Source organism: Wenxinia saemankumensis (genome assembly GCF_900141735.1).
Classification (GTDB): domain Bacteria; phylum Pseudomonadota; class Alphaproteobacteria; order Rhodobacterales; family Rhodobacteraceae; genus Wenxinia; species Wenxinia saemankumensis.
Map to the genome: position 1 here is coordinate 442048 of NZ_FQYO01000002.1, position 56916 is coordinate 498963.

Consider the following 56916-nt stretch of genomic DNA (forward strand, 5'->3'; position numbering starts at 1 on the left):
CGGACACGCCCGACGTGCCGGTGCCGGACCCCACGCCGACCGAGCCGGACCTGCCGGGCGATCCGGATCCCGCGCCGGGGCCGGACGTGCCTGCCCCGGACCCGTCGCCGACCGCACCCGACATACCCTCCGAGACGCCGCCGGAGCCGCCGGTCGAGGCGCCGGGCGATACCCCGACAGAGATGCCGCCGCCGGGCGGCCCGTCGGAACTGCCCGGGCAGATGCCGGGCGCTCCGACGATGGAGGACGGAACCGAGGCGATCGGCGGCCGCTCCGCGCCCGTCACGTCGGAGATGCGGGCCGACGAGCTCGCCGATGCGGGCGCCGATGCCGGGACCGAGGTGCGGGCCGATGTCCCGAACGAGTTTCCGGAGGCCGCCGCCCCGGCGGAGACCGAGATCTTCTACACCTTCACCTGGGCCGGCCGGGGGAGGCAACAGCGCGGTGCCCCGCGCGGCGAGCGCCAGGGTCAGGGCGCGGCTCAGGGCAAGGGCCAACGCCGCGGCGCGCGCCAGGACCAGGGACACCAGGGACAGGGCCGCGAGCGCGGGGCGAAGGGGCAGGGGCCGCGCGACGGCCGCGACGGCCCGAACCGCGCCAAGGGGCCGAAGGGCAAACGCGGCGGCCCCAAGGGCGACCGGGCGCCGCAGACCTACGATTCGCGCCCGCCCCGCAAGGAGAAGCAGGTCGATCCGGACAACCCCTTCGCCGCCGCGCTGGCGGGCTTCAAGGCCAAGTGACGGAATCCGCCGCCCCGCAATTGCGGATCGACAAGTGGCTGTGGCAGGCGCGGTTCTTCAAGACGCGCAGCCTCGCCGCGAAGGTGGTGGCCGAGAAGGGCGTGCGGATCGACGGGCAGAAGGTGACGAAACCCTCGGCCGGGGTGCGACCCGGCGCGATGCTGACCTTCCCGCAGGCCGAGCGGATCCGCGTGGTGAAGGTGCTGGCCCTGGGCGAGCGGCGCGGTCCCGCGCCCGAGGCGCAGGCCCTCTACGAGGACCATTCCGCCCCGCCGCCGCCGCGCGACCCCGCCGCGCCGGTCCGCGAGGCCGGAGGCCGCCCGACGAAGAAGGACCGCCGCGCCCTCGACAATCTCGACGATTTGAGCGGACCCTGAGGCCGACGCCGGGGGCGATTTCCCCCGCCCCCGCCTTGAAGCCCCCCGCGCCCGGGTCTAGACCGCCCCCCGGACCAACGCCCGCGAGACCCCCATGACCTACATCGTCAACGACAGCTGCATCGCCTGCAAGTACACCGACTGCGTCGAGGTCTGCCCCGTGGACTGCTTCTACGAGGGGGAGAACATGCTGGTGATCCACCCCGACGAATGCATCGATTGCGGCGTGTGCGAGCCCGAATGCCCTGCCGACGCCATCCGGCCCGATACCGAGCCGGACATGGAGAAATGGGTCGAGTTCAACCGCAAGTATTCCGAGATGTGGCCGGTCATCGTGACCAAGAAGGATCCGCTGCCGAACGCCGACGAGATGGACGGCAAGGAAGGCAAGATGGAGCTCTTCTCGGAAAAGCCGGGCGAGGGCGGCTGAGCCGCCTCCGCCGGTTCCCCCTCCGGCCGGGCCGAGCAGCCTGGACGGGGCCCAGACCATGCGTCAAGTCTCCACCCTTCCGTGGGGGCGTTTTTCGTGCTATGGTGTCGGTCAAATGACGCTGTCGCTGTCCTGATCGAACGTCCGACCGACCTGCCCGACGAAGGTTGTCCTTCGCCGGGTCGCCGTCGTCGTCCGGCCCGGATGCGCCCCTGACCGAGAGGCTGCCACCATGTCGAAGAAGAAGAACGATTTCAGCCCGAACGATTTCGTCGTCTACCCCGCGCACGGGGTGGGCAAGATCGTCTCGATCGAGAAGCAGGAGGTCGCGGGCTTCGAGCTCGAGCTCTTCGTGATCTCGTTCGAGAAGGACAAGATGACGCTGCGCGTCCCCACGACCAAGGCGACGGATGCCGGCCTGCGCGCCCTGTCCTCGCCCGATGTCGTCGCCCATGCGATGAAGACGCTGAAGGGCAAGGCCAAGGTGAAGAAGGCGATGTGGTCGCGCCGGGCCCAGGAATACGAGCAGAAGATCAACTCTGGCGACCTGATCGCCATCGCCGAAGTGGTCCGCGACCTGCACCGCGCCGACGACCAGCGCGAGCAGTCCTATTCCGAGCGGCAGCTCTACGAGGCCGCGTTCGAGCGCCTGACGCGCGAGATCGCCGCCGTCGCCGGCAATGACGAGACCGCCGCGGCGGAAGAGATCGGCTCCGTCCTGTCGAGCCGCGCCGCCGCCGCCTGATCGCGGCGGGATCCCGGGCGCCGAAGTCCGGGGAAGGGGGCCGTGCCGCAGGGTGCGGCCCCTTCCTGCTTCGTTCAGTCCAGGGCGCGCCAGCCGATGTCGCCCCGGCAGAACCCGCCGGGCCAGTCGATCGCGTCCACCATGGCATAGGCGCGGTCCCGTGCCTGGCGCAGGGTGGGACCGCGCGCGGTGACGTTCAGGACCCGCCCGCCCGCCGCGACGAGGCGCCCCTCCCGCCGCTCGGTGCCCGCGTGGAAGACGACGTCGCGCGATGTCGCAGGAAAGGCGTCCAGGCCCCTGATCTCGCTACCTTTGTCGTAAGCACCGGGATAGCCGTCCGCCGCCATCACGACGGTGATTGCGTGGTCCTCGGCCCATTGCGGGCGGATCCCGTCCAGCCGCCCTTCGGCGCAGGCCTGCATCAGGTCGAGCGCCTGCGCCCCCAGCCGCATCATCAGCACCTGCGCCTCGGGATCGCCGAAGCGCACGTTGTATTCCACGAGGCTCGGCGCGCCGTCCTCGATCATCAGCCCGGCATAGAGCACGCCCTGGTAGGGCGTGCCGCGCCGCGCCATCTCGGCCATGGTGGGGCGCACGATCTCGTCCATGGCGCGGTCGAGAACGTCCTGCGTCAGGATCGGGGCCGGGGAATAGGCGCCCATGCCGCCGGTATTGGGGCCGGTATCGCCGTCTCCCACCCTCTTGTGATCCTGGGCCGTCCCGATCGGCAGGCAGGCTTCGCCGTCGACCAGGACGAACAGGCTCGCCTCCTCGCCCCTCAGGACCTCCTCGATCACCACCTCGGCGCCGGCCGTGCCGAACTCGCCGCCGAACATGTCGCGCAGCGCTGCCTCGGCTTCGGCCACGCTCTCGGCCACCACCACGCCCTTGCCGGCGGCGAGCCCGTCGGCCTTGACCACGATCGGCGCGCCATGCGCGCGGACATGGGCGAGGGCGGGGTCCAGCGCATCGAAGCGGGCATAGGCCGCCGTCGGTGCCCCCGCCGCGTCGCAAATCGCTTTCGTGAAAGCCTTCGACGCTTCCAGCCGCGCCGCGGCCGCCGAGGGTCCGAAAACCACAAGCCCCGCCTCGCGCAGCCGGTCCGACACGCCCGCCGCGAGCGGCGCCTCAGGCCCCACGATCACGAAGTCGATCCCGTTCTCCTCGGCCAGGGCGATCACGGCCTCGGCGTCGAGCGGGTCGATCGCCGCGCACTCGGCCACCTCCGCGATCCCGGCATTGCCGGGGGCGACGATCAGCCGGTCGCATTTCGGGTTCTGGGCCACCGCCCAGGCCAGCGCGTGCTCGCGTCCGCCGGAACCGAGGATGAGGATGTTCAAGGGACCGCCTCCGCTTTCGTTCGTCGCGCCGCGGTCATAAGGTGGCGGCCCGACCTTGGCGAGAGCGGAGAGACGCGATGGACCTGTTCGAGGACTCTCCCCCCACCGGGGGCAACGCGCCCGAATTCACCGTCTCGGAGATCTCGGGCGCGGTGAAGCGCGCCATCGAGGGCGAGTTCGGCCATGTCCGCGTCCGGGGCGAGGTCGGCCGCGTGGTCCGGGCCCGGACGGGCCATCTCTATTTCGATCTCAAGGATGGCACCTGCGTCCTCGCGGCCATCAGCTGGAAGGGGCAGGCCGCGCGCCTCGCCCATCAGCCCGAGGAGGGAATGGAGGTCGTCGCGTCCGGCCGGCTGACCACCTATGGCGGGCAATCGAAATACCAGATGATCGTCGAGGACATCCGTCCCGCCGGCGCCGGCGCGCTGATGGCGATGCTCGAGGCGCGCAAGACCAAGCTCGCGGCCGAGGGGCTGTTCGATCCCGCGCGCAAGCGGCCGATTCCCTACCTGCCCGAGATCATCGGCGTGGTGACCTCGCCCACGGGGGCGGTGATCCGCGACATCCTGCATCGCCTGCGCGACCGGTTCCCCCGCAAGGTCCTGGTCTGGCCGGTCGCGGTGCAGGGCCCGGCCTGCGCGGGGCAGGTCGCGCGCGCGATCCGCGGCTTCAACGAGCTGACGCCGGGTGGGGCTCTGCCCCGGCCCGACCTCATCATCGTCGCGCGGGGGGGCGGCTCGATCGAGGATCTGTGGGGCTTCAACGAGGAGGAGGTGGCCCGCGCCGCCGCCGCCAGCGCCATTCCCCTGATCTCCGCCGTCGGGCACGAGACGGACACGACGCTGATCGACTTCGTCTCGGACTGGCGGGCGCCGACGCCGACCGCCGCGGCCGAGAAGGCGGTGCCGGTGCGGCTGGAGCTGCTGGCGCAGGTCGACAATCTGGGGGGGCGGCTGACCCATGCCGCCGCCCGCCGCGTGGAGGACCGGCGGCAGCGGCTCGCCGACCTGTCCCGCGCGCTGCCCCGGCCGGAGGCGCTGCTCGAGGCGCGGCGACAGCGGCTCGACCATCTGGACGAGACGCTGCCCCGCGCGCTCCGGGCCGCGCTGCACGTCAAGTCGGCGGCCCTGGCGCGGCTGGGGCTGCGCCCCTCGCTGCTGACCGGCCCACTGCGGCACGAGCGGCGGCGGATCCTCGACCTCTCCGCCCGCACCGGTCCCGCGCTCGAGCGGCGCACCCGCGAGGCGCGGCGCGAGCTGACGCGCGAGGCGGCGAAGCTGACGCCCGCCCTGCCGGTCGCCCGGATCGCCCGGGCGCGCGAGACGCTCCTCGCCCTGTCGCCCCGGGTCGATCCCGCCGCGGCGCGGGCGCGGCTGACCCTCGCCCGCGAGCGGCTGGAGGCGCTGGACCGGATGCGCCAGACGCTGGGCTATACCGAGACGCTGGCCCGCGGCTTCGCCGTGGTGCGGGCCGAGGGCGGCGTCGTCACCGACGCGGCGGAGGCGGAGCGGCATCCCCGGCTGGAGATCGAGTTCCGCGACGGGCGGGTGGAGGCGCTGATCGGCGCGGCGCCGAAGCGCCGCAGGCCGCCGGCGAAGGACGATCCCGGGCCCGAGCAGGGCTCGCTGCTCTAGACCCCGTAATCGGGGCAGACCAGCGGCTCTTCCTCGACCACCTCGTAGAGGATCGACGCCTCGCCGGTCACGAATTCCGCGCGCAGGCCCGTCCCCTCGTCGAAGATGTGCCAGCATTGCGGGTCGGGCGTGTCGTCGTAGGTAAAGCAGATCAGCCCCGGCTCGGGCTCGTCCCAGGTGCCTTCCTGGCAGGCGCTGCCGTCGAGCCAGGCCCAGGTGACGCGCCGCCCCTCGTGGTAGCGCTCCACCCCGTAGGCGCCGTCGGGGCCCCCATAGGTCAGCGTCCGGCCGAGGACGCGGGATTCGAATTCCTCTCCCGACATCTGGGCAAGGGCGGGGGAGGCGACGAGTGCGGCGAGGGCGAGGATCAGGCGCATGGGCCGGAGCCTGCCACGGCGGCGGGGGCGAGGGAAGCCGGCCCTCACGCCCCCGCGAGGGCACGCGGCCGCCGGGGCATCCATTCGCGGCGGAAAGGCCGGCGCGGAAGACGGGGGGCGGCATGCCCCCCAGCAGGGCAGGGCCGGGCGCGGCGCGCCTGCGGCTTTCCTTTCGCCGGGGCTGGCCTTAGGTCTGCGCCGACAGGCCCGCCGCCCTGACGGCCGGGTCCGACCGAGCAAGGGAAAGCGCCGCCGCATGTCGTTCTTCAGGAAGCTCCGCGACCGGATGATGGGCTCGTCGTCGAAGATCGACCAGGGGCTGGAGGCGCTGGTCGAGGACGGGGCGGAAGCGCCGGAGGATGTCCGGACGCCCCCGGCCGAGGCCGGACCGTCGCGGGCGGACACGGACGGGCGCCCGCAATCCGGCCTGCGCCCCGATGCGGCCGGTCCGGCCCCGGAGGAGGGCACCGCCCCCGAAGGCCCGTCCGCGCCGGAACCAGCGGCTCCGACCGCGCCGGATCCTGCCGCCCCGCCCCCGGCGGCGCCGGCCCCCGCGCCCCGGCCGCCCGCCGCGCCGGAGCCGCGACGCCCCGACCCCGGGTCGGAGGCGGCGAGGGATGCCGCCCCGAAGCCGGCCCCGCGGACGGCCCCGGATACCGCCCCGGAGGCTGCCCCCGTCGGGCGGTCCACTGCCCCCGCGCCGGAACCGGCCCCCTCGGACCCGGTCCCCGCCCCGCCTTCCGCCCCGGCCGCCGATCCGGCCCCGCGGATGGAGGCGGAGGCCGAGGCGCCGAAGCGCGGCGGCTTCCTCGGCCGGCTGTTCCGGCGCGAGGAGGCGGCGGTGCCGCGCCGCGTGCTCGACGACGAGATGCTCGAGGATCTGGAGGATCTTCTCATCTCGGCCGACATGGGCACCACGACCGCCGCCCGCGTCGCCGCCAACCTCGCCGAGGGGCGGATGGGGCGCCGCATGAGCGTGCGCGAGATCAAGGAGGCGCTTGCCGCCGAGATCGCCCGGATCATGGAGCCGGTCGCGCGCCCGCTGCCGATCTACCCGACCCGGCCGCAGGTGGTGCTGGTCGTCGGCGTGAACGGCTCGGGCAAGACCACGACGATCGGCAAGCTCGCCAGCCAGTTCCGCGCCGCGGGCAAGTCCGTCGTCATCGCCGCCGGCGACACGTTCCGCGCCGCTGCGGTCGAGCAGCTGCAGGTCTGGGGCGAGCGGGCCGGGGTCCCGGTCCTGACCGCGCCCGAAGGGTCCGATCCCGCCTCGCTCGCCTTCGACGCGATGGGACGGGCGCAGGCGGACGGCGCGGACCTGCTGATGATCGACACGGCCGGACGGCTGCAGAACCGCGCCGACCTGATGGAGGAGCTGGCCAAGATCGTCCGCGTGATCCGCAAGAAGGATCCGGACGCACCGCACAACACCCTGCTGGTGCTGGACGCGACCACGGGCCAGAACGCCGTCGGCCAGGTCGAGATCTTCCAGAGGATCTCGGACGTGTCCGGCCTCGTCATGACGAAGCTCGACGGCACCGCGAAGGGCGGCGTGCTCGTGGCGCTGGCCGACCGGTTCGGCCTGCCGATCCACGCGATCGGGGTGGGCGAGCAGATCGACGACCTCTCGCCCTTCGACCCCGAGGAATTCGCCGCCGCGCTGGTGGGGCTGGACGGCGAATGAGGCTAGTCGTCCGCGCGGTGGGTGCCCGTCCGCCGTTCCATCTGGCCGATCAGGAACAGCACGCAGACCACCAGCACCGCGGACATCGCGGCAAGCGGGACATGCCCCGCCCCGCAGGCCAGGCCGATCGCCCCGGCCAGCCAGAGCGAGGCGCCGGTCGTGACGTTCCGCACCTCGCCCTTCTGGGTGAAGATCAGCCCCGCCGCGAGGAAGGCGACGCCGGCCGTGACCGCCTCGATCAGGCGGAGCGGATCGACGCGGACCGCATCCTCTCCGGCATCGCCGAATTCCAGGCGCGCGATCTCGAGCCCCGTCAGCACGAAGAGGCAGGCGGCCAGCGAGACCAGCATGTGCGTGCGCAGGCCCGCGGGCTTCTCCTTGCGCTCGCGCTCGAAGCCGATCAGCGCGCCGAGCGTCACGGCGGCGATGAGCCGGGTGAGCGAGACGACCAGCGGGACGGCGGTGAAGGTTCCGGTGAGTTCGCCGGCGAGCGTGTCGAGCATGGGGGCCTTCGGTCCTCTGTAACGGTTTCGTGTCAACCGCGACGGCGGGCCGGGGTTCCGGCATGAGCGACTGGCTCGCCGCCCTCGCGGGCACGCCGGAGGGCGCGCGCGTCGCCGCGCTGCTGGCGCTGACGAGCGCCATAGCCCATGCCGCCTTCGGCGCGCTGCAGAAGGGACGCCACGATCCCTGGCTGATGCGGGGCAGCATCGACGCCTCCTTCGTGCTGATCTCGCTGCCGGTCGCGCTGTTCCTGGTGCCGCGCCCCGATGCGGGCACCTGGCTGATCCTGCTCGGCGCGATCCCGCTGCATTTCGCCTACAAGATGACGGTCGCGCTGGCCTACGAGCGGGCGGCCTACACCGTGGTCTACCCGGTGATCCGGGGGACCGGGCCGCTGATCACGGTCCTCTTCGCGAGCGCGGTGTTCCGCGAGCATTTCACCGCGCTGCAATGGGGCGGGGCGCTGTGCCTCTCGGCGGGGATGGGGCTGCTGGCCTGGCGGAACCTCCATTCCGTCGGGATGGACCTCGCGCAGGTGCGGATCGGCCTGATGTGGGCGTTCGCCGGCGGGATCGCGGTGGCCTGCTACACGGTCTACGACGCCTACGGCATCCGCCGGGCGCCGGACCCCTTCACCTTCCTCGCCTGGTTCTTCGTGATGACGCAGCTCGATTTCCCGCTTATCGCCTGGGCCCGCTACCGACGGACCGGGGCGCCGGGCGGGGTGCGCTCGCTGCTGCTGCGCGGGCTTGCCGGGGCGCTGATCGGCTGGATCAGCTTCGGCGGCGTGATGCTGGCGACCTATCTCGACAAGGTCGGCGAAGCGGCCGTCCTGCGCGAGACCTCGACCGTCTTCGCCGCGCTGATCGGCTGGTTCATCCTGGGCGAGACGGTGGGGCCGCGACGATTGGCCTTCATGGCGCTGATTGCGCTCGGCGCCGTGATCGTGGAATTCGGGGGCTGAAGGAGAGCGCGATGTCCGACGAACGCCCGATCAACCCGATCCTGAAGCAGGTCCTCGAACTGGGGCCCACGCTCGTGTTCTTCCTGATCTATCTGCGGATCCGGGACGAGACCTATGCCTGGAACGGGACGGAGTATTCCGGCTTCATCGTCGCGACGCTGGTCTTCGTGCCGATCCTGCTGGCCGCGATGGGCATCCTCTGGGCGCTGACGCGGCGGCTGAGCCGGATGCAGGTCTTCACCGCCTTCATGGTCGTGTTCTTCGGCGGGCTGACCGCCTGGTTCAACGACGAGCGGTTCTTCAAGATGAAGACGACGATCATCTACGGGATCTTCGCGGCCATCCTGGGGATCGGGCTGGCGCAGGGGAGGAGCTACCTGCAATGGATCATGGGGGAACTCCTGCCGATGCGGCGGGAGGGCTGGATGATCCTGACCCGGCGGCTGACCGCGCTCTTCGCCGCGCTGGCCGTGGCGAACGAGGTGATCTGGCGGACCCAGTCGACCGACCTGTGGGTGAAGATCGAGACCTTCGCCTTCCCGGCAGTGCTGTTCGTCTTCCTCTGGCTGCAGATCGTCGGGTTGCAGAAATACCTGATCGAGGACGGGAGCGCCGGAAAGGGGTGATCCCGGGCCCGGCCGGGGGCAGGGGGGCGCCGCCCCCCTCGGCCTGCGGCCTCACCCCCCGGAGTATTTCTGGCAAGATAAGGGGGTGGCCGGGCCGCTTGCCCCGGGGCGGCGTCGCGACCCGGGCCGGCCGGTCCGGCGGTCAGGTCCCGGCCCGGATCCGGCCGGCGGCATAGGGCGGGAGGGGCGAGGGCAGGGTGATTCCGGCGTCCGCCCCCTCGGCCCAGGCGATCACCCCGTCCACATGCAGGCCGCCCACGACCATCTTCACCGCGGCGCCGGGGGCGACCGGGCAATCCGCGCTGATCCGCAGGCCCCTGGCGGAGGCGTCGCGGATGCGGCCGGTCGTCCACCCGGTCGGCACGGCGATCCGGATCTGGAAATCGGCCGGATCGCGCGGGTCGCGGTCGGGCTGGCCGGGGGCGGTCGTCGTCATCGGGGGGCTCTCCATCTTAACAAGGGGGCCAGTCTGCGCGCCAGGTGTTGCTCCCCGCTCAGCTCCCACGGGGCCGGATGGATCTTCTTGACGGGATTCGGGCGTCCGGCTAGGAGGAGGCCGTGGCGATTTGTCGACCGGATTGCGGGCCACGTTAAACATGCCGCTAAAGAGGTGAGTGAGGATGGAACTGTCCCCGCACCCCTGACCGGTTGCGGGTTTTTTTATGCCCCGGGGGCCCCGGGGGACGAAAGGACGGGCCATGGCCGAGAAGGACTGGGACAAGCGGACGCGGGCGGTGCACGGGGGCGTGCGCCGGTCGCAATACGGCGAGGTGAGCGAGGCGCTCTTCCTCACCCAGGGCTTCGTCTACGACAGCGCCGAGCAGGCCGAGGGCCGCTTCAGGTCGCTGGGCGAGGACGAATTCATCTATGCCCGCTACGGCAACCCCACGGTGCGCATGTTCGAGGAGCGGATCGCCGCGCTGGAGGGGGCCGAGGACGGCTTCGCCACGGCGAGCGGCATGGCGGCGGTCAACGGGGCGCTCAGCTCGATGCTGCGGGCGGGGGACCACGTCGTGTCGTCCCGCGCGCTGTTCGGCTCCTGCCTCTACATCCTGGAGGAGGTGCTGACGCGCTACGGCGTCGAGGTGACCTTCGTCGACGGGGCCGATCTCGCCCAATGGGAGGCGGCGATCCGGCCGGAGACGAAGGCGGTCTTCTTCGAGAGCGTGTCGAACCCCGCGCTCGAGATCGTCGACATCGCCGCCGTGTCGCGGCTCGCCCATGCCGCCGGCGCGACCGTGATCGTCGACAACGTCTTCGCCACCCCCGTCTATTCGCGCGCGATCGAGCATGGCGCCGATGTCGTCGTCTATTCCGCGACGAAGCATATCGACGGGCAGGGGCGGGTGCTGGGGGGCGTCATCCTCGGCACGCGGGAGTTCATCCGCGGCACGGTCGAGCCTTATCTCAAGCATACCGGCGGCGCGCTGTCGCCGTTCTCGGCCTGGCTGCTGCTCAAGGGGCTGGAGACGATGGACCTGCGGGTCCGCGCCCAGACCGCCTCGGCCGGGCAGATCGCGGCGACCCTGTCCGGGCATCCCCGGCTCTCCCGGGTGATCTATCCGGGGCTGGCGAGCCATCCGCAGCACGAGCTGATGCGGGCGCAGACCGGGCAGGGGGGCACGGTCCTCGCCATCGACGCAGGCTCGAAGGAGGCCGCCTTCGCGCTGCTGAACGCGCTGGAGATCTGGACGATCTCGAACAATCTGGGCGACGCCAAGTCGATCGCGACCCACCCGGCGACGACGACCCACCAGCGGCTTCCGGAGGACCAGAAGGCGCATCTGGGCATCACGCCCGGCCTCATCCGCCTGTCGGTCGGCCTCGAAGCGGCCGAGGATCTGATCGCGGACCTCGCCGCCGCGCTGGACGCACTCTGACCGGGGGGTTTGCCCCTGCGGCAAGGCACCCCATATTCGGGGCACCAGCAGACCGGGGGGAGACCCGCGATGAACAAGCCCACCCGCGACATGAACGTTCCCGGCCGCGCCGAGGCCGAGGCGGCGCTTGCGACGCTCCGCCGATGGGCCGGCGCGGCGACCCCCGAGGAGGTGGCTGCGCTCGACCCGTCCGTCGCGCGGCTGCTGCCAGGGCAGGAGGTGTCGAACTACCCGGCCCTCGCCCGGGCCTATCCCGAGGATTTCGTCGCGGACGAGGTCTATCGCGCCTCGCTGCCCGACCTGCAGAACGGGCCCGAAAGCCTGATCCGGGGCGGAAAGCAGGCGATCCAGCATGTCGGGATCAGCAATTTCCGCCTGCCCGTGCGCTATCGGACCCGCGATGACGGCGACCTGACGCTCGAGACCAGCGTGACCGGCACCGTGGGTCTGGATGCGAACCGCAAGGGCATCAACATGAGCCGCATCATGCGGTCCTTCTACGCCCATGCGGAAGAGAGCTTCTCCTTCGACACGATCGCGATGGCGCTGGGCGACTACAAGCGCGACCACGAGACCTTCGACGCGCGGATCTCGATGCGGATGTCCTTCCCGGTCCGGCTGGGCTCGCTGCGATCCGGTCTGTCGGGCTGGCAGTATTACGACGTCGCGCTGGAGCTGGTGGAGAGCGCGGGCGTGCAGACCCGGATCATCCATCTCGACTACGTCTATTCCTCGACCTGCCCCTGCTCGCTCGAGCTGAGCGAGCATGCGCGGCAGGGGCGGGGGCAGCTGGCGACGCCGCATTCCCAGCGCTCCGTCGCGCGGCTGGCGGTGGTCTGCCTGCCGGACCGGCCGACTCTCTGGTTCGAGGATCTGATCGACATCGCGCGGGCCGCGGTTCCGACCGAGACCCAGGTGATGGTCAAGCGCGAGGACGAGCAGGCCTTCGCCGAGCTGAACGCCGCCAACCCGATCTTCGTCGAGGACGCGGCGCGGCTCTTCTTCGCGGGTCTGCGGGCGGACGAGCGGATCGGCGATTTCCGGGTCGTAGCGAGCCACCAGGAGAGCCTGCACAGCCACGATGCGGTCAGCCTCCTGACCGAGGGGCCGACCTTCGCGCAGACGAGCCTCGACCCCCGGCTCTTCGCGACGCTGCATCACCCGGGCTAGGCCTCAGGAGGCGCGCACGTCCTCCATCAGCTTCATGATGTCGAAGGGTTCTTCGAAATCGTCGGGGTCGGGGATCCCCTTCATCCGGTCGTTCCGGATGGGCTGGACCCGCGATTCGCGGGCCTGCCGCGTGGGCGAGGGGGCGAGCACGGGTGCGACGAGCGTGCCCGGCCGCGCCTCCTGCGGGGGGCGTGCCTCCCCGGGTCCCGCCGCGGCCCCGGGCATGGCCTCCACGCCCTCGGTCGGCTGACCCACGATCCGTTCCACCGACCAGCGGCGGCGGCGGGCCGTGGTCTGCGCCAGCCCGGTCCAGTCGTCCCCCAGCGCATCGTCGAACCAGTGACTCGCGGCGAGGCGCAGCGGCAGGTTCGCCCGGGTCATCCGGCTGTCGATCTGCGTCCGGAAATGATCGACCTCCTCGAGTCGCAGCGCGAGGGCGACCTCCTCCTCGTCGGGCACCGTCTCGCTGTCGATCTCGAAGATCGCGCTTTCGGGCGGAGCGGCGGCGAGGAAGGTGAAGGTCGCCTCGGTGAACAGCCCCTCGGGGGTCGTGAACCGGGCATAGAGGGTCAGGGGATCGTCCGGGTCGGCGTCGAAGTCGAGAAGGGTGCCGGTCCAGTAATCGTCGGGATGCGAACTGCCGGGGACGAGGCGCTGCCACACCGCGTCGGCCGGCAGCGGCGCCACCGCGCGGCGGACGCTGACCAGCGTGAAGCGAAGCCGGGCACGTTCGCCCCAGCTGCCGTAGAGCAGATGCCACAGGGCGGTGGCGAAGAGGGCGGAGAGCGCGATCCAGAGTTCCGTCGCCACGGGAAACGGGGCGGTCGCCAGTGATCCGAGCGTCGCGACCTCGATCAGCCGGCGCCGCGCGGGAAGGAGCCGCAGCACCAGCACCGCCCCGACATAGGCCAGGATCGCCGCGTAGACGACCAGCGCCGAGGGGCCGAGCCGGAGTGCCGCGATCAGCGCCGTTCCCCCGACCGCGAGGAGGAGGCGGCGCTTCTGGCGGGAGAGGGAAGAGGCGGGAATCACGTCGGGGCAGCCGGTCGGGAGGGGAGGGGGCCTCTCCGGTCTGCCCCGCGATTGTGGCCGCTCTCGGGAAGGGGGCGGGCAATTTGGCGCCACGGCGACGCTTGCGGTGCCCCCGGGGCGGGGTCATTCTGCGCGGGGAGGCAGAGGTTGAAACCCCCCGCGCGAAGCCCCAGATTTCGTGCATCCAGCGTGGGAGCGGCCCAAGGGTTGCCGGATGGGACCGTGGCCGCCTCGCCCAAGAACAAGGATACCGAGCATGACTGACCAATCCGCGACGCCGTCCGCCCCGCAGGCCCATCCCGTCCTGCCGCTGCGCGACATCGTCGTCTTCCCGCACATGGTTGTGCCGCTCTTCGTCGGGCGCGACCGGTCCGTGCGCGCGCTCGAGGAGGTGATGGGCGACGACCGCCAGATCCTGCTCGCCAGCCAGAAGGACCCGTCCGTGGACGAGCCCGAGGCCGAGGGCATCTTCCGGACCGGCGTGCTCGCCAACGTGCTGCAGCTGCTCAAGCTGCCCGACGGCACCGTCAAGGTGCTGGTCGAGGGCAAGAGCCGCGTGCGCATCACCGAGTTCGTCGAGAACGAGCGCTTCTTCGAGGCGAAGGTCGAGCCGCTGGACGAGAGCCTCGGCGACGAGGACGTCGTGCGCGCGCTCGTCCAGTCCGTCGGCGAGGAATTCGAGAAATACGCCAAGGTCCGCAAGTCGATCCCCGACGAGGCGCTGTCGGCCGTCACCGACGCGACCGAGCCCGACCGCCTGGCCGACCTGGTCGCCGGGCATCTGGGCGTCGATGTCGATCGCAAGCAGGACCTGCTCGAGACGCTCTCGGTCGCCGAGCGGCTGGAGAAGGTCTACGGCCTGATGCAGGGCGAGATGTCGGTCCTGCAGGTCGAGAAGAAGATCAAGTCCCGCGTCAAGACGCAGATGGAGAAGACCCAGCGCGAATATTACCTGAATGAGCAGATGAAGGCCATTCAGAAGGAGCTGGGCGACGGCGAGGACGGCGAGGGCGAGGTCGCGGAACTCGAGAAGCGGATCTCCGAGACCAAGCTGAGCAAGGAAGCCCGCGAGAAGGCCGAGGCCGAGCTCAAGAAGCTCAAGAACATGAGCCCGATGAGCGCCGAGGCGACGGTCGTGCGCAACTACCTCGACTGGATGCTGTCGATCCCGTGGGGCGTGACCTCGCGCACCAAGAAGGATCTCGGCCGGGCCGAGGCCGTGCTCGATGCCGACCATTACGGCCTCGAGAAGGTCAAGGAGCGGATCGTCGAGTATCTCGCCGTGCAGCAGCGCAGCAAGAAGCTGAAGGGGCCGATCATGTGCCTCGTCGGCCCGCCCGGCGTCGGCAAGACCTCGCTCGGCAAGTCCGTGGCGAAGGCGACGGGGCGCGAGTTCATCCGCATCAGCCTCGGCGGCGTGCGCGACGAATCCGAGATCCGGGGTCACCGCCGGACCTATATAGGTTCGATGCCCGGCAAGATCATCCAGGCGCTGAAGAAGGCCAAGACCACGAACCCGCTCATCCTGCTCGACGAGATCGACAAGATGGGTCAGGACTTCCGTGGCGATCCGGCCAGCGCCATGCTCGAGGTGCTCGACCCCGAGCAGAACGGCACCTTCGTGGATCACTACCTCGAGGTGGAGTACGACCTGTCGAACGTCATGTTCCTGACGACGGCGAACTCGTACAACATGCCGGGGCCGCTGCTCGACCGGATGGAGATCATCCCCCTCGCCGGCTATACCGAGGACGAGAAGCGCGAGATCGCGCGCACCCACCTGCTGCCCAAGGTGCTCAAGGCCAACGGCCTGCGCGCCAAGGAGTTCTCGCTCTCGGACGACGCCCTGACCGGGATCATCCGCACCTATACCCGCGAGGCGGGGGTGCGGAACCTGGAGCGCGAGATCTCGAAGATCGCACGCAAGGCGGTGACGAAGCTGATCAAGAAGGAGGTCGACCATGTCGACGTGACGGGCGAGAACCTGTCCGACTTCCTCGGGGTCGAGCGGCACCGCTACGGCCTGGCCGAGAAGGAGGACCAGGTGGGCGTCGTGACCGGGCTGGCCTGGACCAGCGTCGGCGGCGAGATCCTGTCGATCGAGGCGCTGCGCCTGCCGGGCAAGGGCCGGATGAAGACGACCGGGAAACTGGGCGACGTGATGAAGGAATCGATCGACGCGGCCTCGTCCTACGTGCGCTCCATCGCGCCGAAGATCGGGGTGAAGCCGCCGAAGTTCGAGAAGTACGACATCCACGTCCACATCCCGGACGGCGCCACGCCCAAGGACGGGCCCTCGGCGGGTCTGGCCATGGTGACCGCCATCGTCTCGGTGCTGACGCAGATCCCCGTCCGCAAGGACATCGCCATGACGGGCGAGGTCACGCTGCGGGGCAATGCCTCGGCCATCGGGGGCCTGAAGGAGAAGCTGCTCGCCGCGCTGCGCGCCGGCGTGACCACGGTGCTGATCCCCGAGGAGAACGCCAAGGACCTGCCGGAGATTCCGGACAACGTGAAGGAGGGGCTGGAGATCATCCCCGTCACGCATGTCTCCGAGGTGCTGAAGCATGCGCTCGTCCGGCAGCCCGAGCCGGTCGAATGGGACGAGGAGGCCGAGATCGAGGCCGCGCTCGCCAAGGCGATGGAGCGGCCGGGCGAGGGCGCGACCGCGCACTGAGCCGGATCCCCGATCGTGCTGGACAGGAGGGGGCGCCACGCGGCGCCCCTTCCTTCGTTCTGGGGGGCGCCCTCAGTCGATGGGGCGGAACTCGACCCCGACCGCGTCGTCGTTCACCGTCAGCATCCCGTCGCCCCGCAATCCGACGGCCCCCGGCATGACCTGGATCACGTCCTGCGCGATCACGCCCCGGTAGAGCTGGTCGTCGCCGCCATAGCGGAAGCTGTAGACCGGCCGCCCGTTCGCCGCCGTCCCGATCCGGCTGATGTCGGTCTTCGGCCGGGCATCGCCGAGCTACAGCCCGCCGCTCTCGCCCCCTCCGTCATCCTCGCTGTCCGCCCCGGACGTGGCGAGCGCGATCAGGACGACCGTCAGCGCGGCGGGAATCACCCAGCCGGGGACGGAGCCATCGGATTGCTCCTCGACGATCACCACCTGTTCCTCGATCTCGTCGGCAAAGCCGCCCGCGAGCGCGGGCTGCGCGCCGGCCAGCAGCATGACGGCCACCGCTGCATGTGACAGTTTCATGTCGGTTCTCCCTACTCGGTCGGCGTGGTCCGGCCGGGTCCATCAGGTCCCAATGTTGACCATACGTCAACCTTTCCGCGCTTCCGGCGCTGCGGCCGAGGCGGGCCGGGAAGCGGCCCGGGCCCGGCCTCTCGGCCCGCGCGGCCGGGTGGCGCCGGTCCGGCGGGGCGGGGCGATCGGCGCGGGTCTCGGCCCGGAACCTCGGCCGGCGGAGGAGCCCTTCGCTTGTGCCGCCCGCGTCCGGAGGGCGGCCCGTGGTCCCGGCCGCCGGGCATGAGGCGGGCCCCGGCTCCGGCAGGGCGGGGCGACCAGCCGGGCGCCCGCCCCGGCCCTGCCGCGGGGGAGGGGCGCAAGGGGACGCCGCGTCCTGTCGCGGGGACGGGCGGCGCCGGCCGCGCGGGGGCCTTGCGGCGGGCCGGGAACGGGGGTAGACGCCTCCCCGGTTCCGGGTGATTAGCTCAGTGGTAGAGCGCTTCGTTCACATCGAAGATGTCGGGGGTTCAAATCCCTCATCACCCACCATCCCCCTCTCCCGGACAGGATCCTGACGTGACCGCGCTGCCGGAGATCCTCGTGCTGCGCCACGGCGAGACCGAGTGGAACCGCGCGGGCCGCTGGCAGGGGCCGGAGGATTCGCCGCTGACCGAGCGCGGAATCGCGCAGGGCCGGGCGATGGGCCGGCTGCTGGCCGAGCTGGGCGTGGGCCGCGGGAGCCATGCCTTCCGCATCAGTCCCCAGGGCCGCGCCCGCGCGACGATGGAACTTGTGCTGGGCGAGCTGGGCCTGCCGCGGGACACGGCCGGGATCGACCCCGATCTGCGCGAGATCGGGGTCGGCGCCTTCGGCGGCCTGCACCGGGACGAGATCGCGCGCCGCCTGGCGCTGCGCCCTTCCGACAGCTTCTTCGAGGCCTATCGCCGCGCGCCGGGGGGCGAGGGATTCGCGGCGCTCTACGACCGGGTCGGCCGGGCCCTCGACACGCTGCGCGGGCCGACGGTGATCGTCACGCACGGGATGACCTCGCGCTTCCTGCGGACGCGCGCGATGGGGCTCGGTCTCGACCGGATCGAGGAGCTGCCGGGCGGACAGGGAATCGTCTACCAGATCCTGAACGGGGTCCATCGCGGCCTTCCGGCGATGGAGGGGGACGCGATCTGACCCCCCGCGGGCGGCGCATCTCCCCGAGCGGCGCGGCGCAGGCCGGGTCCGCCCGCGCGCCCCGGCACTGGGACGCGGGGGGCACGGCTTCCCGGGTCGGGACAGGGTCGCCGTCCCGGCCGTTCCGCCGGTTGAGGGGGCGACGGTATTTGCGACCCTGCGAAGGGGCAGGGGCGCGCTCGAGGGACCTGCCCGGGGGCCGCGTGGAGGGGGCAGGGCGCCTCCCCGCCGGCCGGCTTCCGGATGCGGGGCCGGAGATGGGGGGCGTCGTTCCGCCTGCAGGAGAGGGGCGAGAGCCGGGGCCGGTCCGCTCGTCGGATCGCGCCCTCGGTTCCGCGCCGGGGCGCCCGGCCCGGCGGGACTTGATGGGAGGGGGGCGCTGTTCTAAGCCCCGGCCGGGAGGGCGGTTAGCTCAGCTGGTAGAGCGCTTCGTTTACACCGAAGATGTCGGGGGTTCGAACCCCTCACCGCCCACCATCGATCCCCGGGTGCCGCCGCGGGGGAATGCCCGGGCGCCGAAGGGGCGGGGGGGGGGCTGGCCCGCAGGCCGCCGGATCGCTACCTCCCGGACATGACCTCCGCGCCCCGGATCCGCCCCGCCACCGTCGCCGACCTGCCCGCCATCGTCCGGCTCAACGTCGAGAGCTGGCGCGCGACCTACCGCCCGATCCTGCCCGCCGCCTTCTTTGGTGCGAGAGTGGAGGAGATGCTGGCCGCGAAATGGGCGCGGCTGCCCGATCCCGGCTTCATCCTGCTCGCCGGCGACGGGGACCGGCCCGACGGGTTCCTCGCGCAGGCGCGGGGGCGGGGGACGCGCGGCGGGCTCGACCTGCCGCAGCCCTTCATCTCCGCCTTCCATGTCCGGCCGGACCGCAAGGGGCGCGGCATCGGGCGCGCGCTCTTCGCCGCGCTGGTGCGGAGGCTGCGGGACGCGGGCGAGGACGGCGTCTGGCTGGAGGTGGCGGACGGCAATCCCGGCGCGCGGGCGGCCTACGCCGCGCTGGGCGGGACCGAGATCGCGCCGTTCGACGACGCGATCGACGGGCATGCCCTCGCCGCACGTAGGGTCATCTGGCGCTGGCGAAAAAAGTCGGCAGAAAATGCGCCGGGCTCGCTTGACCTCCCCCCCCGCAAACCGTAAAGCCCCCCTCACGCGCGGTTGTAGCTCAGTTGGTTAGAGTACCGGCCTGTCACGCCGGGGGTCGCGGGTTCGAGCCCCGTCAACCGCGCCACTTCCCCCTCCATCCGGAAGGGTCCCCCATGCAGGATCGCCCCTTCACGATCCGCCCCCTCACGGCGGCGGACGCGGTGGCGTTCCGCCATGTCCGGCTCGAGGCGCTGGCGCGTCACCCCGAGGCCTACGGCTCCACCCTCTCCGACTGGTCGGGCCGGCCGAACGGCGCCTTCGTCGCGCGGCTGGAGCAGGGCACGGTCTTCGGGCTTTGGACCGGGCGGGGCCTAGAGGGCACGCTGGCCTATGCGCGGGAGGCGGGCGGCAATACCCGGCACCGGGCCACGATCACGACGCTCTACCTGCGCGAGCGCCTGCGAGGGCAGGGCGGGGCCGAGGCACTGATGGAGGCCGCGATCGCGCGCGCGCGGGCCGACGGGGTCGCGCAGCTCGAGCTCACGGTGGCCGAGGGAAACGCGGTTGCCCGCCGGTTCTACGCACGGTCGGGATTCGAGGAGGTGGCGCGCCTGCCGCGGGCCCTGCGGGTGGCGGGGCGGGACATGGACGAGATCCTGCTGATCCTGCGGCTGGACGAGCCCGGTTCGGCGCCGCTATCAGGGCCCGTCCCCAGCTGAGAGGCCCCCATGCCGCTGCATCTCGACACCTCCGCCCCCGATTTCGCCGCCGCCTTCGATCGCCTGCTGACGATGAAGCGCGAGGACAGCCCGGACGTGGACGAGGCGGTGGCCGGGATCATCGCCGACATCCGGTCCCGGGGCGATGCGGCCCTGGTCGAGCTGACCGCCCGTTTCGATCGCTGGGAGGCCGCGCCGGAGCGGCTGCGCCTGACGGAGGCCGAGATCGACACGGCCATCGCCGGCGTCCCGGCGGAGGAGTCGGCGGCCCTGCACCTCGCGGCGGAGCGGATCCGCGCCTATCACGAACGGCAGCTGCCGCAGGATGCGCGCTGGACCGACCCGGCGGGGGCAGAGCTGGGCTGGCGCTGGGGCCCGGTCGATGCGGCGGGCCTCTACGTGCCCGGCGGGCTCGCCTCCTACCCGTCCTCTGTGCTGATGAACGCGGTCCCGGCCAAGGTGGCGGGGGTCGACCGGCTGGTCGTGACCGTGCCGACCCCGGACGGGGCGCTGAACCCGCTGGTCCTGCTGGCCTGCCGGCTCGCCGGGGTGGACGAGGTCTGGCGCGTCGGCGGCGCGCAGGCGATCGCCGCGCTGGCCTACGGAACGCAGAGTATCGCGCCGGTGGACAAGATCACCGGGCCGGGCAACGCCTTCGTCGCGGCGGCGAAGCGGCGGGTCTTCGGCAAGGTCGGGATCGACATGATCGCCGGCCCGTCCGAGATTCTGGTGATCGCCGACGGGACCTGCGAGCCGGACTGGGTCGCGCTCGACCTGCTGAGCCAAGCGGAACACGACGAGAGCGCGCAGGCGATCCTCATCACCCCCGAGGCGGGGGTGCGCGATGCCGTCGTCGCGGCCGTCGAGCATCGCCTGCGGACGATCGAGCGGCGGGCCATCGCCGGTCGCTCGTGGGAGGCGTTCGGGGCCACGATCCTCGTCCGCGACCTCGAGGAGGCGGCGGCGATCAGCGACCGCCTCGCGCCCGAGCATCTCGAGATCTGCACCGCGGATCCCGAGGCGCTCCTGCCCCGGATCCGGCATGCCGGGGCGATCTTCCTGGGCCATTGGACCCCGGAGGCGATCGGCGATTATGTCGGCGGGCCCAACCACGTCCTGCCGACGGCGCGGTCGGCGCGCTTCTCCAGCGGGCTGTCGGTGATGGATTTCGTGAAGCGCACGACGCTGGCCCGGATGACCCCCGGCGCGCTCGCCGCGATCGGCCCGGCCGCCGCGACGCTCGCCGGGTCGGAGAGCCTGCAGGCGCACGGCCTGTCGGTGCAGGCCCGGCTGGACCGGCTGAACGAGCGGTAGGGCGGCCGAGCGGCAGGCCGCTGCGGGCGCCGGGGCGAACGCGGTCCTGCGGCGGATCATCCCGGGCGGGGTGGGTGCAACCCACCCGGCAGGGTGGGGGAGGCTGACGGTTCGCCACGGGCGGGAGACAGTCTCGTCCCTCCGGTTCGGCAGCTTAGGGGGCGCGGCTCCACCACCGCTCCCGGCGATCCCGCCTGAGCGCCGGAAGGGGGATATCCCGAGGACGCGCCCGCTTCGGCCCGTAGGGTGGGTCGCACCCACCCCCGCTCCCCCCGCGGGCACGTCACCGGTCCATCGCCCATACGCGATGTCCCATCCGCCCCGCCCGCCCGCCGCGCGATTGCGCGGCCCCCCGCCATCGGCTACGCCTGAAGCCCGGACCCCGCGAGGAGGGGAGGCATGTCCCGCATCTGCGCCATCGACCTCGACGACAGCACGCTGCCGCCGCCGACGCCCGAGATCGAGCAGGAGCGGCGGGTGGCGATCTTCGACCTGCTGGAGGAGAACAGCTTCGCTCTGCCCCCGCGCGAGGGGCGCGCGGCCGAGGGGCCCTACGCGCTGAAGCTGGCGATCCGGGACAAGCGGCTCGTCTTCGACCTGCGGCAGCAGGCGGGGGATCCGGCGGCCGAGTTCCACCTTTCGCTCGGGCCCTTCCGGCAGGTGGTGAAGGACTATTTCCAGATCTGCGAGAGCTACTTCTCGGCCGTGAAGACGGCGGCCCCCAGCCAGATCGAGACGATCGACATGGCCCGCCGCGGCATCCACGACGAGGGCGCCCGCATCGTGCAGGAACGCCTGGAAGGCAAGGCGCGGATAGACCCCGGCACGGCACGCCGGCTCTTCACCCTGATCTGCGTGCTGCATGGAGGGGGCTGAGGGGAATGAACGCGGGCGGAAAGATCGGCGCGGCCCGGACCCTTCCCCAGTCGGTCCTCTTCTGCTGCGACCACAACTCGGTCCGCTCGCCCATGGCCGAGGGCATCATGAAGAAGCTCTACGGCCAGCGCGCCTACGTCCAGTCCGCCGGGGTGAAGTCCGATCTCGAGATCGACGGCTTCGCGGTCGCGGTCTGCAACGAGATCGGCGTCCGGCTCGACCGGCACCGCGTCCGGTCCTTCGACGAGATGGAGCAATGGGGCGACGACCTGTCCTCGTTCGACCTCGTCGTCGCGCTGTCCCCCGCCAGCCAGCGGCGGGCGCTGGAACTCGGGCGGTATTCCCATCTCGACGTGGAATACTGGCCGATCCTCGACCCGACCGGCCTCGGCGACGGGCGCGAGCAGCGGCTGGGCGCCTACCGCACGACCCGGGACATGATCCTCGAGCGTCTGACCGGGCGGTTCGGCGCCGGGGCCGGATGACGGGAACCCTGCGGGGCGGTCTTGCGTTGACCTGGCGTTTTACGCAACCTCTGGTTGCAAGCGGGGAGGTGTCGCATGTCCGGACGAGAGATCCTTCACTGGGCCCCGGCCCTGCTCGGCGGGGCGGCGATCGTCGCGGTCCATCCGGCGCTCCGCGCGGAGGAAGGCGCCTCGATCGCGCTCGACTTCGCGGGGGCGGTCGTGCTGCCGGCCGGGATCTTCCTCGCCGTGATCGGCGCGGTGGGGATGCTGCGCGGTCTGCTGGCCCCCCCGCGCTGGTAGGCGGCGCGTTTTGCGCTTGAAAAACGGCCCGGTTGCGCCCATCTAAGCAGCCGCCCCGACAGAGGGGCGCGCAAACCGGAGTGACCATGGCCAAGGAAGAACTGCTCGAATTTCCCGGCGTCGTGAAGGAACTCCTGCCCAATGCGACGTTCAGGGTCGAGCTGGAAAACGGCCATGAGATCATCGCGCACACGGCAGGGAAACTTCGCAAGAACCGCATCCGCGTGCTCGCGGGCGACCGGGTCCAGGTCGAGATGACCCCCTACGATCTGACCAAGGGTCGGATCAACTACCGTTTCCGCTGAGGCGGGCCGGTGCAGGGGCCCCGTGACGGGGCCCGGCCCCGACTGATCCTCGGATCCGCCTCGCCGCGGCGGCGCGAGCTGCTGGCGCAGATCGGCGTCGTCCCGGACGAGACGACGCCTCCCGACATCGACGAGAGGCCGGCCCGAGGCGAGCTGCCGCGCGCCTATGTCGGCCGCATCGCCGCGCAGAAGGCGCAGGCCGTGGAGGCCGGGCCGGACGAGATCGTGCTCTGCGCCGACACGACGGTCGCGCTGGGGCGCCGCATCCTCGGCAAGCCGGCGGATGCGGACGAGGCGCGGGCATTCCTCGTCGCCCTGTCCGGGCGGCGCCACACGGTCCTGACCGCCGTGGCGCTGCGCCGCGGGGACCGGGTCTGGTCCCGCATCGTCGAGGCGCAGGTCAAGCTCAAGCGCCTGTCCGGGGACGAAATTGCGGGCTATCTCGCCACCGGCGACTGGCAGGGCAAGGCCGGCGCCTACGCGATCCAGGGTCCGGCCGGCGCCTTCGTCCCCTGGATCCGGGGCAGCTACACCGCGATCGTGGGCCTGCCGCTGGCCGAGACCGCGCAGATGCTCGCCGCGGCGGGCCATCCCGTCTGGAGAACGCCATGAAGGGCCGCACCATCGTCCTCGATCACCTGAAGGGCCGCGAGGCCGCGGCGCTGATCGTCGACGGCCAGCTCGACGACCTGCTGATCGACGATGCGGAACTCCATCGCCCCGGGGCGATCTTCCGCGCGATCTGCGACCGCCCGGTGAAGGGGCAGGGCGGCATGTTCCTGCGCCTGCCGGGGGGCGACACCGCCTATCTGCGCGGGGCGAAGGGGCTTCGGCCGGGGCAGCCGCTGCTCGTCCAGGTCACCGGCACCGCCGAGGACGGCAAGGCCGTCCCGGTGACCGACCGGCTCCTGTTCAAGTCCCGCCACGCCATCGTCACGCCCGGTGCGCCCGGCATCAACGTCTCGCGCCGCATCGCCGACGAGGAGGCGCGCGCCCGCCTGAGGGCCTTGGGCGAGGAGGCGATGGACGGCTCGCCGGACGGGCTGATCCTTCGTTCCGGCACCGAAGAGGCCCCGGAGGACGAGATCGCCGAGGACATCGCCGCGACGCGGGCCCTGGCCGAGGCCGTGGCCGGCGATGCCGAGGGGCGCGAGCCCGAGGCGCTGACCGAGGGCGACGGCCCCCACGCGTTCGCCTGGCGGGAATGGCGCGCGGGCGACGTGGTGACCGAGCCGGGCGGCTTCGCGCGCGAGGGCGTGCTCGACATGCTGGACGCGCTGCGGGCACCGCTCGTGCCGCTGGGCGAGGGCACGATGAGCGTCGAGCCGACCCGGGCGCTGGTCGCGGTCGACGTGAACACGGGCAGCGACACCTCCCCCGCCGCGGCGCTCAAGGCCAATCTCGCCGCCGCCCGGGCGCTGCCGCGGGCCTTGCGCCTGCGCGGCCTCGGCGGGCAGGTCGTTGTCGATTTCGTCTCGGTGTCCAAGGCGCATCGCCGCCAGGTGGAGCAATCGCTCCGCGCCAGCTTCCGCAACGACCCGATCGAGACCTCGCTCGTGGGGTGGAGCGCAATGGGCCTGTTCGAGCTGTCGCGCAAGCGCGAGCGCGCCCCGATCCTGCCCCTGCTGGAGGCGGGACGATGAGTTGTCCGATCTGCGGCAAGCCGGGCTCGACCGCGTACCGCCCCTTCTGCAGCCGCCGCTGCGCCGACGTGGACCTGGCGCGCTGGCTGGGCGGCGGCTACCGGATCCAGACCGACGAGGCCCCCGATCCGGGCGCCGGAGTGCCACCGGAGGAGGACGGCGAGGATCCCACCCGGCACTGACGCCGCGATGACGCCGCGACCGCCCGGACGCCGCTGTAAAACCCTCTGGACACCCCTCCGCCCCTCGTCTACGACGCCCCCACCCGACGGATGCCGACACGCCTCCGTCCCCGGTGCCCGGGTAGCTCAGGGGTAGAGCAGTGGATTGAAAATCCTCGTGTCGGTGGTTCGATTCCGCCCCCGGGCACCATTTTCCGCCTTGTTTTCCGCGATGGCTTTCCACCTCGTTCCGTTCGGGTGAGGGGCGCCCCGCGTTCGGGCCGACATAGTCGGGGGGCGCCGGCCCTCCGCCGGGGCCGGGGGGGACGAGGGCCGGTCCTGTCCGCGTCGTTCGCGGCCGATGACCCTGCCCGGGCGGTGCCAGGGCGATTGCGGGCCAGTCCTCCGGCCTGCATGGTCGCGGGAGGGCAGGGCGTGCGGGACGCTGCGCGTGGTCGTCCGGGGCCCGGGAACGGCCACGCTCCGTTGCCGGCTCGCAAGGCGACCGACCGGGCGCGGCCGCTGGACACCGGCGGCCCGGCCTGCTTGGTGACCTCCATCCGCCGCGGCGCCCCGTCCGTCCCAGCCGCGCGCCGACCGTCGCCTTCGAGGATCCCCCATGACATCCGCCTCCGCCTCTGCCGACCTCTTCGCCCCCCTGTGCCTTCCGCGGGGGCCACGGATCGCCAACCGGTTCGTCCTCGCCCCGCTGACCAACACGCAGAGCCACGAGGACGGCACCCTGTCCGAGGACGAATACCGCTGGCTCACCCTGCGGGCGACGGGCGGCTTCGGCCTGGTGACGACCTGCGCGAGCCACGTCTCGCTGCAGGGCAAGGCCTTTGCCGGCCAGCTCGGCTGCTTCGACGACCGGCACCTGCCAGGGCTGACGCGGCTGGCCGACGGCCTGCGCCGGGAGGGGGCGGTCTCGTCGCTCCAGATCCAGCACGGCGGGATCCGCGCGCTGGGCGAGGGCGGCGACATCGTCGGCCCCTCCGACGATGCCGGGACCGGGGCACGCGCCCTGACCGGGGACGAGGTCGAGAGCGCCATCGAGGACTTCGTCGCCGCGTCCCGCCGGGCCGAGGCGGCAGGCTTCGACGGCGTGCAGATCCATGCGGCGCACGGCTATCTCATCGCCGAGTTCCTCTCGCCGGAGCTGAACCGCCGCGCCGACGACTGGGGCGGCACGGCCGAGAAGCGGGCGCGGTTCCTGTTCGAGATCCTGCACCGGATCCGCGCCGCCTGCCGACCCGACTTCCAGATCGGCGTGCGCCTCTCGCCGGAGCGGTTCGGCCTGGTCCTGCCGGACATGGTCGACCTCGCCGCCCGGCTCCTCTCGGACGAGGCGATGGACTATCTCGACCTGTCGCTCTGGGACGTCTTCAAGGAGCCCGAGGACGAGGCCTTCAAGGGGCGCTCGCTCATGTCCCGCTTCACCGGGCTCGACCGGACCGGCCGCGCGCTGGGCGTCGCGGGTCGGATCATGACGGCCGCCGACGCGGTCCGGGCGGTGGAGGAGGGCGCGGATTACGTGGCGATCGGCAAGGCGGGAATCCTGGCCCATGACCTGCCGCACCGGATCCGCGAGAATGCCGGTTACGCCGCACCCGCGCTGCCGGTTACGCCGGATTTCCTGCGGCAGCAGGGGGTCGGCGATCCCTTCGTCGCCTACCTGCGCAAGCAGCGGAACTTCGTCGCGGCGTGACCGCTGCCCCCGCCGTCACCGCATGGGAAAGAAGACGGTGATCGCCACGACCGAGGCGATCCCCACGACGATGTTCATCGGGATCCCGATCCGGAGGAAATCGGCGAAGCGGTAGTTCCCGGCCCCGTAGACCAGCGTGTTGGTCTGGTACCCGATGGGCGTCGCGAAGGATGCCGAGGCCGAGAACATGACGGCCACGACGAAGGGCCGCGGGTCGAGCCCCATCTGCGCGGCGAGCGAGATCACGATCGGCGTGAAGATCACCGCCACGGCATTGTTCGTCACCGTCTCGGTCAGCAGCGAGCCGACGAAGTAGACGGCCAGCAGCAGGGCGAAGGGCGGCAGCCCCTCGAGCCAGGGGGTCAGGGCGGTGACGATCCGTTCCACCGCGCCGGTACCCTCGAGCCCCGCGCCGACGATCAGCATGGCGAAGATCAGGACGAGGATGGACAGGTCGATGGATTTCCAGGCCTCGTCGTTGTCGATGCACCGCAGCACCAGGATCGCGGCCACGCCGACGAGGGCGAGGATGCCGATCGGCATCACGTCGAGGGCGGCGAGGGTCACGATCCCGACGAGGGCGAGGATGGCGACCGGGGCCTGCCGCCGGCGATAGGCGCGTCCGGACGGCTCGGTCACCGAGACGACGTCGCCCGCCTGCGCGAGTTCGCGGAAGCCCTCGGCCGTCCCTTCGAGCAGGAGCTTGTCGGCCGGCCGCAGCTGCACGCTCGACAGGTCGGCGCCGGCGACGTGGCGCGGCCTATGGGCTCCCAGCACGCGCATCCCCGCCCGCCGCCCCAGCGCGAGATCCGCGATCCGGATCCCGGAGGACCGGCGCGAGGGCGTGACGATGGCTTCCGCCACGCGCACCGACGCGTCGGGATCGAGCTCCACCGTGCGGCGCAGGCCGAGGCGCAGGCCCGGCATCTCGGCGAAGGTGAGAAGCTCGGAGGTGGTGGCGACGAGGATCAGCGTGTCCCCCTTCGAGACGACGTGCTCGTCGAGGCCCGCGCGCAGGATCCGCCCGCCGGAACGGACCCCGGTGACGCGGACGCCGTCCCGACCGAGCGCCCCGATCCGCGAAAGCGGCTGTCCGATCCATGCATGATCGGCGAGCACCGTCACCTCGGAAAGGAAATCGGTCTCCGCCTCGTGGGCCGCGTCGCCCGCATGATCGCGGTCGGGCAGGAGGAACCGGCCGAGCCCGAACAGCGCGAGCCCCCCCGTCAGCGCGACGACGATCCCCACCGGGGCGATCTCGAAGATCGAGAAGGCCTCGAGCCCGTTCTCGCGCGCCACCCCGTCGACGAGCAGGTTGGTCGAGGTGCCGATCAGCGTGCATGTGCCGCCCAGGATCGCGGTATAGGACAGCGGGATGAGCAGTCGCGTGGGCGCAAGGCCGAGGCTGCCGGCGAGCCGGATCACCACCGGGATCAGCACCAGGACCACCGGGGTGTTGTTCATGAAGCCCGACGCCACGAGCGTGGCGAGGAGGAAGGTCGCGATCGCGAGGCGCGGCCGGTCGTTCGCCCGCTCGATGACCAGCCGCGCCAGCGCGTCGAGCACGCCCGTCCGCACCAGCGCGCCCGAGACGACGAACATCGCGCCAATGGTGATGGGCGCCGGGTTGGAGAAGACGGCCATCACCTCGGCGGACGGCACCAGCCCCAGGACGATGAACAGCGCCGCCCCCGCCGCGGCCGTGACCTCGGGCGGATAGCGCTCGATCACGAAGGCCACGAAGAGCAGCACGAGGAGCGCGAGGGCGAGGGTCGAGGGGTCGATCCCGAGGAAGGCGGTCATGGACGGTCCGGGCTGGCGGGGTCAGAAGGGCGCGGGGCGGGCGCGCGGCGGTCGGCGCATCAGGCGGTCGCGCCCGGCGGCCGGTCGGTCCTGCCGGCCGTGCCGGCGGGTCGCGGCGGACGGGATGGGCAGGACAGGCCCGGCGCGGCGGATGCCGGGCTCGCGGGGGCTCGCGGGGGGAGGACTCGCCGCCTGGTTCGCCCTGTGTCCGTGGAGGTGTTCGTGCCTCGAGCCGTCTGCGCGGCTGTCCCACACGGGACCGTCGTGGCGGACCGCGAGCGGCAGCACCGCGCAGGGGCGGAACACGGGATGCGAAACGCGCAAGGGTGACATCGGGCCGGTCTCCGGAACGGACCAGCGACGATGCAGGCCAGGACGACGCTCCGCGGCACAAGGTGGCGTCGCCGTCGCGCTCGGCAAGGCCGCTCGCGTGATCCCGCGCCGGGACAGGTCGAGGAGAGAGAGGCCGGCGGTCGCAATGGCGCCGTCCATCGCCCGCTCCGGAAGGAGGGCGGATGCCTCGCGGGAGAGCACTCGACCGGGCGCCGCCGCGCGCCGCCCCGACGGCGCCGGTCTGCGGGGCCGGGCGGGCATCTGCAGGACAGCGACGTTGGCGCTGCAATGACCGGCGATCCGGTCGAGCTTCCGCCGGATCACCGACGGTCCGGACGACCGGGGCCGGCCGGGATCGCGGCGGGCGCGGTCACGTCGGCGCGTCCGGCGCAGCCGGACGGGGCCGTTCCGCCCGCATCAGGCCCGTGATCCGGGCGAAGCGCGGATGGGCGGCGATCCGCGAGATGTCGGTGGGGCTGCGCGGCTGCCAGTTCGGATGTTCGTCGGTCGTCCCCGGCACGTTCGTCTGGATGTCGGGCCCGACGAGATCGGCCAGTCGGACCGCGGTCAGAAGGCTCGGCGTGCGCGCGAGGAACCGGTGGGCCGCGTCCAGCACCTCTTCGGGAAGCTCCGCCGCCGCGGCCGGCACGCGGCCCCGCAGGGTTCCCGATCGGCGGAGCCTCTCGACCAGTGCCGCCCGTTCCGTGCGCCGATGGGCGGCCGCCGCGCCGGACTGCTCCGCGTCGACGAGCCCGTAGCGGCGGCGGACCTCGACATCCGTGCCGCGCCACCATTCGCCGAGGACCGGCAGATCGTGCGTCGACAGGCAGGCCAGCGCCAGTTCGGGATAGCTGCGGCGCGGTCTGAATCCCGATTCGTCCTGCTCGAAGACGAGGATCCGGTAGGACAGGACGTTCGCCTGGCCCATGGCCCTGCGAAAGCCCTTCGGCACGAAGCCCAGATCCTCGCCGATCACGACCGCCTCGTGTCTCTGCGAGAGCTCGGCCAGGGCGGCGATCATGTCAGGGAAGGGATAGCGCAGATGGGTGCCCTCGGCCGGGCTCGCGCCTTCCGGGATCAGGAAGAGCTGCCACAGCGCCATCGCGTGGTCGATCCGCAGGGCACCGGCCTCCGTCAGCTGCGCCCGGATCATCTCGCGGAAGGGGGCGAAGTCCGTCCGGACGAGTTCCGCCGGGGAGGGGGCGGCCAGCTCCCAGTTCTGGCCCCGCGCGGCGAACATGTCCGGCGGCGCCCCGACCGTCAGGCCGGGCAGCGCGGCCGCCGCGCCGGACCAGGTGGACGAGCCGTCCGGAACCTCGCCCACCGCGAGGTCGAGGTAGAGCCCGATCCGCATGCCGGCTTCCCGCGCGGCCCCCGCCGCGTCCGACAGCTGCCGGCGTGCGATCATCTGCAGCCAGATGTGGAACCGCACCTCGTCCGAGAGCGCCTCGGCAAGCCCGCGCACCTCGGCGCTACCGGGATCGCGCAGCTCTTCCGGCCAGTCCCGCCAGCCGGCGCCGTGCCCCCGGTCGACCATGTCGCGGGAGATCGCCTCGAACAGGGCGTGGAGGCGCAGCGGCGCGCCGCCCTCCGCGGCGAAGCGGTCCAGCGCCGCCCGGTCGACCCCGCGGTCGAAGGCGCGGCGCAGCGCCCCGATCTTGGCGCGCGCGACGGCGGGGTAATCCACGCTCTCGGCGGCGCGCAGCGCCGGCAGGTCCCCGGGGGGCGCGACCCCCTCCACCAGGTCCGGCGCGATGTAGAGCGGATTGAGGAAGCGCCGGTTCGAGGGAGAGAACGGGCTGCGGCGATCCGGCGCGGCGAGGAAGAGCGCGTGGACGGGATTGATGCCGAGGAAATCCGCGCCGGCCGCCCCGCAGATGCCCGCCAGCTTGGTCAGATCCGCGAAATCCCCGATCCCCCAGTTGCGGGCCGACCGCAGCTCGTAGAGCTGGCAGAAGATTCCCCATCCGGGCGCGTCCTTCAGGCCCGGGGGCAACCAGCATTCCGCGCCGCGGGGAACCGTCATCCGCCGCGCCGCCCCGGGGCCCGAGGGCGCGCCGCCGGGATCCATGCCCAGCCCCTGCAGGACGAGGCGCAGGGTCGCGTCCGGAACGGGGCGCGCCGCCCCCTCTTCGAACGGATCGTCGTAGGCCGTCGTCAGTCCGTGATGCTCGGCCAGCGCGCGCAGATCGGGTGCCATCGATGGATCCTCTCCGAGGGGTGACGAAGGACCTAGCGCGTCCTGCGGCCTGCCAAGCGGGGACCGCGCGTTGCCCCGGCGGCGCCGCCCCGGGCGCGCCGCGTGCATCGCGGCGCCGTCCCGGCTATGAGGCCGCGACGCGAGAGGACAGGGGGCGAGATGCCGAGGACGACCATTCACGAGCCGGCGCGCGAGATCGACGTCATCCACCGGACCGACGTGCTCGTCGTCGGCTCGGGGCCCGGCGGGCTGCCGGCGGCCCTCGCCGCGGCCCGCGCCGGGGCGCAGGTCTGCCTGGTGGAGCGCTTCGGCTGCTTCGGTGGCAACCTCACCGTGGTCGGGGTCGAGGGGATGCACTGGTACCGCCACGAGCAGACGGTCGAGAGCAACGGCATCGCGCGGGAATTCGAGGAGCGCTCGAAGGAGATGGGCTTCGCCGTGCCCGAGAGCCAGTCGCTCTCCCACGAGATCGACAGCGAGGGGTTCAAGCTGGTGGCCGACGCCCTCGTCACCGGGGAGCCGAACCTCATGCCGATGCTGCACCGCCAGTTCGTCGCCCCGATCATGGAGGGCGACACGATCGTCGGCATCGTCACCGAATCGAAGGCGGGCCGCGAGGCGATCCTGGCCCGGCGAGTGATCGACGCGACCGGCGACGCCGACATCTGCGCCCGTGCCGGCGCGCCGGTCGCCCGCACCCCGCGCGAGGAGATGATGGCCGCCTCGGTCATGTTCCACGTCGCCGGGGTCGACAAGGCGCGGTTCCTGCAGGGCGTGAAGGAGGATCCGCAATCCTACGGCGACTGGGCCAGCGGCGAATGGGCGATCGAGACGACGGGCAAGGAGGATTCGATGTTCTCGCCCTTCCTGCGCAAGCCCTTCGAGCAGGCGATCCGCGACGGCCGCATCCCCGCCAACCTCAACACCATCGCCGGCACCTGGGGCGCCGTGCACGACACGGGCGAGCTGACCTACATGAACCTGATCCACCTCGCGGGCTGCGACGGGACCGACCCAGACAACCTGACGGCGTTCGAGATCGAGGGGCGGCGGCAGGCCATGCTCGCGATCGACGCGCTGCGCCGCTACACGCCGGGCTGCGACGGGATCCGGCTGCGCAACTTCGGCATGACGATCGGCATCCGCGACACGCGCAAGGTTGACTGCCTCTACAACATGACCAGCCACGACGTGCGCGAACAGGGGCGCTTCGAGGACAGCATCGGGATCTTTCCCGAATTCATCGACGGCTACGGCATCCTGATCCTGCCGACGACGGGGCGCTACTTCCAGATCCCCTACCGCAACCTGCTGCCGCGGCGGATCCGCAACCTGCTGGTGGCCGGCCGCGCCACGGGCGGGGACAAGGGCAGCCATGCGGCGACGCGCAACATGGCCTGCTGCGCCGTGACGGGGCAGGGCGCCGGCATCGCCGCGGCCCTCTCGGTCCGGCAGGACGTGGCGCTGGACCGGCTCGACCCCGCCGCGATCCAGGGCGAGCTCGCGCGGCAGGGCGGCCGCCACCACTGAGCGGGCGGGGCGCCGCGCGACCGGCCGAGGGGGCCCGGCGACCCGCCCCGCCGGGCGGGGAGGGCCCGCGCCGCCCCTCGATCAGTCGCAGATCCCCGCCAGTTCGACCCCGTCCCAGGGCAGCAGCGCCTCGCGCGCGATGGGGCGGGACAGGGCGGGCAGGTCGAAATGCACGCCCAGCATGGCGTGCAGCCGGGACGTGCGCTCCGCCTCCGGGGCGAGGGTGCGGCAGCAGAGATATTCCTCGACGATCACGCCCTGCTGCTCCCACCCGAAATCGAGGAGATCCGCCCGCGTTTCGGGATCGAAGAGGTAGGGATCGGCCGAGCGCACATGCTCGAACGCGGCCTTGAGCGGGTGGTAGCCGGTCACGGCGCGGTTCTGCCACTGCCAGACATGGACCATCTCGTGCAGGAAGAGCATCGCGGCGGGCAGGTTCAGCACGCCCTCCTCGATGCCCGCGAGGTAATCCTCGAGGAACAGCGAGGGCCGCACCCAGACATGGTCGAAGGCCGCCATCGCGGCGGTGGAGGACTGGAAGCTCGGCCCCTCGATCGGGGGCATGATCCGCTCCCGGCAGGTCTCCCGCGGGCGGGTCGGCACGGTCCGCGAGGGTCCGGCGGCGAGGTCGCCATGGAAGCGCACCGCCTCCGGCCGGATGGCGGGGCCGAGAAAGGCATGCGCCATCGCGGTTTCGTTCGGCGTGAGCGGACGTCCGCAAGCGGCGAGCAGGGCGAGGGCGAGGAGGGGGCGCACAAAAAAAACTTCATCAATGGCGACAATAGGTAGATGATCGGTCAATATGAAGAGACTGGCAACTACGTATTACTATGGACTGGAGTCGATCGATCAATGGACAAAGCAGAGCCATATCTACTCTTCGAAAACTATATAGGGGGGGCAAAAACAGAAATTCTTGAAGAGGATTTTGTGCAAGCAGTCGACGCACGCAATGCCCTCGTTTCGCTCTGGAACTTCGAGAACCTTTTCTCGGTGTTTACTGGATCATATGTGGATCTGGAGAAAACCATTCTTGAGCATGCCTTCGCATATTTCTACCAAAGGGGCGATGATGGTTATGACTTCATGTATGACGTCGGAGTGGAAAGGGATATCAAGCTCCTCAATCTCTTAACCGCCGGCCGGGCCTATTATGAGCAAAGTCAGACCTTGCTAGTTTCTGTTGGTCTAAGCATTGACGTCGTAAAGCAGAGATTTGCAGAAAACTTCGATGGATCATTTGAGTATAGAGTAATGGATGGGTTGCGGAATTCAATGATTCATCAGCAGATTGAAACTGGCGGCGCAATCTTCAATAGCTCTAATCTTTACGAAAACGACGAGCCGCACAGTCGGTCAAGGCTGCGAATAAGCGTTGATCCCTATATTAGCGTTGAGAAGTTTGTTTCGAACACGAAAATTAGAAGTGTGACGAGAGACGAGGTTCGTGCCCTTGGCGTCGAGTCACTAGATCTGAAGTATTTTGTAAGAGGTTATGCTGCAAGCATCGCATCTGTCCACAACTTGCTAAGGTCGGATGCCGCCGACGCATATGATCTTGCTGCTACTCGCATAGAAAGGCTGAACGATGCATTGTCACATCACAAAGAAAATTCGGCAAAAGTTGTTCACGTCTCTGCCAAGGGCGGAAAGCCGATCCTTATTGATAAGGCGCATTTTGCTAGAGTTCAAAAGATAAGAGCAAAAAGAGTCCACCTTATAAACGCACAGCGAGCTTTCATTTCTAGCGAGATTTCGCTTGGGAAGGGCAGGTTCCCCGCCGATCATGAAAGTCTACATATTGTGAAATAGAGTCAAACATCCAACTCCTCCACGAACCGCGCGTTCTCCTGAATATACTGGAACCGCAGCTCCGGCTTCTTCCCCATGAGCCGCTCCACCAGGTCGCCCGTCTCGTTCGGCATCTCGTCGTCCACCACGACCCGGATCAGCTTGCGGCTGGCGGGGTCCATCGTGGTTTCCTTGAGGTCCTTGGCGTCCATCTCGCCCAGACCCTTGAAGCGCGAGACGTCGATCTTGCCCTTGCCGCCGAGGCCCTTGGCCAGCCATTCCGCCTTCTCCGCCTCGTCGAGGCAGTAGACGCGCCGCGCCCCCTGCGTGAGCCGGAACAGGGGCGGGCACGCGAGATACAGATGCCCGGCGTCGATCATCGGGCGCATCTGGGTGAAGAAGAACGTCATCAGGAGCGAGGCGATATGCGCGCCGTCCACGTCGGCATCGGTCATGATGATGACCTTGTCGTAACGCAGGTCGTCGATGCGGAACTTCGACCCCAGCCCGACGCCGAGCGCCTGGGTGAGGTCGCTGATCTCCTGGTTGCTGCCGAGCTTGGACGAGGCCGCCCCCAGCACGTTCAGGATCTTGCCCCGCAGCGGCAGCAGCGCCTGCGTCTTGCGGTCGCGGGCCATCTTGGCCGACCCGCCCGCGCTGTCGCCCTCGACGATGAAGAGCTCGGTCCCCTCGCGGTTCGTGGCCGAGCAATCGACCAGCTTTCCGGGCAGGCGCAGCTTCTTGGTCGCTGTCTTGCGGGCGGTCTCCTTCTCGGCCCGGCGGCGCATCCGCTCCTCGGCGCGCAGGATCAGGAAGTCGAGGATGGCGCCGGCGCTTTTCGTGTCGGCGGCCAGCCAGTTGTCGAAATGGTCGCGCACCGCGCCCTCGACGAGGCGCTGGGCGTCCACCGTGGCGAGCCGGTCCTTGGTCTGGCCGACGAATTCCGGCTCGCGGATGAAGCAGGAGACCAGCGCGCAGCCGCCCGCGATCAGGTCCTCGCGGGTGATGTCCCTGGCCTTGCGCACGTTCGACAGCTCGCCATAGGCGCGGATGCCCTTGAGGATCGCGGCCCAGAACCCGGCCTCGTGGGTGCCGCCCTCCGGGGTGGGGACGGTGTTGCAGTAGGACTGGATGAAGCCGTCGCGCGCGGGCGTCCAGTTGATCGCCCATTCCACCTTGCCCGGCACGCCGAACTTCGACTGGAAATCCACATTTCCCGCGAAGGGCCGGTCGGCATAGGTCGAGGCGCCGGTCAACTGCTCGCCCAGGTAGTCGGCGAGGCCGCCGGGGAAGTGGAACGTCGCCTCGAGCGGGGTCTCGCCGTCGTCGATCGCGCTCTTCCAGCGGATCTCGACGCCCGAGAAGAGATAGGCCTTGGAACGCACCATCCTGAGCAGGCGCGCGGGCTTGAACCGGTGATGGCCGAAGATCTGCTCGTCCGCATGGAAGGTGGTCGTCGTGCCGCGCCGGTTGGGGGCGGCGCCGATCTCCTCCACGGGTCCGAGGGGCACGCCGCGCGAGAACCGCTGCTCGACCAGTCGGCGGTCGCGGGCGACCTGCACGATCATGGTATCGGACAGCGCGTTCACGACCGACGCGCCGACGCCGTGGAGGCCGCCCGAGGTCTGGTAGGCCTTGCCCGAGAACTTGCCGCCCGCATGCAGCGTGCAGAGGATCACCTCGAGCGCGGATTTTCCGGGGAACTTCGGGTGCGGGTCGAACGGCATGCCGCGGCCGTTGTCGCGGATCGTCACCGCATGGTCGGCATGCAGCTCGACCTCGATGCGCGTCGCGTGGCCGGCGACCGCCTCGTCCATCGAATTGTCGAGCACTTCGGCGACGAGGTGGTGCAGCGCCCTCTCGTCCGTGCCGCCGATATACATGCCGGGACGCTTGCGCACCGGTTCGAGCCCTTCCAGCACTTCGATGGAGGAGGCGTCGTAGATGTCGTCGCCGGAGGCCGCGTCGCCCCCCAGAAGATCGTCCGCCATGCTGGTCCGCCCCCGTGCTGCCCGTGGTCCTTCAAGGCGCATAATGTGGCAGGACGGGGCGCGGGACGCAATCTGTTGCGGGGATGCGCGGCGCCAGGCGGGCACCTATATCGGCCGTGACCGATGCGGAGGGATCATGCGGGACGCCAGAATCGCGACATGCTGCTATTGCGGAACGAAGGCGACGCTGGTCCTCGCCGGAGAGACACGGCACGAACTGGCCTGCTCGCGCTGCGGCGCGCCGCTGTCGCGGCTGAAGGCGCTGCCGGTGGACGGCGCCCGGGCCCGGCGGGCCGGGCAGGCGCCTGCGGCTGCGCCGGCACCCGCCCGCCCGGCCGCGCCCTCGCATCACGGCGAGACGGCGCGTCCGGCCCGCAAGGGCAAGCGCAGGAAGAGCCTCCAGCGCCGGGCGCTGAGGGGCATCTGGGACATCGTCGAGGAGATTTTCGACTGATCCGGCGGATCGCGGCTTGACACGGGCAATTCACGAAAACGGGAGAGGGGCTGTCGCCGCGATTCGGTTTGCCTAGATTGGGGTCAGACGGCAGTGGCTGGAACCCGCTGCCCTCGTGACACTGTCCCTCGTTCCACACCTCAGGCCCGGGCATCGCGTCCCGGGCCTTTTTTCGTGCCTTCTTGTCCTTTCCCGGTGTCCCGCTAGCCCCGGCGGAGGTGGCGGGCCGGGCCGGTATTTGGGACCCTGCGAAGGGAAGGGGGGAGCGCCCCCGGGGGCGGGGCGGGGGCCTATTCGGCCGCCTCGCGCAGCCTGAAGCCCTTGTCGACCATGTCGGCCGGCCGGATCGGGTAATCGCCCGAGAAGCAGGCGTCGCAATATTGCGGGCTGTCCGGGTCGCGCCCGGCCGTCTCGCCGACGGCGCGGTAGAGCCCGTCGAGCGAGATGAACTTGAGCGAGGTCACGCCCAGATGCTCGCGCATCTCCTCCTCGGACATCGTGGCGGCGAGCAGCTTCTCGCGCTCGGGCGTGTCGACGCCGTAGAAGCAGGGCCAGGAGGTGGGCGGCGAGGCGATGCGGAAATGGACCTCGGCCGCGCCCGCGTCGAGGATCATCTCCTTGATCTTGCGGCTGGTCGTGCCGCGCACGACGCTGTCGTCCACGAGGATGATGCGCTTGCCCCGGATCAGCGCGCGGTTGACGTTCAGCTTCAGCCGGACGCCCATGTTGCGGATCTGCTCGGACGGCTCGATGAAGGTGCGGCCCATGTACTGGTTGCGGATGATCCCCATGCCGTAGGGGATGCCGCTGGCCCGCGAATAGCCGATCGCGGCCGGGGTGCCGCTGTCGGGGACGGGGCAGACGAGGTCGGCCTCGACCGGGGCCTCCTTCGCCAGTTCCATCCCGATGGCCTCGCGCGTCTCGTAGACCGAGCGGCCGCCGAGCGTGCTGTCGGGACGCGAGAAATAGACGTGCTCGAAGATGCAGAAGCGCGACCGGCGCGGCCGGAAAGGGGAGTAGCTCTCCACCTCGCCGCCGGAGATCACGACCATCTCGCCCGGCTCGACGTCGCGGACGAACTCGGCCCCGATGATGTCGAGGGCGCAGGTCTCGGAGGCCAGGGCCCAGCCCTCCTCGCCGATCTTCCCCAGCACGAGGGGCCGTACGCCCAGCGGATCGCGTACGCCGATCAGCTTGGACCGGGTCATGGCGACGACGGAGAAGGCGCCCTCGACCTTGCGCAGCGCCTCTTCCATCCGGTCGGGAATGGTGGCGCCCATCGAGCGGGCCATCAGGTGGATGATGCATTCGCTGTCCGAGGAGGACTGGAAGATCGAGCCGCGCGAGATCAGCTCGCGCCGCAGGGCGTCGGCATTGGTGATGTTGCCGTTATGCGCGACGGCGGCGCCGCCCATCGAGAATTCGCCGAAGAAGGGCTGCACGTCGCGGATCGCGGTCTGCCCCTTGTGACCGGCGGTCGAGTAGCGGACATGGCCGATCCCGATCGTGCCGGGCAGCGTGCCGATCACCTCGGCCGAGGTGAAGTTGTCGCGCACGAGGCCCATCCGGCGGGCGGAATGGAAGCCGGTGCCGGCGTCGTGGGTGACGATGCCGCCCGCCTCCTGTCCCCGGTGCTGCAGCGCGTGCAGGCCGAGCGCGACGAAGTTCGCGGCCTCGGTCACGCCGGTCACGCCGAAGATGCCGCATTCCTCGCGCAGCTTGTCCCCGTCCTCGGGGTCGCCGGCGAAGGGATCTGTGGTCAGGGGCGCGGGGCGGGGCGTCCGGCGCGGGGAGGAGGCTGGGTGCGACACGGGGGGGACGGGCTCCGATTCCGGCGGCATCGGGGGTCACATAAGCGCCCCGGGCCCCGCTGTCACGCCATCGCCGCGGGCGGGGGCGGTCAATCGGGCGCGAGCGGGGGCGGATCGGGCCGGACGGCGCGGGATCGGGCAGTGATCGGGCCGGTGATGAGACCTGTGATCGGGCGAGGGGCCGGTACGGTGACCGGGCCAGGGACTGGGCCAGGGACTTGGCCACGGACCGGGCCAGGGACCGGGCCAGCGACCAGGCCGGTGATCGGCTGCGAGAGAGGGCGGGGCGGCCCGGGCCGCGTCACGCCTCGGGGGCCCGGCCCGCGCGGCCGGCCGCGGACCCGGCCCCGCGGCGGGCGCGCAGGCCGAGGGCGAGGCAGGCGATCCCGGCCCCGAGGAGCAGGATCGTCGCCGCCGCCGCCAGCGTGCTCGTCCCGGTCCAGGTCCCGCCCGCGACGGTCGCGGCGATGGGGGGAAGGGGCAGCATGGCGGCGGCGAGGGCCGCGAGCCCCGCCAGGACGAGGAGGGCGCGCCGGAGCACCCCGTCCTCAGTTCGCGGCGGGCGGGGTGGCGGGGGCCACGTCGGCGGCGGGGGCGCCGCAATTGCCGACGAGCTGCTCGTATTGCGCGGTGACCCAGCCCAGCGCCGCCTCGGGGTTCCGGTTCTGGATGTCGTCGGTATAGCCCGAGAAGATCGCCGCCGCGCGGCTGTTCTCGATCATCGGGACCTGCTGCGCCGACAGCACGGTGTCGTAGACGAAGAAGGCGACCGCGACGAGGAGCAGGCCCCGGAACACGCCGAAGAGGAAGCCCAGCCCCTGGTCGACCCCGCCCAGGGCGGAGCGCTGGATCACGCCAGAGAAGAGCGGGGTGAAGATCGAGAAGATCACCAGCGCGACGGCGAAGACGGCGGCGAAGGCGGCGATGATCGCCAGCTCGCAGCTGTCGCCGATGAAATCGCCGAGGACCGGGATCTGGCGCATCAGGGGCTCGACCGTGTCGGCGAAGATGAAGGCCAGGATCGTCGCGCCGATCCAGCCCAGGATCGCCAGCGCCTCGCGCGCGAAGCCGCGGCTGTAGGCGAGGAGCGCGGAGACCACGATGACCAGCGCCACGATGCCGTCGACCAGGGTGAAGCCTTCCATCGTCAGTCCTTTTCAGATGCGGGGCCGGATCCGCCCGGCAGGGTGAAGGTTCGGGACACGAAGGTCGGCACGTCGTCCAGCTCCTTCAGCTCCAGCCCCGCGCCGCCGCCGGCACGGCGCGGCCGGGGGGGCAGGAGCGCGGACGAGAAACCAAGTTTGACCGCCTCTTTCAACCGGTTTTCGGTCTGCGGGACGCTGCGGAGCGCGCCCGAGAGGGAGATCTCGCCGAAAATGACACAATCGGCCGGCAGGGCTTCGCCTTCGCGCGCCGAAACGAGGGCGGCGGCGATGGCGAGATCGGCCGCGGGGTCCTGGATGCGCAGGCCCCCCGCGACGTTGAGGTAGACGTCGAGCCCGGCGAAGCTGAGCCCCGCCCGGGCGTCGAGCACGGCGAGAATCATGGACAGACGCGAGGAATCGAGGCCCGTCACGCTGCGCCGCGCGCCGCCGGGCGGGGCGGGGGCGACGAGGGCCTGGATCTCGGTCAAGATGGGGCGGGTGCCCTCGATCCCGGGATAGACGGCCGAGCCGGGGGCCGGCGTGCCGCGCCCCTCGAGGAACAGGGCGGAGGGGTTGCGCACCTCGACGAGCCCCTTGCCGGTCATCTCGAACACGCCGATTTCGTCCGCCGGGCCGAAGCGGTTCTTGTGCGCGCGCAGGATCCTGAAGGCGCCGCCCCGGTCGCCCTCGAAATAGAGCACGCAATCGACCATGTGCTCGACCACGCGGGGGCCGGCGATCGCGCCCTCCTTCGTGACATGGCCGACCATGACGACCGCCATGCCGCGCCGCTTGGCGAAGGAGGTCAGCTCGTGCGCCGCCGCGCGAACCTGGCTGACGCTGCCCGGCGCGCTGTCGGACTGGTCGGACCACATGGTCTGGATCGAATCGATCACCGCGAGGTCCGGCGTCTCGGCCTCGAGCGTGGCGAGGATGTCCGAGAGGTTGGTCGCCGCGGCCAGCTTCACCGGGCTTTCCGTCAGGCCGAGCCGGCGGGCCCGCATCTGGACCTGGCCGCGGCTCTCCTCGCCCGAGATGTAGACGACCTTCAGCCCCTGCCGGGCGAAGCGGGCGCTGGCCTGGAGCAGCAGCGTCGACTTGCCGATGCCGGGATCGCCGCCGACGAGGATCGCGCTGGCCTGGACCAGCCCGCCGCCCAGGACGCGGTCGAGCTCCTCCACCCCCGCATTCGTGCGGGGCGGCTCGGGATCGGAGGAGGCGAGGTCGGTGAGGTCGATGCCCCGGCCCCTGGTCGGGCGCTTGCCCGGCCCCTCGCTGACCGGCGCCTCCTCGCGGATCGTGTTCCACTCGCCGCAGGCGTCGCAGCGGCCCGACCACCGGGGATGGGTGGCGCCGCAATTCTGGCAGACGAAGAGGCTGTCCCTTGGCATGGCGCGCTCATGCCATGGCGGCGGGCCGGGGGGCAATCGGCGCGCCGCGGTATTTGAGACCCTGCGAAGGGGAGGGCGGGGCGCCCGGTCCCCTGGCCGGACTATTGTCCGGTCGGCGGGCGCGCAGCGGGGCCGGCCGCGGCGCGGACGGCGTCGCGGCGGGGTCCGCCGGATCAGCCGCTGGCGTAGCGCCGGGCGTAGCGGGCGCCGAGCGAGGTCAGCATCTCGTAGCCGATCGTGCCGCAGGCGGCGGCGAGCGCGTCGACGCCCTGGCTGTCGGTCAGGACCGAGAGCCAGTCGGGATCCTCGGCCAGGTCGGTCACGTCGACCGTGATCAGGTCCATCGAGACGCGGCCCACGGCGGGGCAGGGCGTATCGCCGAACCAAAGCGTCAGCTCGCCCTGCAGGGCACGGTGGAGGCCGTCGGCATAGCCGCCCGAGACGGTGGCGAGGCGGGTCGGCCGCTCGGCCTGCCAGGAATTGCCGTAGCCGACCACCTCCCCGGCGGCGAGGTCGCGGCACTGGACGACCGGCAGGTCGAGCCGGGCGACGGGGGCCGCGCCCTCGAAGGGCAGGCCGCCATAGAGGCCGATCCCGGGCCGGGTCTCGTCGAAATGGTAGTCCGGGCCGAGCAGGATGCCCCCCGTCGCGGCGAGGCAGCGCGGCACGCTGACCCCGTCGGTCATCCGGTGGAAGACGTCGAGCTGGTAGGGGTTCATCGGGTGGTCCGGCTCGTCGGCGCAGGCGAGGTGGCTCATCAGCACGACGGGGCGCTGGCCGAGCGCGATCACGGCCACCGCCGCCCAGTCCTGCCATTCGAGGCCGAGCCGGTTCATCCCGGTGTCGAGCTGCAGCCCGAACGGATGGCCGGGGAGCGATTCGAGATGCCGCGTCAGCTGCTCGATCGAGGTCAGCATCGGCGTCAGCGCGAGGTCGGCGAGCATCTCGGTATCGCCCGCCATGTGGCCCGAGAAGACGCGGATCTCGGGGCCGGGGCCGAGGGCCTGGCGGATCGCGGCCCCTTCCTCGGCCACGGCGACGTAGAAGGTGCGGGCGCCGGCCCGGGCGAGGGCGCGCGCCACGCGCTCGGCGCCGAGGCCGTAGCCGTCGGCCTTGACCACCGCGCCGGTCGGCACGGCGGTCCGCGCGTCCAGCGCGCGCCAGTTCGCGGCGAGCGCGTCGAGGTCGATGGTGAGCTGTCCCGTGGCCATGCGCGTTGTCTGGCAGCATGTGCGGGGGGCGGCAAGACGCGGCGGCGGCCGGCGGGAGCGGGGGGCTTGATCCCGCCGGGTTGTTTCGTCATTTCCGGAATCATGGATATATCAGACCTGCCCAACCTGACGGGCGCTGCCCGCCCGATCGACCGCGCGGCCCTCACCGGGCCCTGCCCGGACCACGCGCCGCGGATCCTGCTGCTCTACGGCTCGCTCCGCGCGCGGTCCTACAGCAGGTTCCTCGCGCTGGAGGCCGAGAGGCTGCTGCGGGCCTTCGGCTGCGAGACCCGCGTCTTCCACGCGGACGGGCTGCCGCTGCCCGACGATTCGGGGGCCGATCACCCGAAGGTCGCGGAACTGCGCGAGGCCGCGATCTGGTCGGAGGGGATGGTCTGGGTCAGCCCCGAGCGGCACGGCGCGATGACGGGGGTGCTGAAGAGCCAGATCGACTGGATCCCGCTCTCGATGGGGGCGGTGCGGCCGACCCAGGGCCGCACGCTGGCCCTGATGCAGGTCTCGGGCGGGAGCCAGAGCTTCAACGCCCTTAACCAGATGCGGATCCTGGGACGCTGGATGCGGATGGTGACGATCCCGAACCAGTCCTCGGTGCCGAAGGCGTTCCAGCTCTTCGACGAGGACGGACGGATGGCGGCCGGGCCGTTCTACGACCGGGTGGTCGATGTCTGCGAGGAGCTGGTGAAGGTCACGTGGCTCACCCGCGCGGCGGGCGCCTACCTCACCGACCGCTATTCCGAGCGGAAGGAGACAGCCGAGGCGCTGATCGCCCGCGTCAATTCGTCGTCGGGCTCGTAGGCCCGGGCCCGGGATCGGGATCGGGATCCGCGTCCGGGCTGGTGACCAGATCGTAGCGGTCGAGTTCCTCCGGCGTGAGGAGGTAGATCTCCTCTGGCGGGGTCATCAGGGCGGGCTGCATCATGCCGGGATCGATGCCCATGGCGATCAGGTAGGCCATCACCTCGCCCTGGCCGCGCTGGATGTCGGACACCGCCAAGAAGGCGGGCAGGGCGGTGTTCTCGTCGAAATAATGCTGGTGCACGCCGATCCAGGCGCCCTCCGCCGCCTCGCGCGTGACGCCGGCGGCGAGGATGTAGGGGCAGGCGGAGAGGCAGATGTCGGTGCCGCCCATCCGCGTGTCCATCCCCGCCTCGCGGATCCACTGCCCGAGGGCCAGCGCATCCGCGACCGATCCGCCGGGCGAGTTGAGGAAGACGGGCGTGCCTTCGGCCGGGGCAGGGACGATCTCGTCCCGGATGCGGTCGGCATCGCCGGGGGCGATCTGCCCGGTCAGCAGCAGGGCCGGCGCGCCCTGCCATTCGGCGATCTCGGCCAGCAGACGGGTCGGCATCTCGTCGGTGGAGGGGAGGGGGCGCGATCCAGGCGCGCCCTCGCGCGGGGCGATCCGGGCGGGACGGTACTGCCGCGTCTGGTCGCCGGGGCGGGTCGGCGTGGTCAGGGCGGGGGCGTCGCTCGGGCTCAGGACCTGGGGCAGCACGCGGGCGAGGTCGCCGCTCACCATCAGCACGGCGAAGAGGACCTGGACCCCGACCAGCGCGAGCAGCCATTTCCGGGTCTCGCCCGGGGCGCCCACCTTCACGATCCCTCCTCCGCGAAGATCGGATTCGTCCCGGTTCCGCGCCGCGCCGGGCGGTGCGAGCCGTCGCTTGGGTCGGAAAGGTGCAAGCGGGCCATGCCTCACGGCCCCTTTCGCCGGTCGAGGGGGGCGATGTTGGTCGCCGCCTCCTCGCGTTCGGCGGCGGTGTCCGGCGCGAGGCCGGTCTCGTCCGCGGGGCCGGCGACCGGCGCGTCGCCCTGGCGGACGCGGGCCGGGCTGTCGCCCATGGCGCCGTCGATCTCGCGCAGGGCGCCCAGCGCGATCCGCAGCTCCGCCAGCGTCATCCGGTCCTCGCCCGCCACCGGCTCGCGCGCGCCGCGCATCGCGGCCTGGCTGACCATGACGATGAAGACGAGCACCGCCGGCAGCAGGTCGATGGCGATGGCCCCCGCCCAGGACGGCACGAAGTTCCCCGCATAGAGGATCACCGCGTCGGCGGTCGAGATCGGCGTGTAGATCGTCTCCTCCGGGGCTGTCATGTCCATCACGCCGAGCGCGGCCGACCGCAGCGTCTCGGCCCGCTGGCCGAGCACGGTCAGCACGCTGTCGATGGTGCTGGCCTGGCCGGCGCGGGTGGCGTCGCTGGTGCCGTCGAGCTCGGGCAGCACGACCGAGGCGGCGAGGTCGTCCGCCGCCCGCACCACGAGCGGCGCAATGGAGAGCTGGCGCAGCCGGGTGATGACGTTGGCGAGGCGCACCGCCTCTTCGCTGAACTGGACGGACCGGGTCTCCACCGGGCCGGGCTCGACCGTCAGGGCGCGCATCCGGCTGAGGATCTGGTTGCCTTCGGCGAAGGCCGCCTCGACCAGCGGGGTCTGGGTCGCGATCTGCGCCTCGAGCGCGGCGAGTTCGTCCGATTTCTGCCGCAGCAGGCGGAAGACGGCCCCTTGCCCCGCGAATCCCGACAGATCGCCCGACGCCTCCTGCTCGGCGAGGTCCTGGAAGGACTGGCGCACCCGCGCCACGTCGCGCTCGAGCCCCTGGGCCGAGACGGCGATCTCGTTCGCGCGCTCCAGCGCCTGCTGGTAATCCTGCACGGTCTCGGCGAGGTGCTGCTCGACCGCCGCCGCGCCGGCCAGCGCGGCCGCGTTCAGCCAGGAGGACATCGCGACGATCGCGACCGAGCCGAGCGCCATCGAGGCGAGCAGGCCCAGCCGCGCGCCCATCGTCCGCATCGCGGGCAGAAGGCGCATCATGTAGGACCAGAACACGAAGATGCCGACCGACACGGCCACCGAATAGGCCATCGCGGCAAAGACCGAGAGCGCCCCGGTATCGTCGAGCAGCGAGCTGACGCCGAGATAGGTGTAGATGCCCGACGCCACGGCGAGCACCGCGAGCGCCGCGCCGGTGATCCCGTCGAGCCAGCCGAGATGCCCCTCGATCTCGCGCGCCTGGGCGAGACCCTGCGTTTCGGCCCGGCCCATGCGCCGCGCCCCGTCCCTGTCGTCCATCCGCCCGCCCGCCTGTTCCCGTCTCCGGCAGAGCATAGGACGGCCCGCCGGTGACGGCGAGTCGGGCGAGCGTCACCTCTGCGTCAGGGGGGGCGCGGGTCGTCAGCGCTGCCCGGTGAAACGGCCCGCCCCCTCCGCCGGCCGACCCTCATGGGCGCGGGCGTGGCGCGCGACCGCTTCGGTCACCTGCAGGGCGGGATCGCAGCTGCGCCGCGTCTCCAGATCGACATGGAGGAGCAGGGTCTCGACCGTCGCGGCGAGGGTGCCGTCGCCGCGGGCCAGCCGGTGGAAGAGGTGCAGCTTCTTCCCCGCGCCCGACAGGACCTGCGTCGTGACGGTCAGCCTGTCGCCCGCCAGCACCTCGTCCAGGTAGCGGACATGGCTCTCGACCGTGAAATAGCTGAGGCCCCCTGCGATGTAGTCCGCATCGGCCCCGACCAGCGCCATGAACCGGTCGGAGGCGCGGCCCGCCGCCTCGAGATAATGCGTCTCGTTCATGTGGCCGTTGTAATCGGTCCAGCTGGACGGGACCTGCGCGCGGAAGGTCACGGGCAGGCCGTCCACCTCCTCCGGCGGGGACAGGGTGGCCTCGTGGCCCAGGATCGTGCCGCCCGCGCCCGAGCCGGTGCGCTTCAGCGCGCGGAGCATGGCGACGAGGTTGTCGTCGCGCAGCCGCTCCAGCGCGCGGATGCTCAGGTGGCCGGACTGCGCGTCGGACTGCGCCGCGATGGTGGCGACCAGCTCGGGCGTGAAGGCGGGCACGTCCGTCAGCTTCGTCCAGGGCCAGGCGAGGGCGGGGCCGAATTGCTCCATGAAATGCGCCATCCCGGCCTCGCCGCCGGCGATGCGGTAGGTCTCGAACAGGCCCATCTGCGCCCAGCGCAGGCCGAAGCCCTGGCGGATCGCCTCGTCGATCTCGTCGGTCGTGGCGATGCCGTCGGTGACCAGCCACAACGCCTCGCGCCAGATTGCCTCGAGCAGGCGGTCGGCGATATGGGCGTCGATCTCCTTGCGCAGGGTGAGGGGATACATGCCGATGCCGCGCAGCAGGTCGGCGGCCCGGGCGCAGGCCTCCGCCCCGCCCACCAGCTCGACCAGGGGCAGCAGGTAGACCGGGTTGAACGGATGCGCGACGATGGCGCGCGCGCCCTCGGCCGTCAGCTCGGAGGGCCGGAAGCCCGAGGTGGAGGAGCCGATGATCGCGGCCTCCGGCGCGAGCTCGGTGAGCTGGCCGAGGATGCGGTGCTTGAGGTCCAGCCGTTCGGGCACGCTTTCCTGCACCCAGTCGGCACCGGCCACGGCGCGGTCCATCCCGTCCTCGTAGGTCAGCCGACCCTCGGGCGGCAGGGCCGCGTCGTAGAGGGCGGGGAGCGCGCGCCGCGCGCCGTCCAGCACCTCGCCGATCCTGCGCCGGGCCTGCGGGTCGGGGTCGAAGACCGCCACATCCCAGCCGTTCAGCAGGAACCGGGCGGCCCATCCGCCGCCGATGACGCCGCCGCCGACGATGGCCGCCTTCATGCCGGGGCCCGCTTCGTCAGACCCAGCTTCTCGCGCACGGCCTGCGGGCCCATGATCGTGCAGCCCATCCCCTCGACGATGCCCACGGCGCGCTCGACCAGCTGCGCATTGGTGGCGAGCCGGCCGCGCGCCAGCATCAGGTTGTCCTCCAGCCCGACGCGGACATGCCCGCCCGCCAGCACGGCGGCGGCGACATAGGGCATCTGGTCCCGGCCGAGCGAGAAGGCGCTCCACGTCCAGTCCGGCGGCACGGCGTTCACCATCGCCATCAGCGTGTTCAGGTCGTTCGGCGCGCCCCAGGGCACGCCCATGCAGAGCTGCACGAGCGCGGGCGAGGCCAGCACGCCTTCCTCCACCAGCGCCTTGGCCAGCCACAGATGCCCCGTGTCGAAGGCCTCGATCTCGGGCACGACGCCCAGCTCGGTGATCGCCCGGCCCATCGCCCGCAGCATGCCGGGCGTGTTGGTCATGACGTAATCGGCCTCGGCGAAGTTCATCGTGCCGCAATCGAGCGTGCAGATCTCGGGCCGGCACTCGGCGATATGCGCGACCCGCTCGGAGGCGCCGGCCATGTCGGTGCCCTTCGCCACGGGAAGGGGGGACTCGACCCCGCCGAAGACGATGTCGCCGCCCATCCCGGTGGTGAGGTTCAGCACCACGTCCACCTCGGACTCTCGGATCCTGTCCGTCACCTCGCGGTAGAGGCGCGGATCGCGCGACGGCGCGCCGCTCTCGGGGTCGCGGACGTGGCAATGGACGATGGCCGCCCCGGCGCGGGCGGCGTCGATGGCGCTGGCCGCGATCTGCGCGGGCGAGCGCGGGACGTAGGGCGAGCGGTCCTGCGTGGCCCCCGATCCGGTGACGGCGCAGGTGATGAAGACCTCGCGGGTGGGGCTGAGCGGCATCGGGGCGTCCTTCGTCTGGCCCGCCCATGTGAAGGACGGATCGCCCCGCGCCGCAAGGCGGAACGGTCAGATCGCGGCGGACAGCCTCGCGGCGGCGCCGATGGGATGCGCGGCGCGCAGCGCGTCCCGGTTCAGGTCCGCGACGGATCTCGCGCCCATCAGCTTCATGTCGCGCACGATCTCGGCCTGCATCAACGCCAGCGCGCGCTCGACCCCCGGCTGCCCGGCCGCCGCGAGGGCGTAGAGGTAGTACCGCCCGAGGCCGACCGCCTTCGCCCCCGTCGCCAGCGCCTTGAGCACGTGGGTGCCGCGCTGCACCCCGCTATCCATCATCACGTCGATCTCGCCCCCCACGGCGTCCACGATCTCGGCCAGCTGGTCGAAGGGCGCGCGCGAGCCGTCGAGCTGCCGCCCGCCGTGATTGCTCAGCACGATGCCGGCGCAGCCGATCCCGACCGCGCGGCGGGCATCGGCCACCGTCATCACGCCCTTCAGGCAGAACGGCCCGCCCCATTCGGCGACCATCCGGGCCACGTCGTCCCAGTCCATCGAGGGGTCGAGCATCTCGGTGAAGTAGCGCCCGATCGAGATCGTGCCGCCGCCCATGTCGACATGCGCGTCGAGCTGGGGCAGGGCGAACTTCTCGTGGGTCACGTAGTCGATGCCCCATTTCGGCTTCATCACGAACTGCGACAGGCCGCGCGCGTTCAGCTTCATCGGGATCGAGAAACCCGTCCGCAGGTCGCGCTCGCGGTTGCCGCCGGTGATGCTGTCGACGGTCAGCATCATCACCTCGACGCCCGCCTCCTTGGCGCGGGACATCATGGCGCGGTTCAGGCCCCGGTCCTTGTGGAAGTAGAACTGGTAGCACTGGGGCGTGTCGTATTGCCGGCGCAGTTCCTCGAGGCTGACCGTGCCGAGCGACGACACGCCGAACATCGTGCCGAACTTCGCGGCCGCCGCGGCGACCGCGCGCTCGCCCCGGTGGTGGAAGAGGCGCTGCAGCGCCGTCGGCGAGCAGTAGACGGGCAAGGCGAGGCGCTGGCCCATGATCGTGACGGAGGTGTCCACCTCGGCCACGCCCGTCAGGACCGAGGGCAGCAGGTCCACCCGCTCGAAGGCGGCCGAATTGCCGCGCTTCGTCACCTCGTCGTCGGCGCCGCCGTCGATGTAGTCGAAGATGGGGGAGGGCAGGCGCCGCCGCGCCAGGCGGCGGAAATCGTGGAAGTTGTGGCACTGGCCAAGGCGCATCGACATTCTCCCGCGGATCCCTCGGCCCGGTGAGTAGTCCCGTCCGCGGCGCCCTGTCAAACCGGGCTCAGGTGGTCCGGCGGCGGCGCAGGGTCGCGGCGACCAGCGCGGTCGCCCAGATGAGGGCGAGCCAGAGCGCGAGCCCGGCGAGGAAGGCGGCGAAGGCCGCGCCGAAGCCGGCGGGCAGGCCCGGCAGGACCGGCGCGGTTCCCAGCACCGCGGGGGCGAGGACCAGCCCGCCGAGGGCGATGGCCCCCGCCGCGCCGGCCACGGTTCCCCGGGTCGCGGCCCCCGCCCGGCCCCGCAGCGCCCGCCGGGCGGCGCGGATCTGCCGGCCGAAATCGGACTGGCAGGCAAGGATCGCGGGCACCAGCAGCAGCACGAGGACCATCCCGAAGCCCAGGCCGTAGACCAGCGTCACGACGGTCGGCTTGAGGAACTCGGCCTGTGTCGACCCCTCGTAGAGCAGCGGGGCGAGGCCGAGCACCGTGGTGGCCGTGGTCAGGAAGACCGGACGCAGACGGTCGGCGGTGCCGTCGATGATCGCGGGAAAGAGCCCGCGCCCCTCCGCCTCCTCGTCGATCGTGGTCACCAGCACGATGGAATCGTTGATGATGATCCCCGTCATGCCGATCAGCCCGACCACCGAGAAGAGCGACATCGGGATGTCCCATTGCGCATGGCCCCAGATCGCCCCGACGAGGCCGAAGGGGATGATCGACATCACGACCAGCGGCCGCGTCCACGAGCCGAAGATCCAGCACAGGACGAGGTAGATCCCGGCCAGCGTCAGGATCAGCGCGGTCTGCGCGTCGGACAGGAACTCCGCCTCCTGCTGGTTCAGCCCGCCCTGGTCGGTCGAGACGCCGTAGCGGCTGGCGATGCCGGGCAGGATCTCCTCCTCGATGATCCGGCCGATCTCGGCGGCGCGGTCGGGATCGTCGTCCGCCAGCTCGCCGAGGACCGAGACCATGACGATGCCGTTCTCGCGCCGGATCGACGCGAAACCCTGCTGTCGGGTCACCGTGACGATGTCGGCGAGCGGGACGTAATCGCCCGCCTCGGTCCGCATCAGCGTCCGGTCGAGGAAGTCGGCCGTGAGCTCGTCCTCCGGGATCTCCACCCGCACGGTGGCCGAACGCCCGTTCAGCGGGTAGCTCGCCGCCTCGATCCCCGTCAGGCGCTGGCGCAGCGTCTGGCCGAGGCTGTCGGTCGTGAAGCCGAGCGCCTGCCCGCGCGGCGTCAGCTCGAGGATCAGCTCCTCGCGGTCGTAGGACAGGCTGTCTTCCAGGCCCGAGATCTCGGGATAGCGGGCGAGGGCGGTCTTCAGCGCCTCGGCCGCCTCCTTCAGGCGGCCGACATCTGCGCCGGAAAGCTGGATGTCGATGCTGTCGCCCGCCGGCCCCGCGCCCCAGGACCGGAAGCTGATGGTCTCGGTCAGCGGCAGCTGGCGGGCCTCCTCGGTCAGCATCTGGACGAACTCGCCCGAGGAATAGGGCCGCTGGTCCGCGTCGACGAGCGAGACGGTGATCGCGCCGAGCTGCCAGCCCTCCTTGTCCTCGGCGCCCGAGAGGGGGCGGCCAGAATTGTCGCCGATCTGGGCGATGGCGAAGGTGACGGGGTCGAGCCCGTGCTCGGCCTCCAGCCTCTCGCCCAGCGCCTCGACCGCGCGCTGCATCTCGGTCATCTGGGCCAGCGTGTCCTCGCGCGCGGCGGCGGGCAGCATGGCGAAGTTGCCCGTAACCGACCCCTGCTCGGGCGACGAGAAGAACCGCCATTGCACGTCGCCCCGCACCAACTGCGCGGCCTGCGCGGCCAGCAGCAGGATTCCCAGCGCGATCACCGGGTAGCGCGCGACCACCACCCCGGCCATCAGCGGGCGGAAGAGACGGTCGCGGACCCAGCCGAAACCGCGGTTCACCATCCGCGAGGGCCAGTCGTACCAGGCCTGCTTCGCCCTACCGACGGAATGGCCGAGATGGTTGGGCAGGATCAGGAAGCATTCGACCAGGCTGGCCGCCAGCACCGCGATCACCGTCCAGGGGATGTCGCGGATCAGCGTGCCGAACCGGCCGCCGATCACAACGAGGCCGTAGAAGGCGATGATCGTGGTCAGCGTCGCCGAGAAGACGGGCGCGAACATCCGCCGCGCCGCCGCCTCGGCCGCCTCCGGCCCGCTCTCGCCGTGGCGGCGGACGCGGTGATCGGCATGCTCGCCCACCACGATCGCGTCGTCCACGACGATGCCGAGCGTCAGGATCAGCGCGAAGAGCGAGATCATGTTGAAGGTGATGCCCATCAGGTGCATCAGCGCGATCGCCGCCGCCATCGCGACCGGGATGCCCAGCGCGACCCAGAGCGCGGTGCGCGCGTTCAGGAACAGGAAGAGCAGCGCCACGACGAGGGCGAGCCCCGTCAGCCCGTTGTCCAGAAGCAGGTTCAGCCGCGACTCGATCTGTTCGGCCGAGGAATTGGTGAGCGAGAGAGTCGTGCCGGCGGGCAGCGTCGCCTCGAGCTGCCGGGCCGCGTCGGCGGCCGCCTCCTGGATCGCGATCGCGTCGCCCTGCGCGCTGCGCTCCACCCGCACCTGCACGGCCGGGTCGTCGCCCACGTAGAAGGCCACGTCGCGATTGGGGCCGAGCGTCGTCACATCGGCCACGTCGCCGACGGTCAGCGTCGTGCCGTCGATGTTGCGGCGCAGGACGACGGCCGCGATCTCCTCGGCCGAGCGGGCCTCGGTCCCGGTGCGGATCCGGGCGGTGCCCTCGACCTCTCCCGCGGGGTCGGCGCTGACCTCACGCCCGATCGCGGCCGAGATGTCGGACAGGCCGATATCGTAGCGCACGATGGCGATCGAGGGCACCTCGACCAGGATCTGCGGCGCCGCGACCCCGCCCACCGAGCTGCGGGTCACGCCGCGGTCGAACAGCATGCGGGCGTATTCGTCGGCATAGAGGGCGAGCTGGTCGACGCTGACCGGCCCGGCGATGACCACGTCGGTCACGCGGTCGGTCCACCCGCCGGAGCGGACCTGCGGATCCTCGGCGCTGTCCGGCAGGTCCGAGGCGCCGTCCAGCGCCTCCTGCACCGCGGCCTCGGCCGCCTCCATGTCGGTGTTCGGCTCGAATTCCAGGCGGATCCGGGCCGACCCTTCCGAGGCGCTGGCATCGGCCGAGGTCACGCCGTCCACCGCCATGAGGGCCGGGTTCAGCACCTCGACGATCGAGGCGTCGACATCCTCGGCCCCCGCGCCGGGCCACGAGACGCTGACGGTCACCGTGTCCGAGACCACGTCGGGGAAATACTGCGCCCGCATGCTGGGGATCGCGATGACCCCGGCAAAGACCATCAGCGCGAGCACGAGGTTCGCCGCCGTCCGGTGGTGGACGAAATAGGCGAGAAGCCCTCCGATCACGCCGCCGCGGCCCACTGCCTCAGCCCCCCATCCGGTCTTCGAGGCTGGCGACGAGCTCGGCCGGTACCTCGTCGGAGTCGAGCTGGGCCAGCACGCGGCTTCGCGCCTCCTCGGGCATCGCCTCGCTCGCCACGACGAAGGCGCGCAGCCGCGCCCGGCGCTCGGGGTCGAGGGCGATGGTCTCGCCCGCCGCTGCGGTCCCGGCCGCCGAGTCCGGCCCGTCGCCGGGTGCGGCATCGGCCCCGCCGGGCGCGGCCGCGGCCGTTTCCCCGTCGGGGGCCGCGCGTTCGATCAGCAGGCCCGCGCCCAGCAGGGGCGAGCGCTCGGTCACCACCTCCGTCCCGGCGAGATCGGCCGCGGCGACGATCAGGTCGTCGCCCTGCCGGCGCAGCACCTCGACCGGGCGCAGGGCCAGCCGGTCCTCTTCCGTCACGGCCAGCACCTCGTCCCCCGCGCCGACCGCGGTGGCCGGCAGCAGGGCAACGCCGTCCAGCGCCGGTTCCTCGATCCGGACGGTGACGAAGTCGCCGGGCCGCAGGCCCGCCGCCTCGCCCAGGGCGGCGAAGATCAACCGCCCGGTCTGCCCCTCGCCGACGGTCGCGGCCTCTCGGGTGATGCGGCCCGTCGCGGTCAGCTCGAAGCCGCCGGCCTCGAGCGCGACCGAGACCGGCGCCTCCAGCAGCGATCCGTCCTGCGTCAGCCGACCGTACTGCTCGGTCGAGACCCGGAACGCGACCTCGAGCGCGTCCGGGTCGACGAGCTGCGCCACCTCCTCGTTCGCGGTGATGCGCGCCCCGGGCGCGAGCGTCACGCCGGAGAGGCGCCCCCCGAAGGGGGCGCGCAGCGCGACGTTGCCCAGCGTGCGCTCGGCATCGGCCACCGCGATGCGGCGGCGCGCCACCTCGGTCCCCGTCAGGTCGATCCGCGTCTGCGCCTGAGCCACCGCCTCGCGGGCGGCCAGGACCTGCGCGGCGGCGGTCGAGGCGGCAAGCTCGGCCGCCTCCAGATCGCTCGCGACGGTGATCCCGCGCTCGGCAAGATCGCGGGCCCGGGTCAGGGCCTGCTCGCGGAGCGTCGCCTGCGCCTCGGCCGCCGCCAGCTCGTCCTCGGCGAGGACGAGCGCGCGTTCGGCGTCGCGGCCATCCGCCTCGGCATCCGACAGGTCGGCCCGGGCGCTGGCCAGCAGACCCTCCGCCTCGACGGGATCGACGCTGAAGAGCGTGGTGCCGGCCGCGACCACACCGCCCTCGACCATCTCGGGCGCGACCGTCTCGACCGTGCCGCCGGTCGGGGCCCGCAGGGTCAGCGTCCGGGTCGAGCGCAGCTCGCCGAAGACGGTGAGGACCGGGGTCAGCGTCACCGGCTCGACCACCTGCGTGACGACCGTCGCGGTGCGCTCGCGCTGGGGGAAGCTGCGCGGCTCGGCGTTCATCCGCGACTGCGCGGCGCCCCAGAGGGTCGCGCCCGCCTGGAACAGCAGGCCGAGCGTCGCCGCGAGGAGGAAGAGCCCCAGGAGCGAGCGGCGGAGAAAGCGCATGGGCGTTCCGATCGTGGTCGTTCGGCGAAGGGCGGAGACCGCACGTCATTGTGCCCGCCGCCGCGGGGAAGTCCATTCCCGAGCACCTGAACGTGACCGGGCCGCGGTTCCGTCGCGCGCGCGGCCCGTTTCTTTCGCGGGGATCCTGCGATCGGCCGGCGTAGGCATGGCTCCGCGGCCGGGCGGGGCCCCGCCCCGGCGCCTGCACCCCTTCTTGGCGGCGTTCGGGCAGGGTATCCCGGGAAGCCGGCGCCCCGGGACGGTTGCCCGAGAGGCGCGGCCCGGGCGAGCCGCCCGCGCCGCCGGAGGCGGAGGGATCAGACCGCCGCCACCTCGGCCAGCAGGGCGGCGTTGCCGCCGGCGGCGGTCGTGTCGATGCAGACATGGCGCTCGTGCAGGGCATGGGCCGCGTCGGGCATCGCCGTGATCAGCGGGACGAGCTTGCCGTCCCGCGCCGCCAGCGCCGTCTCCATCGCGCGGGCGGTGTCCGCGTCGCCCCACCAGATCACGGCCGAGAGCGGGCGCAGCCCGGTCAGCGCCGCCGGCTTCACCGCGCCACCCGCGCGGACGGCCCGGCCGCCAAGCGCCGCCACGGCCTCGGCCTGCGCCGCTTCGGCCTCTGCCCCGGGGCCGGCGCAGAGGATCGGCGGGCGGGGGACCAGCGACAGCCGGTTCGATTCCCCCGTCGGCCCCGGCAGGGTCAGGGTGCGGACCGCGCCCTCCGACCCCTTCGCCGCGTCGACCTCGGCCAGGCGCGGCGCCGGGTCGGGGGCGGGGCCGCCGGGATCGCCCGGGGCGGCGGATGGCGCGGCGGGCGCCCGGAAGCGCGGCAGGTAATGCGGCCCGCCCGCCTTGGGGCCCGTTCCCGACAGCCCCTCGCCCCCGAAGGGCTGCGAGCCGACGATGGCGCCGATCTGGTTGCGGTTGACGTAGAGATTGCCGACCTCGACCGAGGTCACGATCTCCTCCACCCGGTCGTCGATCCGCGTGTGCAGCCCGAAGGTCAGGCCGTACCCCATCGCGTTGATGTCGGCGACGACGCGGTCGATCTCGCCCGCGCGGAACGTCGCGACATGCAGCACCGGACCGAAGACCTCGCGCCCCACGGCGGCGATGTCCTTCACCCGCAGGATCGTCGGCGGGATGTAATGGCCCGAGCTGGCGGGCAGGGGAAGCTCGTGCAGCAGCCGCCCCTCGGCCCGGGCGGTCTCGACATGCGCGCGGATCCCCTCCGCCGCCTCGTGGTCGATCACCGGCCCGACATCGGTGGCGAGGTGCCAGGGATCGCCCAGGCTCAGCTCGTCCATCGCGCCCTTCAGCATCGTCAGCAGCCTGCCCTCCACGTCCTCCTGCACGTAGAGGCAGCGCAGCGCCGAGCAGCGCTGCCCGGCCGAGCGGAAGGCCCCCATGACGATGTCGCGCACCGCATGCTCGGGCAGGGCGGTGCTGTCGACGATCATCGCGTTGATGCCGCCCGTCTCGGCGATCAGCGGCGTGCCGGGCGCGGCGTGTTCGGCGAGGCTCTCGCGGATCCGACGCGACGTGGCGGTCGATCCGGTGAAGGCGACGCCGTCCAGCGGCAGCGCGGTCAGCGCGGCGCCCGTCTCGGGGCCGCCGGGCAGCAGCTGCAGCGCCGCGCGCGGCACCCCGGCGCCGTGCAGCAGCGCGACCGCCCGGGCGGCGGTCAGCGGGGTCTGGCCCGCCGGCTTGGCCAGCACGGCATTGCCGGTGGCGAGGGCGGCGGCGATCTGCCCGCTGAAGATGGCCAGCGGGAAGTTCCAGGGGCTGATCGCCCCCCAGATGCCGCGCGGCGGCGCCTCGCCCGCCGCCTCGGCCTCGGCCGCGTAGTAGCGCAGGAAATCCACCGCCTCGCGCAGTTCGGCCACCGCGTCGGGCAGCGCCTTGCCCGCCTCGCGCGCCAGCAGGGCGAAGAGTTCGGGGGCATGCTCCTCGTAGGCGTCGGCGGCCCGGCGCAGCGTGGCGGCCCGCTCCGCGACCGGGGCGTCCCAGGTCCGGGCGGCGCCGTGGGCGGCGCGCACCACTTCCGGCGTCGCGGCGACGACCCGGCCGACCAGCAGCCCGTCGACGGGAGAGGTCACGCTGTCCTCCGTCCCGCCGGAGGGGGCGGTGAGCGGCCCCTCGGCGAGGATCGGCGCCGCGCCCCACAGATGCTCGCGCCAGGCGGCGCGCGCGATGTCGAGCGCGGCGAGCGTCGGCGCATGGGTCAGGTCCCAGCCGGCCGAGTTGCGGCGGTCCCCGAACAGGTCCGGCCCGGCGGGGAAGGGGCGGGGGCGGCCGAGCGAGTCCCAGGGGTCGGCGGCCACCGTCTCGGGCGGGACTTCCTCGTCCACGATCTGGTTCACGAAGGACGAGTTCGCCCCGTTCTCGAGCAGGCGGCGGACGAGATAGGCCAGCAGGTCCTCGTGCGCGCCGACGGGGGCGTAGATCCGGCAGCGCGTGCCGTGATCGGCCATGACGAGGTCGTGCAGCGTCTCGCCCATGCCGTGCAGGCGCTGGAACTCGAACGCGTCCTTCGGCACCCCGCGCGCCTGCGCCATGTGCAGCACGGCGGCGACGGTATGGGCGTTGTGGGTGGCGAATTGCGGGTAGATCCGGTCCGTCATCGACAGCAGCCGGGCCGCGTTGCCGAGATAGCTGACATCGGTCGCCGCCTTCTCGGTGAAGACGGGAAAGCCCTCCAGCCCCTCGACCTGGGCGCGCTTGATCTCGGCGTCCCAGTAGGCGCCCTTGACCAGCCGCACCATGATCCGGCGGCCATGCCGCCCGGCCGCGTCGTGCAGCCAGTCGATCACGTGCCCGGCCCGCGGTCCGTAGGCCTGCACGACCACGCCGAACCCGTCCCAGCCCCGGGTGGAGCCGTCGGCGAGGCAGGCGTCGATCACGTCGAGCGAGAGCGACAGCCGGTCCGCCTCCTCGGCGTCGATGTTGAAGCCCATGCCGGCGCTGGCGGCCAGGCCCGCCAGCGCGCGCACGCGCGGCACCAGCTCGTCCATCACGCGGGCGCGCTGGGCGATCTCGTAGCGCGGATGCAGGGCCGAGAGCTTGACCGAGATGCCGGGATTGGCCGCGACCG

50 protein-coding genes, 4 tRNA genes, 1 pseudogene and 1 riboswitch (2 of these 56 cut by a window edge) are annotated in these 56916 nt (G+C 71.7%); of the genes and pseudogenes, 31 read left to right on the forward strand and 24 right to left on the reverse strand.

What is annotated here, in order from left to right; all coding sequences use genetic code 11:
* The 4 genes from BUE30_RS05945 to BUE30_RS05960 all read left to right on the forward strand — a co-directional run.
* Positions 1-740: the final stretch of a helicase-related protein gene (locus BUE30_RS05945; RefSeq protein WP_073326927.1), read on the forward strand. 2509 nt of this gene lie to the left of the window's left edge; only the last 740 of its 3249 coding nucleotides appear in the window; its start codon lies off the left edge, out of view; the stop codon is at positions 738-740.
* Positions 737-1117: an RNA-binding S4 domain-containing protein gene (locus BUE30_RS05950; RefSeq protein WP_073326930.1), complete on the forward strand. Its 381-nt coding sequence runs from the start codon at positions 737-739 to the stop codon at positions 1115-1117. The genes BUE30_RS05945 and BUE30_RS05950 overlap by 4 nt, the downstream gene beginning before the upstream one ends.
* Positions 1118-1211: 94 nt before the next feature.
* Positions 1212-1547: a ferredoxin FdxA gene (gene fdxA, locus BUE30_RS05955; protein WP_073326933.1), complete on the forward strand. Its 336-nt coding sequence runs from the start codon at positions 1212-1214 to the stop codon at positions 1545-1547.
* 232 nt (positions 1548-1779) lie between these two features.
* Positions 1780-2292, forward strand: coding sequence for a CarD family transcriptional regulator (locus BUE30_RS05960; RefSeq protein WP_073326936.1), 513 nt, complete (start codon positions 1780-1782; stop codon positions 2290-2292).
* Positions 2293-2366: 74 nt separating this feature from the next.
* Here the strand turns inward: BUE30_RS05960 and purD are convergent, their stop codons facing one another.
* Positions 2367-3632 (reverse strand): phosphoribosylamine--glycine ligase, encoded by a 1266-nt coding sequence (gene purD / locus BUE30_RS05965; RefSeq protein WP_073326939.1) that lies wholly within the window; start codon positions 3630-3632, stop codon positions 2367-2369.
* Positions 3633-3709: 77 nt separating this feature from the next.
* On the opposite strand from purD, the gene xseA reads away from it, so the two are divergent.
* Positions 3710-5266, forward strand: coding sequence for an exodeoxyribonuclease VII large subunit (gene xseA, locus BUE30_RS05970; protein WP_073326941.1), 1557 nt, complete (start codon positions 3710-3712; stop codon positions 5264-5266).
* Here xseA and BUE30_RS05975 read toward each other — a convergent pair.
* On the reverse strand, positions 5263-5643 hold the full coding sequence (locus BUE30_RS05975) for a hypothetical protein (protein ID WP_073326944.1): 381 nt from the start codon (positions 5641-5643) through the stop codon (positions 5263-5265). The two genes, xseA and BUE30_RS05975, sit on opposite strands and share 4 nt — an antisense overlap.
* A gap of 256 nt (positions 5644-5899) precedes the next feature.
* Between BUE30_RS05975 and ftsY the strand changes: the two genes are divergently transcribed.
* Positions 5900-7327 carry a signal recognition particle-docking protein FtsY gene (gene ftsY / locus BUE30_RS05980; protein ID WP_073326947.1) on the forward strand — a complete coding sequence of 476 codons (1428 nt, stop codon included), beginning with the start codon at positions 5900-5902 and terminating at the stop codon, positions 7325-7327.
* A 2-nt stretch (positions 7328-7329) separates the two neighbouring features.
* Here ftsY and BUE30_RS05985 read toward each other — a convergent pair whose 3' ends face one another.
* Positions 7330-7830, reverse strand: coding sequence for an MgtC/SapB family protein (locus BUE30_RS05985; protein ID WP_073326950.1), 501 nt, complete (start codon positions 7828-7830; stop codon positions 7330-7332).
* Between the two features lie 62 nt (positions 7831-7892).
* On the opposite strand from BUE30_RS05985, the gene BUE30_RS05990 reads away from it, so the two are divergent.
* Positions 7893-8795 carry a DMT family transporter gene (locus BUE30_RS05990; protein WP_073326953.1) on the forward strand — a complete coding sequence of 301 codons (903 nt, stop codon included), beginning with the start codon at positions 7893-7895 and terminating at the stop codon, positions 8793-8795.
* 11 nt (positions 8796-8806) lie between these two features.
* Positions 8807-9421, forward strand: a complete 615-nt coding sequence (locus tag BUE30_RS05995) for an inner membrane-spanning protein YciB (RefSeq protein ID WP_073326956.1) — start codon at positions 8807-8809, stop codon at positions 9419-9421.
* A 142-nt stretch (positions 9422-9563) separates the two neighbouring features.
* On the opposite strand, the gene BUE30_RS06000 is transcribed toward BUE30_RS05995, so the two are convergent.
* Positions 9564-9857 (reverse strand): PilZ domain-containing protein, encoded by a 294-nt coding sequence (locus tag BUE30_RS06000; RefSeq protein WP_073326958.1) that lies wholly within the window; start codon positions 9855-9857, stop codon positions 9564-9566.
* Between the two features lie 112 nt (positions 9858-9969).
* Positions 9970-10048: riboswitch (SAM riboswitch) on the forward strand.
* A gap of 71 nt (positions 10049-10119) precedes the next feature.
* Here BUE30_RS06000 and metZ point away from each other — a divergent pair.
* Both metZ and folE2 read left to right on the forward strand, forming a co-directional pair.
* Positions 10120-11301 (forward strand): O-succinylhomoserine sulfhydrylase, encoded by a 1182-nt coding sequence (metZ, locus tag BUE30_RS06005; RefSeq protein ID WP_073326961.1) that lies wholly within the window; start codon positions 10120-10122, stop codon positions 11299-11301.
* Between the two features lie 69 nt (positions 11302-11370).
* The gene (folE2, locus tag BUE30_RS06010) at positions 11371-12471 is read left to right on the forward strand and encodes a GTP cyclohydrolase FolE2 (RefSeq protein WP_073326963.1); all 1101 of its coding nucleotides are present in this window, start codon (positions 11371-11373) and stop codon (positions 12469-12471) included.
* A gap of 3 nt (positions 12472-12474) precedes the next feature.
* Here the strand turns inward: folE2 and BUE30_RS06015 are convergent, their stop codons facing one another.
* Positions 12475-13503 carry a hypothetical protein gene (locus BUE30_RS06015; RefSeq protein WP_073326966.1) on the reverse strand — a complete coding sequence of 343 codons (1029 nt, stop codon included), beginning with the start codon at positions 13501-13503 and terminating at the stop codon, positions 12475-12477.
* A 256-nt stretch (positions 13504-13759) separates the two neighbouring features.
* Here BUE30_RS06015 and lon point away from each other — a divergent pair, with 256 nt between their 5' ends.
* Positions 13760-16180 (forward strand): endopeptidase La, encoded by a 2421-nt coding sequence (gene lon / locus BUE30_RS06020; RefSeq protein ID WP_073326969.1) that lies wholly within the window; start codon positions 13760-13762, stop codon positions 16178-16180.
* 72 nt (positions 16181-16252) lie between these two features.
* Here lon and BUE30_RS18160 read toward each other — a convergent pair.
* Positions 16253-16456 (reverse strand): annotated as a pseudogene (locus tag BUE30_RS18160) (tail fiber domain-containing protein); the annotation flags it as partial.
* Positions 16457-16474: 18 nt separating this feature from the next.
* Positions 16475-16708: a hypothetical protein gene (locus tag BUE30_RS06030; RefSeq protein WP_073326972.1), complete on the reverse strand. Its 234-nt coding sequence runs from the start codon at positions 16706-16708 to the stop codon at positions 16475-16477.
* Positions 16709-17155: 447 nt separating this feature from the next.
* Here BUE30_RS06030 and BUE30_RS06035 point away from each other — a divergent pair.
* The 16 genes from BUE30_RS06035 to BUE30_RS06110 all read left to right on the forward strand — a co-directional run bounded on the left by BUE30_RS06035 (position 17156) and on the right by BUE30_RS06110 (position 26446).
* A tRNA-Val gene (locus tag BUE30_RS06035) sits at positions 17156-17230 on the forward strand.
* Positions 17231-17257: 27 nt separating this feature from the next.
* On the forward strand, positions 17258-17866 hold the full coding sequence (locus BUE30_RS06040) for a histidine phosphatase family protein (RefSeq protein ID WP_073326975.1): 609 nt from the start codon (positions 17258-17260) through the stop codon (positions 17864-17866).
* 401 nt (positions 17867-18267) lie between these two features.
* Positions 18268-18343: transfer RNA gene (locus BUE30_RS06045), tRNA-Val, on the forward strand.
* 94 nt (positions 18344-18437) lie between these two features.
* Positions 18438-19007, forward strand: a complete 570-nt coding sequence (locus tag BUE30_RS06050) for a GNAT family N-acetyltransferase (RefSeq protein WP_073326978.1) — start codon at positions 18438-18440, stop codon at positions 19005-19007.
* 14 nt (positions 19008-19021) lie between these two features.
* A tRNA-Asp gene (locus tag BUE30_RS06055) sits at positions 19022-19098 on the forward strand.
* Positions 19099-19126: 28 nt separating this feature from the next.
* Positions 19127-19672, forward strand: coding sequence for a GNAT family N-acetyltransferase (locus BUE30_RS06060; RefSeq protein WP_073326981.1), 546 nt, complete (start codon positions 19127-19129; stop codon positions 19670-19672).
* Between the two features lie 9 nt (positions 19673-19681).
* A complete protein-coding gene (hisD, locus tag BUE30_RS06065; protein ID WP_073326984.1) occupies positions 19682-20986 on the forward strand; it encodes a histidinol dehydrogenase in 1305 nt (434 codons plus the stop codon).
* 399 nt (positions 20987-21385) lie between these two features.
* On the forward strand, positions 21386-21862 hold the full coding sequence (locus BUE30_RS06070) for a UPF0262 family protein (RefSeq protein ID WP_073326987.1): 477 nt from the start codon (positions 21386-21388) through the stop codon (positions 21860-21862).
* A 5-nt stretch (positions 21863-21867) separates the two neighbouring features.
* Positions 21868-22347: an arsenate-mycothiol transferase ArsC gene (locus BUE30_RS06075; RefSeq protein ID WP_073326990.1), complete on the forward strand. Its 480-nt coding sequence runs from the start codon at positions 21868-21870 to the stop codon at positions 22345-22347.
* Between the two features lie 75 nt (positions 22348-22422).
* A complete protein-coding gene (locus BUE30_RS06080; RefSeq protein WP_073326993.1) occupies positions 22423-22629 on the forward strand; it encodes a hypothetical protein in 207 nt (68 codons plus the stop codon).
* An 86-nt stretch (positions 22630-22715) separates the two neighbouring features.
* Complete coding sequence (gene infA, locus BUE30_RS06085) at positions 22716-22934, forward strand: translation initiation factor IF-1 (protein WP_018300988.1); 219 nt, start codon at positions 22716-22718, stop codon at positions 22932-22934.
* A gap of 9 nt (positions 22935-22943) precedes the next feature.
* Positions 22944-23546 (forward strand): Maf family protein, encoded by a 603-nt coding sequence (locus tag BUE30_RS06090; protein WP_139300492.1) that lies wholly within the window; start codon positions 22944-22946, stop codon positions 23544-23546.
* Positions 23543-24577 (forward strand): ribonuclease E/G, encoded by a 1035-nt coding sequence (locus BUE30_RS06095; RefSeq protein WP_073326996.1) that lies wholly within the window; start codon positions 23543-23545, stop codon positions 24575-24577. Before BUE30_RS06090 ends, BUE30_RS06095 begins: the two co-directional genes overlap by 4 nt.
* Entirely contained in the window at positions 24574-24759 is a 186-nt protein-coding gene (locus tag BUE30_RS06100) for a DNA gyrase inhibitor YacG (RefSeq protein WP_073326998.1), read from the forward strand. The genes BUE30_RS06095 and BUE30_RS06100 overlap by 4 nt, the downstream gene beginning before the upstream one ends.
* Before the next feature lie 115 nt (positions 24760-24874).
* Positions 24875-24949 (forward strand) — tRNA-Phe (locus BUE30_RS06105).
* A 408-nt stretch (positions 24950-25357) separates the two neighbouring features.
* Positions 25358-26446: an NADH:flavin oxidoreductase gene (locus tag BUE30_RS06110; RefSeq protein ID WP_073327001.1), complete on the forward strand. Its 1089-nt coding sequence runs from the start codon at positions 25358-25360 to the stop codon at positions 26444-26446.
* A gap of 15 nt (positions 26447-26461) precedes the next feature.
* Here the strand turns inward: BUE30_RS06110 and BUE30_RS06115 are convergent, their stop codons facing one another.
* Together BUE30_RS06115 and malQ are read right to left on the reverse strand one after the other, a co-directional pair.
* Positions 26462-28249: a sodium:proton antiporter gene (locus BUE30_RS06115; RefSeq protein ID WP_073327004.1), complete on the reverse strand. Its 1788-nt coding sequence runs from the start codon at positions 28247-28249 to the stop codon at positions 26462-26464.
* A 703-nt stretch (positions 28250-28952) separates the two neighbouring features.
* Complete coding sequence (gene malQ, locus BUE30_RS06120; protein WP_073327006.1) at positions 28953-30782, reverse strand: 4-alpha-glucanotransferase; 1830 nt, start codon at positions 30780-30782, stop codon at positions 28953-28955.
* Between the two features lie 159 nt (positions 30783-30941).
* On the opposite strand from malQ, the gene BUE30_RS06125 reads away from it, so the two are divergent.
* The gene (locus BUE30_RS06125) at positions 30942-32312 is read left to right on the forward strand and encodes an FAD-dependent oxidoreductase (RefSeq protein WP_073327009.1); all 1371 of its coding nucleotides are present in this window, start codon (positions 30942-30944) and stop codon (positions 32310-32312) included.
* Between the two features lie 81 nt (positions 32313-32393).
* On the opposite strand, the gene BUE30_RS06130 is transcribed toward BUE30_RS06125, so the two are convergent.
* Positions 32394-33068, reverse strand: coding sequence for a hypothetical protein (locus BUE30_RS06130; RefSeq protein ID WP_073327012.1), 675 nt, complete (start codon positions 33066-33068; stop codon positions 32394-32396).
* A 96-nt stretch (positions 33069-33164) separates the two neighbouring features.
* Between BUE30_RS06130 and BUE30_RS17505 the strand changes: the two genes are divergently transcribed.
* Positions 33165-34124: a hypothetical protein gene (locus BUE30_RS17505; protein ID WP_170865616.1), complete on the forward strand. Its 960-nt coding sequence runs from the start codon at positions 33165-33167 to the stop codon at positions 34122-34124.
* A gap of 2 nt (positions 34125-34126) precedes the next feature.
* Here the strand turns inward: BUE30_RS17505 and parE are convergent, their stop codons facing one another.
* A complete protein-coding gene (parE, locus tag BUE30_RS06135; protein ID WP_073327014.1) occupies positions 34127-36094 on the reverse strand; it encodes a DNA topoisomerase IV subunit B in 1968 nt (655 codons plus the stop codon).
* 136 nt (positions 36095-36230) lie between these two features.
* Between parE and BUE30_RS06140 the strand changes: the two genes are divergently transcribed.
* Complete coding sequence (locus BUE30_RS06140) at positions 36231-36548, forward strand: hypothetical protein (RefSeq protein ID WP_073327018.1); 318 nt, start codon at positions 36231-36233, stop codon at positions 36546-36548.
* 290 nt (positions 36549-36838) lie between these two features.
* On the opposite strand, the gene purF is transcribed toward BUE30_RS06140, so the two are convergent.
* The 5 genes from purF to alr all read right to left on the reverse strand — a co-directional run bounded on the left by purF (position 36839) and on the right by alr (position 42106).
* Positions 36839-38389: an amidophosphoribosyltransferase gene (gene purF, locus BUE30_RS06145; RefSeq protein ID WP_083601174.1), complete on the reverse strand. Its 1551-nt coding sequence runs from the start codon at positions 38387-38389 to the stop codon at positions 36839-36841.
* 271 nt (positions 38390-38660) lie between these two features.
* On the reverse strand, positions 38661-38900 hold the full coding sequence (locus BUE30_RS06150; protein ID WP_073327021.1) for a hypothetical protein: 240 nt from the start codon (positions 38898-38900) through the stop codon (positions 38661-38663).
* Between the two features lie 7 nt (positions 38901-38907).
* Positions 38908-39504, reverse strand: coding sequence for a CvpA family protein (locus BUE30_RS06155; RefSeq protein ID WP_073327023.1), 597 nt, complete (start codon positions 39502-39504; stop codon positions 38908-38910).
* 2 nt (positions 39505-39506) lie between these two features.
* Entirely contained in the window at positions 39507-40895 is a 1389-nt protein-coding gene (gene radA / locus BUE30_RS06160; protein ID WP_073327026.1) for a DNA repair protein RadA, read from the reverse strand.
* 173 nt (positions 40896-41068) lie between these two features.
* Complete coding sequence (gene alr / locus BUE30_RS06165; RefSeq protein WP_073327032.1) at positions 41069-42106, reverse strand: alanine racemase; 1038 nt, start codon at positions 42104-42106, stop codon at positions 41069-41071.
* Positions 42107-42214: 108 nt separating this feature from the next.
* On the opposite strand from alr, the gene arsH reads away from it, so the two are divergent.
* Complete coding sequence (gene arsH / locus BUE30_RS06170; protein WP_073327736.1) at positions 42215-42922, forward strand: arsenical resistance protein ArsH; 708 nt, start codon at positions 42215-42217, stop codon at positions 42920-42922.
* Here arsH and BUE30_RS06175 read toward each other — a convergent pair.
* The 8 genes from BUE30_RS06175 to putA all read right to left on the reverse strand — a co-directional run.
* The gene (locus tag BUE30_RS06175) at positions 42900-43724 is read right to left on the reverse strand and encodes a COG3904 family protein (RefSeq protein ID WP_073327036.1); all 825 of its coding nucleotides are present in this window, start codon (positions 43722-43724) and stop codon (positions 42900-42902) included. The genes arsH and BUE30_RS06175 overlap by 23 nt on opposite strands.
* Before the next feature lie 98 nt (positions 43725-43822).
* A complete protein-coding gene (locus BUE30_RS06180) occupies positions 43823-45196 on the reverse strand; it encodes a hypothetical protein (protein ID WP_244526282.1) in 1374 nt (457 codons plus the stop codon).
* A 102-nt stretch (positions 45197-45298) separates the two neighbouring features.
* Positions 45299-46714, reverse strand: a complete 1416-nt coding sequence (locus tag BUE30_RS06185) for a carnitine 3-dehydrogenase (protein ID WP_073327038.1) — start codon at positions 46712-46714, stop codon at positions 45299-45301.
* Positions 46711-47619 (reverse strand): 3-dehydrocarnitine:acetyl-CoA trimethylamine transferase BcoG, encoded by a 909-nt coding sequence (bcoG, locus tag BUE30_RS06190; RefSeq protein ID WP_073327041.1) that lies wholly within the window; start codon positions 47617-47619, stop codon positions 46711-46713. The genes BUE30_RS06185 and bcoG overlap by 4 nt, the downstream gene beginning before the upstream one ends.
* A 66-nt stretch (positions 47620-47685) precedes the next feature.
* Positions 47686-48876 (reverse strand): alpha-hydroxy acid oxidase, encoded by a 1191-nt coding sequence (locus BUE30_RS06195; RefSeq protein ID WP_244526283.1) that lies wholly within the window; start codon positions 48874-48876, stop codon positions 47686-47688.
* 61 nt (positions 48877-48937) lie between these two features.
* On the reverse strand, positions 48938-52285 hold the full coding sequence (locus BUE30_RS06200; RefSeq protein WP_073327741.1) for an efflux RND transporter permease subunit: 3348 nt from the start codon (positions 52283-52285) through the stop codon (positions 48938-48940).
* Between the two features lie 19 nt (positions 52286-52304).
* A complete protein-coding gene (locus BUE30_RS06205; RefSeq protein ID WP_073327044.1) occupies positions 52305-53822 on the reverse strand; it encodes an efflux RND transporter periplasmic adaptor subunit in 1518 nt (505 codons plus the stop codon).
* A 317-nt stretch (positions 53823-54139) separates the two neighbouring features.
* Positions 54140-56916: the 3' portion of a bifunctional proline dehydrogenase/L-glutamate gamma-semialdehyde dehydrogenase PutA gene (gene putA / locus BUE30_RS06210; protein ID WP_073327047.1), read on the reverse strand. It continues 697 nt past the right edge of the window; the window shows 2777 of its 3474 coding nt (coding positions 698-3474); the start codon falls outside the window, past its right edge — the gene reads right to left on this strand; it ends in the stop codon at positions 54140-54142.

Bases quoted from the DNA above. Each gene is read 5' to 3' on its own strand.
- fdxA (WP_073326933.1), top strand. From the start codon at position 1,212: ATGACCTACATCGTCAACGACAGCTGCATCGCCTGCAAGTACACCGAC.
- BUE30_RS05960 (WP_073326936.1), top strand. From the start codon at position 1,780: ATGTCGAAGAAGAAGAACGATTTCAGCCCGAACGATTTCGTCGTCTAC.
- xseA (WP_073326941.1), top strand. From the start codon at position 3,710: ATGGACCTGTTCGAGGACTCTCCCCCCACCGGGGGCAACGCGCCCGAA.
- BUE30_RS05975 (WP_073326944.1), bottom strand. From the start codon at position 5,643: ATGCGCCTGATCCTCGCCCTCGCCGCACTCGTCGCCTCCCCCGCCCTT.
- ftsY (WP_073326947.1), top strand. From the start codon at position 5,900: ATGTCGTTCTTCAGGAAGCTCCGCGACCGGATGATGGGCTCGTCGTCG.
- BUE30_RS05985 (WP_073326950.1), bottom strand. From the start codon at position 7,830: ATGCTCGACACGCTCGCCGGCGAACTCACCGGAACCTTCACCGCCGTC.
- BUE30_RS05990 (WP_073326953.1), top strand. From the start codon at position 7,893: ATGAGCGACTGGCTCGCCGCCCTCGCGGGCACGCCGGAGGGCGCGCGC.
- BUE30_RS05995 (WP_073326956.1), top strand. From the start codon at position 8,807: ATGTCCGACGAACGCCCGATCAACCCGATCCTGAAGCAGGTCCTCGAA.
- BUE30_RS06000 (WP_073326958.1), bottom strand. From the start codon at position 9,857: ATGACGACGACCGCCCCCGGCCAGCCCGACCGCGACCCGCGCGATCCG.
- metZ (WP_073326961.1), top strand. From the start codon at position 10,120: ATGGCCGAGAAGGACTGGGACAAGCGGACGCGGGCGGTGCACGGGGGC.
- folE2 (WP_073326963.1), top strand. From the start codon at position 11,371: ATGAACAAGCCCACCCGCGACATGAACGTTCCCGGCCGCGCCGAGGCC.
- lon (WP_073326969.1), top strand. From the start codon at position 13,760: ATGACTGACCAATCCGCGACGCCGTCCGCCCCGCAGGCCCATCCCGTC.
- BUE30_RS06030 (WP_073326972.1), bottom strand. From the start codon at position 16,708: ATGAAACTGTCACATGCAGCGGTGGCCGTCATGCTGCTGGCCGGCGCG.
- BUE30_RS06050 (WP_073326978.1), top strand. From the start codon at position 18,438: ATGACCTCCGCGCCCCGGATCCGCCCCGCCACCGTCGCCGACCTGCCC.
- BUE30_RS06060 (WP_073326981.1), top strand. From the start codon at position 19,127: ATGCAGGATCGCCCCTTCACGATCCGCCCCCTCACGGCGGCGGACGCG.
- hisD (WP_073326984.1), top strand. From the start codon at position 19,682: ATGCCGCTGCATCTCGACACCTCCGCCCCCGATTTCGCCGCCGCCTTC.
- BUE30_RS06070 (WP_073326987.1), top strand. From the start codon at position 21,386: ATGTCCCGCATCTGCGCCATCGACCTCGACGACAGCACGCTGCCGCCG.
- BUE30_RS06075 (WP_073326990.1), top strand. From the start codon at position 21,868: ATGAACGCGGGCGGAAAGATCGGCGCGGCCCGGACCCTTCCCCAGTCG.
- BUE30_RS06080 (WP_073326993.1), top strand. From the start codon at position 22,423: ATGTCCGGACGAGAGATCCTTCACTGGGCCCCGGCCCTGCTCGGCGGG.
- infA (WP_018300988.1), top strand. From the start codon at position 22,716: ATGGCCAAGGAAGAACTGCTCGAATTTCCCGGCGTCGTGAAGGAACTC.
- BUE30_RS06095 (WP_073326996.1), top strand. From the start codon at position 23,543: ATGAAGGGCCGCACCATCGTCCTCGATCACCTGAAGGGCCGCGAGGCC.
- BUE30_RS06100 (WP_073326998.1), top strand. From the start codon at position 24,574: ATGAGTTGTCCGATCTGCGGCAAGCCGGGCTCGACCGCGTACCGCCCC.
- BUE30_RS06110 (WP_073327001.1), top strand. From the start codon at position 25,358: ATGACATCCGCCTCCGCCTCTGCCGACCTCTTCGCCCCCCTGTGCCTT.
- BUE30_RS06115 (WP_073327004.1), bottom strand. From the start codon at position 28,249: ATGACCGCCTTCCTCGGGATCGACCCCTCGACCCTCGCCCTCGCGCTC.
- malQ (WP_073327006.1), bottom strand. From the start codon at position 30,782: ATGGCACCCGATCTGCGCGCGCTGGCCGAGCATCACGGACTGACGACG.
- BUE30_RS06125 (WP_073327009.1), top strand. From the start codon at position 30,942: ATGCCGAGGACGACCATTCACGAGCCGGCGCGCGAGATCGACGTCATC.
- BUE30_RS17505 (WP_170865616.1), top strand. From the start codon at position 33,165: ATGGACAAAGCAGAGCCATATCTACTCTTCGAAAACTATATAGGGGGG.
- parE (WP_073327014.1), bottom strand. From the start codon at position 36,094: ATGGCGGACGATCTTCTGGGGGGCGACGCGGCCTCCGGCGACGACATC.
- BUE30_RS06140 (WP_073327018.1), top strand. From the start codon at position 36,231: ATGCGGGACGCCAGAATCGCGACATGCTGCTATTGCGGAACGAAGGCG.
- purF (WP_083601174.1), bottom strand. From the start codon at position 38,389: ATGCCGCCGGAATCGGAGCCCGTCCCCCCCGTGTCGCACCCAGCCTCC.
- BUE30_RS06155 (WP_073327023.1), bottom strand. From the start codon at position 39,504: ATGGAAGGCTTCACCCTGGTCGACGGCATCGTGGCGCTGGTCATCGTG.
- radA (WP_073327026.1), bottom strand. From the start codon at position 40,895: ATGCCAAGGGACAGCCTCTTCGTCTGCCAGAATTGCGGCGCCACCCAT.
- alr (WP_073327032.1), bottom strand. From the start codon at position 42,106: ATGGCCACGGGACAGCTCACCATCGACCTCGACGCGCTCGCCGCGAAC.
- BUE30_RS06180 (WP_244526282.1), bottom strand. From the start codon at position 45,196: ATGGACGACAGGGACGGGGCGCGGCGCATGGGCCGGGCCGAAACGCAG.
- BUE30_RS06185 (WP_073327038.1), bottom strand. From the start codon at position 46,714: ATGAAGGCGGCCATCGTCGGCGGCGGCGTCATCGGCGGCGGATGGGCC.
- bcoG (WP_073327041.1), bottom strand. From the start codon at position 47,619: ATGCCGCTCAGCCCCACCCGCGAGGTCTTCATCACCTGCGCCGTCACC.
- BUE30_RS06195 (WP_244526283.1), bottom strand. From the start codon at position 48,876: ATGTCGATGCGCCTTGGCCAGTGCCACAACTTCCACGATTTCCGCCGC.
- BUE30_RS06205 (WP_073327044.1), bottom strand. From the start codon at position 53,822: ATGCGCTTTCTCCGCCGCTCGCTCCTGGGGCTCTTCCTCCTCGCGGCG.